Annotated in this window: 39 protein-coding genes; 15 read left to right on the forward strand and 24 right to left on the reverse strand. The window is 61.6% G+C overall.

Features of this window, described 5'->3' with window-relative positions; genetic code table 11:
• Positions 1-226: 226 nt before the first annotated feature.
• From AAEZ05_RS07785 to AAEZ05_RS07795, 3 genes are all read left to right on the forward strand, one after another.
• The gene (locus AAEZ05_RS07785) at positions 227-853 is read left to right on the forward strand and encodes a TetR/AcrR family transcriptional regulator (protein WP_045058118.1); all 627 of its coding nucleotides are present in this window, start codon (positions 227-229) and stop codon (positions 851-853) included.
• An 88-nt stretch (positions 854-941) separates the two neighbouring features.
• Positions 942-1,736 (forward strand): substrate-binding periplasmic protein, encoded by a 795-nt coding sequence (locus AAEZ05_RS07790; protein ID WP_177328526.1) that lies wholly within the window; start codon positions 942-944, stop codon positions 1,734-1,736.
• A 99-nt stretch (positions 1,737-1,835) separates the two neighbouring features.
• Complete coding sequence (locus AAEZ05_RS07795) at positions 1,836-2,849, forward strand: GNAT family N-acetyltransferase (RefSeq protein ID WP_045058119.1); 1,014 nt, start codon at positions 1,836-1,838, stop codon at positions 2,847-2,849.
• A gap of 152 nt (positions 2,850-3,001) precedes the next feature.
• Here the strand turns inward: AAEZ05_RS07795 and AAEZ05_RS07800 are convergent, their stop codons facing one another.
• The gene (locus AAEZ05_RS07800) at positions 3,002-3,550 is read right to left on the reverse strand and encodes an RNA polymerase factor sigma-70 (RefSeq protein ID WP_045058120.1); all 549 of its coding nucleotides are present in this window, start codon (positions 3,548-3,550) and stop codon (positions 3,002-3,004) included.
• 271 nt (positions 3,551-3,821) lie between these two features.
• Between AAEZ05_RS07800 and AAEZ05_RS07805 the strand changes: the two genes are divergently transcribed.
• A complete protein-coding gene (locus tag AAEZ05_RS07805; RefSeq protein WP_350646887.1) occupies positions 3,822-16,805 on the forward strand; it encodes a non-ribosomal peptide synthetase in 12,984 nt (4,327 codons plus the stop codon).
• 164 nt (positions 16,806-16,969) lie between these two features.
• Here the strand turns inward: AAEZ05_RS07805 and rimJ are convergent, their stop codons facing one another.
• The 5 genes from rimJ to dsbD all read right to left on the reverse strand — a co-directional run bounded on the left by rimJ (position 16,970) and on the right by dsbD (position 21,226).
• A complete protein-coding gene (gene rimJ / locus AAEZ05_RS07810; RefSeq protein ID WP_045058122.1) occupies positions 16,970-17,536 on the reverse strand; it encodes a ribosomal protein S5-alanine N-acetyltransferase in 567 nt (188 codons plus the stop codon).
• 77 nt (positions 17,537-17,613) lie between these two features.
• Complete coding sequence (locus AAEZ05_RS07815) at positions 17,614-17,739, reverse strand: hypothetical protein (protein WP_269082872.1); 126 nt, start codon at positions 17,737-17,739, stop codon at positions 17,614-17,616.
• A 147-nt stretch (positions 17,740-17,886) separates the two neighbouring features.
• Positions 17,887-18,657, reverse strand: coding sequence for a thiol:disulfide interchange protein DsbG (gene dsbG, locus AAEZ05_RS07820; protein WP_045058123.1), 771 nt, complete (start codon positions 18,655-18,657; stop codon positions 17,887-17,889).
• Complete coding sequence (locus tag AAEZ05_RS07825; protein WP_045058124.1) at positions 18,633-19,490, reverse strand: TlpA disulfide reductase family protein; 858 nt, start codon at positions 19,488-19,490, stop codon at positions 18,633-18,635. Before AAEZ05_RS07825 ends, dsbG begins: the two co-directional genes overlap by 25 nt.
• Positions 19,490-21,226 carry a protein-disulfide reductase DsbD gene (gene dsbD / locus AAEZ05_RS07830; protein WP_350646888.1) on the reverse strand — a complete coding sequence of 579 codons (1,737 nt, stop codon included), beginning with the start codon at positions 21,224-21,226 and terminating at the stop codon, positions 19,490-19,492. Before dsbD ends, AAEZ05_RS07825 begins: the two co-directional genes overlap by 1 nt.
• 151 nt (positions 21,227-21,377) lie before the next feature.
• Between dsbD and AAEZ05_RS07835 the strand changes: the two genes are divergently transcribed.
• The 5 genes from AAEZ05_RS07835 to AAEZ05_RS07855 all read left to right on the forward strand — a co-directional run bounded on the left by AAEZ05_RS07835 (position 21,378) and on the right by AAEZ05_RS07855 (position 25,771).
• Complete coding sequence (locus AAEZ05_RS07835; protein WP_045058126.1) at positions 21,378-22,058, forward strand: response regulator; 681 nt, start codon at positions 21,378-21,380, stop codon at positions 22,056-22,058.
• Complete coding sequence (locus AAEZ05_RS07840; protein ID WP_045058127.1) at positions 22,055-23,380, forward strand: ATP-binding protein; 1,326 nt, start codon at positions 22,055-22,057, stop codon at positions 23,378-23,380. Before AAEZ05_RS07835 ends, AAEZ05_RS07840 begins: the two co-directional genes overlap by 4 nt.
• A 107-nt stretch (positions 23,381-23,487) precedes the next feature.
• Positions 23,488-24,009, forward strand: coding sequence for a GNAT family N-acetyltransferase (locus AAEZ05_RS07845; RefSeq protein ID WP_350646889.1), 522 nt, complete (start codon positions 23,488-23,490; stop codon positions 24,007-24,009).
• A 41-nt stretch (positions 24,010-24,050) separates the two neighbouring features.
• Positions 24,051-25,463, forward strand: coding sequence for an aspartate aminotransferase family protein (locus AAEZ05_RS07850; protein ID WP_350646890.1), 1,413 nt, complete (start codon positions 24,051-24,053; stop codon positions 25,461-25,463).
• Between the two features lie 80 nt (positions 25,464-25,543).
• The gene (locus AAEZ05_RS07855) at positions 25,544-25,771 is read left to right on the forward strand and encodes an MbtH family protein (RefSeq protein ID WP_045058130.1); all 228 of its coding nucleotides are present in this window, start codon (positions 25,544-25,546) and stop codon (positions 25,769-25,771) included.
• 101 nt (positions 25,772-25,872) lie between these two features.
• Here the strand turns inward: AAEZ05_RS07855 and AAEZ05_RS07860 are convergent, their stop codons facing one another.
• The 10 genes from AAEZ05_RS07860 to soxR all read right to left on the reverse strand — a co-directional run bounded on the left by AAEZ05_RS07860 (position 25,873) and on the right by soxR (position 33,241).
• Positions 25,873-26,793, reverse strand: a complete 921-nt coding sequence (locus tag AAEZ05_RS07860; RefSeq protein WP_350646891.1) for a metal ABC transporter substrate-binding protein — start codon at positions 26,791-26,793, stop codon at positions 25,873-25,875.
• Positions 26,793-27,692, reverse strand: a complete 900-nt coding sequence (locus tag AAEZ05_RS07865; protein ID WP_045058132.1) for a metal ABC transporter permease — start codon at positions 27,690-27,692, stop codon at positions 26,793-26,795. The genes AAEZ05_RS07860 and AAEZ05_RS07865 overlap by 1 nt, the downstream gene beginning before the upstream one ends.
• Positions 27,692-28,435, reverse strand: coding sequence for a metal ABC transporter ATP-binding protein (locus tag AAEZ05_RS07870; protein WP_045058133.1), 744 nt, complete (start codon positions 28,433-28,435; stop codon positions 27,692-27,694). Before AAEZ05_RS07870 ends, AAEZ05_RS07865 begins: the two co-directional genes overlap by 1 nt.
• Positions 28,432-29,355, reverse strand: coding sequence for a metal ABC transporter substrate-binding protein (locus AAEZ05_RS07875; protein ID WP_045058134.1), 924 nt, complete (start codon positions 29,353-29,355; stop codon positions 28,432-28,434). Before AAEZ05_RS07875 ends, AAEZ05_RS07870 begins: the two co-directional genes overlap by 4 nt.
• Before the next feature lie 34 nt (positions 29,356-29,389).
• Positions 29,390-29,962, reverse strand: a complete 573-nt coding sequence (locus AAEZ05_RS07880) for a DUF6162 family protein (protein WP_350601170.1) — start codon at positions 29,960-29,962, stop codon at positions 29,390-29,392.
• On the reverse strand, positions 29,959-30,282 hold the full coding sequence (locus tag AAEZ05_RS07885) for a hypothetical protein (protein ID WP_350601169.1): 324 nt from the start codon (positions 30,280-30,282) through the stop codon (positions 29,959-29,961). The genes AAEZ05_RS07880 and AAEZ05_RS07885 overlap by 4 nt, the downstream gene beginning before the upstream one ends.
• Entirely contained in the window at positions 30,279-30,821 is a 543-nt protein-coding gene (locus AAEZ05_RS07890; RefSeq protein WP_045058137.1) for a PA2404 family protein, read from the reverse strand. The genes AAEZ05_RS07885 and AAEZ05_RS07890 overlap by 4 nt, the downstream gene beginning before the upstream one ends.
• The gene (locus tag AAEZ05_RS07895; RefSeq protein WP_350601167.1) at positions 30,818-32,011 is read right to left on the reverse strand and encodes a PepSY-associated TM helix domain-containing protein; all 1,194 of its coding nucleotides are present in this window, start codon (positions 32,009-32,011) and stop codon (positions 30,818-30,820) included. The genes AAEZ05_RS07890 and AAEZ05_RS07895 overlap by 4 nt, the downstream gene beginning before the upstream one ends.
• Positions 32,012-32,226: 215 nt before the next feature.
• Complete coding sequence (locus AAEZ05_RS07900; protein ID WP_045058139.1) at positions 32,227-32,685, reverse strand: VOC family protein; 459 nt, start codon at positions 32,683-32,685, stop codon at positions 32,227-32,229.
• A gap of 100 nt (positions 32,686-32,785) precedes the next feature.
• Positions 32,786-33,241 carry a redox-sensitive transcriptional activator SoxR gene (gene soxR / locus AAEZ05_RS07905; protein WP_045058140.1) on the reverse strand — a complete coding sequence of 152 codons (456 nt, stop codon included), beginning with the start codon at positions 33,239-33,241 and terminating at the stop codon, positions 32,786-32,788.
• Positions 33,242-33,335: 94 nt separating this feature from the next.
• On the opposite strand from soxR, the gene AAEZ05_RS07910 reads away from it, so the two are divergent.
• On the forward strand, positions 33,336-33,701 hold the full coding sequence (locus AAEZ05_RS07910; RefSeq protein ID WP_045058141.1) for an antibiotic biosynthesis monooxygenase: 366 nt from the start codon (positions 33,336-33,338) through the stop codon (positions 33,699-33,701).
• Here the strand turns inward: AAEZ05_RS07910 and AAEZ05_RS07915 are convergent.
• The 4 genes from AAEZ05_RS07915 to msuE form a co-directional block, all read right to left on the reverse strand.
• On the reverse strand, positions 33,698-34,801 hold the full coding sequence (locus AAEZ05_RS07915) for a sigma-54 interaction domain-containing protein (protein WP_045058142.1): 1,104 nt from the start codon (positions 34,799-34,801) through the stop codon (positions 33,698-33,700). The two genes, AAEZ05_RS07910 and AAEZ05_RS07915, sit on opposite strands and share 4 nt — an antisense overlap.
• A gap of 24 nt (positions 34,802-34,825) precedes the next feature.
• Entirely contained in the window at positions 34,826-36,013 is a 1,188-nt protein-coding gene (locus AAEZ05_RS07920) for an acyl-CoA dehydrogenase family protein (RefSeq protein ID WP_045058143.1), read from the reverse strand.
• A gap of 73 nt (positions 36,014-36,086) precedes the next feature.
• The gene (gene ssuD / locus AAEZ05_RS07925; protein ID WP_122841312.1) at positions 36,087-37,232 is read right to left on the reverse strand and encodes an FMNH2-dependent alkanesulfonate monooxygenase; all 1,146 of its coding nucleotides are present in this window, start codon (positions 37,230-37,232) and stop codon (positions 36,087-36,089) included.
• A 10-nt stretch (positions 37,233-37,242) separates the two neighbouring features.
• Entirely contained in the window at positions 37,243-37,806 is a 564-nt protein-coding gene (gene msuE / locus AAEZ05_RS07930; RefSeq protein ID WP_205892169.1) for an FMN reductase, read from the reverse strand.
• Between the two features lie 412 nt (positions 37,807-38,218).
• Between msuE and AAEZ05_RS07935 the strand changes: the two genes are divergently transcribed.
• The 4 genes from AAEZ05_RS07935 to AAEZ05_RS07950 all read left to right on the forward strand — a co-directional run bounded on the left by AAEZ05_RS07935 (position 38,219) and on the right by AAEZ05_RS07950 (position 42,437).
• Positions 38,219-38,488, forward strand: a complete 270-nt coding sequence (locus AAEZ05_RS07935; RefSeq protein ID WP_205892170.1) for a hypothetical protein — start codon at positions 38,219-38,221, stop codon at positions 38,486-38,488.
• 98 nt (positions 38,489-38,586) lie between these two features.
• The gene (locus AAEZ05_RS07940) at positions 38,587-39,201 is read left to right on the forward strand and encodes a LysE family translocator (protein WP_205892171.1); all 615 of its coding nucleotides are present in this window, start codon (positions 38,587-38,589) and stop codon (positions 39,199-39,201) included.
• A 204-nt stretch (positions 39,202-39,405) separates the two neighbouring features.
• Positions 39,406-40,563 carry a cysteine desulfurase family protein gene (locus AAEZ05_RS07945; protein ID WP_350646892.1) on the forward strand — a complete coding sequence of 386 codons (1,158 nt, stop codon included), beginning with the start codon at positions 39,406-39,408 and terminating at the stop codon, positions 40,561-40,563.
• Positions 40,564-40,628: 65 nt separating this feature from the next.
• Entirely contained in the window at positions 40,629-42,437 is a 1,809-nt protein-coding gene (locus AAEZ05_RS07950) for an aminopeptidase P family protein (protein ID WP_350601162.1), read from the forward strand.
• A 37-nt stretch (positions 42,438-42,474) separates the two neighbouring features.
• On the opposite strand, the gene AAEZ05_RS07955 is transcribed toward AAEZ05_RS07950, so the two are convergent.
• The gene (locus AAEZ05_RS07955; RefSeq protein WP_045058150.1) at positions 42,475-43,065 is read right to left on the reverse strand and encodes a 2-hydroxychromene-2-carboxylate isomerase; all 591 of its coding nucleotides are present in this window, start codon (positions 43,063-43,065) and stop codon (positions 42,475-42,477) included.
• Positions 43,066-43,099: 34 nt separating this feature from the next.
• Positions 43,100-43,828: an SDR family oxidoreductase gene (locus AAEZ05_RS07960; protein ID WP_045058151.1), complete on the reverse strand. Its 729-nt coding sequence runs from the start codon at positions 43,826-43,828 to the stop codon at positions 43,100-43,102.
• 90 nt (positions 43,829-43,918) lie between these two features.
• On the opposite strand from AAEZ05_RS07960, the gene AAEZ05_RS07965 reads away from it, so the two are divergent.
• Positions 43,919-44,479 (forward strand): TetR/AcrR family transcriptional regulator, encoded by a 561-nt coding sequence (locus AAEZ05_RS07965; RefSeq protein WP_045058152.1) that lies wholly within the window; start codon positions 43,919-43,921, stop codon positions 44,477-44,479.
• Between the two features lie 7 nt (positions 44,480-44,486).
• On the opposite strand, the gene AAEZ05_RS07970 is transcribed toward AAEZ05_RS07965, so the two are convergent.
• Positions 44,487-44,768: a hypothetical protein gene (locus AAEZ05_RS07970; protein WP_045058153.1), complete on the reverse strand. Its 282-nt coding sequence runs from the start codon at positions 44,766-44,768 to the stop codon at positions 44,487-44,489.
• Positions 44,769-44,947: 179 nt separating this feature from the next.
• Complete coding sequence (rhtA, locus tag AAEZ05_RS07975) at positions 44,948-45,835, reverse strand: threonine/homoserine exporter RhtA (RefSeq protein WP_350646893.1); 888 nt, start codon at positions 45,833-45,835, stop codon at positions 44,948-44,950.
• Between the last annotated feature and the right edge of the window lie 219 nt (positions 45,836-46,054).

Raw genomic sequence — 46,054 nt, forward strand, 5'->3', positions numbered from 1 at the left:
GTTGGCTTCATGCTCACCTCCGTCGACAGTATTGGGAGACTACCGCTGCGAGACTGCTGATTCGCGATTCGAGACTACCAAGCAAGCGCTTGGTTTGTAAATGCCTTGAAATATCTTCTTCCCGAGCGCTTGCTTGGTTGCCGGCGCCAGCTTAAATTGCCCGCGCAAGCCCGCGGTTTCAGCGGCGAGCGGCGCATCTGGATTGATCGACTGTAGGAGAGAATGGGTGGACGAGCAAAAAGCCCTGGGCGTCATGCGCGAACTGGTCGACAGCGGCCAGTTGACCGACCCGGACAGCGCCCGCGGCAAACTGCTGCAAGTGGCCGCCCACCTGTTTCGCAATAAAGGCTACGAGCGCACCACCGTGCGCGACCTGGCCGGCGCCGTGGGCATACAGTCGGGCAGTATTTTTCATCACTTCAAAAGCAAGGACGACATCCTGCGCGCAGTGATGGAGGAAACCATCCGCTACAACACGGCGCTCATGCGTGCCGCCCTCGGTGACGCCGCAAGCGTGCGTGAGCGGGTGCTGGCGCTGATTCGTTGCGAACTGCAATCGATCATGGGGGGCAGCGGCGAGGCCATGGCCGTGCTGGTCTACGAATGGCGGTCGTTATCCGAGGAGGGCCAGGCGCAGGTGCTGGCCCTGCGCGATATCTACGAAGAGCTATGGTTGCAGGTGCTGGGAGAGGCCAAGGACGCCGGTTTGATTGGCGGCGATGTGTTTATCACGCGTCGTTTCCTGACGGGGGCGCTGTCCTGGACCACCACCTGGTTTCGTGCCGGCGGCAGCATGAGCCTGGATCAACTGGCGGACGAAGCCCTTATCATGGTATTGAAAGAGCCACGATAGTGGTGATTTGCCAGTAGCCTCTGGCTAATCGGGCGAAACCGCCTGGCTTGAATGCATAGCGCGTAATTTTCGGGAGTAGGTTGTTTTGATGTCCTCGCCAACACGGACGGCCTTCCGGTTTTTACTGGCGGCGCTTCCCGCATTATGGTTACTGCCTTCCCAGGCGGCACAGCTGGTTCGAGTCGGAGCGGCGCATTTCCCTCCCTATACTGTGCGTCCGGAAATGGGGGCCGACACTGGCTTGCTGCCACAGCTGGTCGAAGCATTGAATGTTGCCCAGCATGACTACCAGTTTGTCCTGGTGCCAACTTCGATTCCCCGCCGCTTTGGTGATTTCAAGCAAGGCCGGGTGGACATGGCGATCTTCGAGAATCCTGATTGGGGCTGGAAGGATATTCCACATGTTACGGTCGACATGGGCCTGGAAGATGCCGAGATTTTCGTCGCGCAACAACTGCCGGACCGCCAGCAAGACTATTTTGCCGAACTTGCCGGCAAACGTTTGGCACTTTTCAGCGGGTATCACTACGAGTTCGCCAACTTCGATGCCGACCCCAAAATACTTGCGCAACGCTACAACGCCTCTCTGACCTATTCCCATGACAGCAATTTGCTCATGGTGCTGCGCGGCCGTGCGGACATCGCGTTGGTCACGCGGTCGTACCTGAGCGATTACCTTCTGCGCAACGCAAAAGTCGCCGCTCAGTTGCTGGTGTCCCAGCGGGTGGACCAGGTCTATCACCATTACGCAATGCTTCGTCCTGCGGCACCCATCAGCGGTGAAGCCTTTGGCAAATTGCTGCAAGGGTTGCGGGAGAGCGGCCAGATGATGAAAATTTTTGCGCCGTACCAAATCGCCGTGGTCCCTGTTCCTGGGGACTGATGGGGATCGCACGTCGGGTATTTTCTGTCTTCGGTTAAATTTCCCTGATCGGCTCACGTCACCTCGTTTAACAGTGGACGACTAACGTGAGCCTGACCCATGCCTGATCTGAACGCTCTGACTGCCCTGGCTCTGCCCGATGGCCGGTGCCTTATGGCGGATGAAACCACCGACCGCTTGAGCCTCGGCTGCGACGGGCAGCCGTTGCTCAGCTTGCGAGTGAACCGCGTGCCTGCGCTGCACGTGGCCATCGAGCAACGTTGCGAACACCCGGACAGCGAAGTCTTGTACCTGGCCTGTTATTGGTTGTTCGCCCGCGATTCAGCCTGTCAGCACTTGACCTGGCACCTTGATGAACTGCCCACCGAGGCACTGCTCAGCGGCTTGCTGGTCACCGGTGAAGTCAGTGGCCAATACCGTTGCGAGCGCGCGCTGTTCTGGCAGTTGCCCCGCCCCTGGTTGAGCCAGGCCAGTGTAAACAGCTACCCACAGCATCCAGTGATCAGCGGCGGCAAACGCCACCCCTTGCGGCCGCTCAAACCTCGGGGCGAGGTGTACCGACGGTTCGATGCGCGGTTGGGGGCATGGATATCCCTGCGCACGGTCGATATCGAACATGACCTGGCGCGCTTCAATCGCTGGCAGAACAGCGCGCGGGTTGCGAGTTTCTGGCAGGAGGAGGGCAGCCTCGATCAGCATCGGGAGTATCTGGCCAAGTTGCTGGCCGACCCGCACACGCTGACGCTGATCGGCTGTTTCGATGACCAGCCGTTTGCCTACTTCGAGGCCTACTGGGCCAAGGAGGACCGCCTCGCGCCGTTCTACCAGGCGGGCGATTACGACCGTGGAATCCATATGCTGGTAGGTGAAGAGCAGCACCGCGGCCCGCACAAAGTGGCGAGTTGGTTATCGGCGCTGACGCACTACCTGTTTCTCGATGACCCGCGCACCCAGCGAGTAGTCGCCGAGCCGCGCGCGGACAACGCGAAGATGATCGGGTACATGCAGGGGCAGCGGTTTCACTGCGAGAAGGAGTTCGACTTTCCGCACAAGCGGGCGGCGTTGATGGTGTTGGGGAGGGAGCGGTTTTTCGAACGGTGTGTGCTGGCTTGAGTTTCAGGGATCAAGGTCCTCATTGATCTTGAGTCAGCCTTAGCGAGCAAGCGGGCTCTCACAGGGGATATGCGCTTGGCATGGGTCCAGGGTGGAAGATCCCGTGTGGGAGTGAGCCTGCTCGTGATTGAGCGCACCGCAATTGCCAGATCTCAACGCCGTGCAAACGTATCCGCGCGACTTCCCGACACCTTGCGGCAATGCACCAGTGCATCGCGGATCATGAAGTTCACCAGGGTGGGCGACACGCCCAGTTCCTTGGCGATGTCTTTCTGCGGTACGCCATGCAGGCGGTACATCTCGAACGCATAACGGGTGCGGCTGGGCAGTTGCGTCAGGGCGTCAGCGATGTTTTCCAGGGTCGAGAAATTGATGTGCGAGGTTTCCGGCGACGCGCCCTGGATCACCACATTCAGGCCTTCCTCTTCCGGGCCGGAATACTTCTGTTCCAATGCATGCTTGCGATAGTGATCGATCGCCAGGTTGCGCACGATCTGGAACAGGTAGCTGAGTTGTGCCTTGAAGGAGGAGGTGATCTGCGGCGCCGACTGCAGGCGGAAGAACGCATCCTGTACCACGTCTTCAGCGCGTGACCGGCACCCGGTAATGCGTGCTGCAATCTTGACCAGTATCAGTCGATTGTCGACGAATGCCTGAAGTAGCGGTGAATCGCACCTGCTTGTGGATACTTGTTCCGTCATGGAAAACACCCTGCTGCAAATAGGTTAGTGGAGCGGCCTGAGACCCGGGCTGCCCTACACATCGAGCGACAAATTATGTTGAATGATAATGATTGTCAATTGAGAAAGAGAATTAATGCTTCCTGGCGGTGCGTTTTGTGAACTGCGACACGCTGACGCACGCCAGCCCCGTTGGCGATCGCTGCCGACGACTAATTCTTGCCTTACCCCATCCGTTCTCCTTGGTGAATGGCACCGCACGCATACAGCCCAAATTTTCGCAGGAACCCCCATGACCGACGCGTTCGAACTTCCAAGCAATCTGGTCCAAGCCCTCCAGCGCCGCGCGGCCCTGACGCCGGATCGGGTGGCCTTGAGGTTTCTTGCCGAATCCCGGGATGAAGCGCTGGTGCTCAGCTATCGCGAGCTTGATGAGCGGGCGCGGACCATCGCTGGGGCATTGCAGCAGGAAACGCAATGGGGTGATCGCGCGGTGCTGCTGTTTCCCAGCGGCCCGGATTATGTGGCGGCTTTTTTTGGCTGCCTGTATGCGGGCGTGATCGCGGTGCCGGCCTATCCGCCGGAATCAAGCCGGCGTCATCATCAGGAACGCCTGCTGTCGATCATCAGCGATGCCGAGCCACGCCTGCTGCTGACCAGCGCCGGCCTGCGCGACGCCCTGGGGCAAATCGAAGGAGCGCCGCCGCTGCTGTGCGTCGACACACTCGACCGCATGCTCGCCGGGCAATGGATTGAGCCCTCGGTGCAGGACGAGCATATCGCTTTCCTGCAGTACACCTCCGGCTCCACGGCGATGCCTAAAGGTGTGCAGGTCAGCCACGGCAATCTGGTGGCAAACGAGGCGCTGATCCGCCAAGGCTTTGGCATCGATCTGAACCCAGATGACGTGATCGTCAGCTGGCTGCCGCTGTACCACGACATGGGACTGATCGGTGGCCTGCTGCAGCCGATCTTCAGTGGCGTGCCCTGTGTATTGATGTCGCCGGCTTACTTCCTTGCGCGCCCGTTGCGTTGGCTCGAAGCGATCAGCGAGTACGGCGGTACCATCAGCGGCGGGCCGGATTTTGCTTACCGGCTGTGCAGCGAGCGGGTCAGCGAGTCGGCCCTGGCGCAGCTCGACCTCAGTGGCTGGCGGGTGGCGTATTCCGGCTCCGAACCGATTCGCCTCGACACCCTGGAACGCTTCGCCGGGAACTTCGCCACGTGCGGTTTTATACCGGATGCCTTCATGGCGTCCTACGGACTGGCGGAGGCCACATTGTTCGTTGCCGGCAGTCCGCGAGGCCAAGGCATTGGCAGCCTGCGAGTCGACGACCTGGCATTGGCCGCCAATCGTGCCGAGGCGGGTGCAGGCAACGCGATCATGAGTTGCGGCATCAGCCAGCCGGGCCATGGGCTGCGAGTGGTCGATCCGTTGGCACGGACCGAACTGGGCGACAATTGCGTGGGGGAAGTCTGGGCCACGGGGCCGAGCATCGCCCACGGCTATTGGCGCAATCCCCAGGCCAGTGCCGAGACGTTCGTCCAGCACCACGGCCGCACCTGGCTGCGAACCGGCGACCTGGGATTCCTGCGTGGCGGTGAACTGTTCATCACCGGTCGCCTGAAAGACCTGCTGATCGTGCGCGGCCACAACCTGTACCCGCAAGATATCGAGCAAACCATCGAGCGCGAAGTCGAGGTGGTGCGCAAGGGGCGCGTCGCAGCATTTGCCGTATCAGTGGACGGTGTCGAAGGCATCGGCATCGCCGCCGAAATCAGCCGCAGCGTGCAGAAAATCCTTGCGCCCGAGGCGCTGATCAAGGCCATCCGTCAAGCAGTAGCCGAAGCGTATCAGGAGGCCCCGGGTGTTGTGGTGTTGCTCAATCCGGGTGCGCTGCCGAAGACCTCCAGCGGCAAACTGCAACGCTCGGCCTGTCGCATTTGCCTGGCCGAGGGCAGCCTGGACAGCTATGCACAGTTCCCGTCAGCGACCCCGGCCAACGAGGCGACGGGCGAAGCAGAGTCTGAACTGCAAGGCCTGATCGGGAAAATCTGGGCCGAACAATTGCAGGTCGAGCAGCTCGGCGCCGACGATCACTTCTTCCTGCTGGGCGGCAACTCCATCGCCGTCACCCAAGTGATCGCCCAACTGCGCGAGGCGCTCGGCCTGGAGTTGAACCTGCGCCTGCTGTTCGAGGCGCCAACCCTGGGCGCTTTCACCGCAGCAGTCCTGCAGCAACAGCAGGAGGGTGGCCTGGCCCAAGGCACAATAGCTGCCCTGCCACGCCGCGAAGCGCTGCCACAGTCCCTGGCGCAGAACCGGTTGTGGATCACCTGGCAGCTTGACCCGCATAGCAGCGCTTACAACATTCCCGGTGCCCTGCGCCTGCGTGGCGAGCTGGATGAGAACGCATTGCGCATCAGTTTCCAGCAATTGATCGAGCGTCATGAGGCCTTGCGTACGCGCTTTTTCGAGCATGACGGGGTGGCGTTGCAGCAGGTGGATGCCGCCGCCGAATTCAATCTGCAAGTGATCGATATCAGTCACCTGCCGGTGACCGAGCGTGAAGCCTGTGCCTGGCAGATTCGTGAGGACGAAGCGCGGACCCAGTTCGATCTGGAGAAGGGCCCGTTGTGGTGGGTGACCCTGGTACGCCTCGATGAGCAAGACCATCAACTGCTGGTGACGATGCACCACATCATCGCTGACGGCTGGTCGCTGAACGTACTGATCGACGAGTTTTCGCGGATTTACGCCGCCGCGTCCCAGGGGCAGACCGCCGCGCTGGGTGCCCTGGAGACCCATTACGCCGACTACGCCAGCTGGCAGCGCCAATGGCTGGGGCAAGGGGAGGGTGAGCGGCAGCTGGCCTACTGGAAAGCGCACTTGGGCGATGAACATCCGACGTTGAACCTGGCGACCGACCATCCGCGCTCGGCGCAGCACCTGCGCCGCGCGGCACGCCATGGCGTGAAGCTCGATAGGGCCCTGAGCAATGCCATTCGCCAGACCGCCCTGGCGCATCAATCGACTTCGTACATGCTGCTGCTCGCGGCCTTCCAGAGCTTGTTGCATCGCTACAGCGGCCAGCGCGAGATCCGTATCGGGGTGCCCAACGCCAACCGTCCGCGCCTGGAAACCCAGGGCCTGATCGGCTTCTTCATCAACACCCAGGTCATGCGTGCCGAGGTGGATTCGCGGCAGCCTTTCGTCGAGCTGCTGGCGCAGACCCGCGACGCCGCGCTGGGTGCGCAAGCCCATCAGGACCTGCCGTTCGAGCAGCTGCTGCAAGCCTGTCCCCAGGCGCGCGAACAAGGGCTGTTCCAGGTCATGTTCAACCACCAGCAGCGCGACCTGAGTGCACTGCGGCGGCTGCCGGGTCTGTTGGCCGAAGAGCTGCCGTGGCACAGCCGCGAAGCCAAGTTCGACCTGCAATTGCACAGTGAAGAGGACCAGAAGGGGCGCCTGAGCCTGTCCTTCGACTACGCCAGCGAGCTGTTTGACGCCAGCACCCTCGAGCGCCTGGCCGAGCATTATTGCAACCTGCTTCGCGCGGTTTGCGAGCAGCCTGCTACCGCCATCGGCGACCTGCCCCTGCTGACCTCAAGCGAGCAGGCACAACTGGCGCAGTGGAGCGGTGCCCCCCGCGCGCCGGCCACTCAATGGCTGCCTGACCAGCTCAACGACCAGGCGCGCCTGACCCCCGAACGTACGGCGCTGATCTGGGAAAGCGGCAGCCTCGATTTTGCCCAGCTGCACACCCAGGCCAACCGCCTGGCCCATTATCTGCGCGATAAAGGCGTCGGTCCTGACGTGCGCGTAGCGATTGCCGCCGAGCGTTCGCCGCAGTTGCTGATCGGCCTGTTGGCGATCATCAAGGCCGGTGGTGCCTACGTGCCGCTGGACCCCGATTACCCTGCCGAGCGCCTGGCCTACATGCTCGCCGACAGCGCGGTCGGGTTGCTGCTGACCCAGACCGGAATGCTCGACCGCTTGCCGGCCACCGAAGGCGTCAGCGTCATCGCGATGGACACCCTGCACCTGGAAAGCTGGCCGAGCCACGCACCGGGCCTGCACCTGCAAGGCGACAACCTGGCGTATGTGATCTACACCTCGGGCTCCACCGGCCAGCCCAAGGGCGTGGGCAATACTCATGCGGCCCTGGCCGAACGGCTGCAGTGGATGCAGGACACTTACCGCCTCGACCAGACTGACGTGCTGATGCAAAAGGCCCCGATCAGTTTCGACGTATCGGTGTGGGAATGCTTCTGGCCGCTGGTGACCGGTGCGCGCTTGCTGATTGCCGGGCCTGGCGAGCACCGCGATCCCCACCGTATCGCGAGGCTGGTGCAACAGTTCGGCGTCACCACCTTGCACTTTGTGCCGCCGTTGCTTTCGTTGTTCATTGACGAGCCGCTGAGCGCCGAGTGCACCAGCCTGCGTCAAGTGTTCAGCGGCGGTGAAGCCCTGGCCCCCGAGCTGCGCGACCGCGTCCTGGCGCAGGTGCCCGCCGTGCAGTTACACAATCGGTATGGTCCGACCGAAACCGCGATCAACGTCACCCACTGGCATTGCACCCGCGCCGACGGCGAGCGCTCGCCAATCGGCCGCCCGCTGGGGAACGTGCTGTGTCGGATACTGGACAGCGAATTGAATGCGCTCCCGGCCGGCGTGCCGGGCGAGCTGTGCATCAGCGGTCTCGGCCTGGCGCGGGGTTACCTGGGACGTGCGGCGCTGACCGCCGAACGATTTGTCGTCGACCCTCTGGGCGAGCCAGGGGCGCGCCTGTACCGAACCGGAGACCGCGCGCGGTGGACCGCAGACGGGGTGATTGAATACCTCGGGCGGCTCGATCAGCAGGTCAAATTACGTGGGTTCCGCGTAGAACCGCAGGAGATCGAGGCGCGCCTGCTGGCTCAGGACGGCGTCGCCCAGGCTGCGGTGCTGGTGCGCGACACGGTCGCTGGTGCACAGCTGATCGGTTACTACACCGCTACGCCTGACGCTGAGCCACATGACGGGCATAACACCCGGCTGCTCGCTGCCCTGGTGGCCGAGCTGCCCGAGTACATGGTGCCGGCGCAACTGATGCGCCTGGAGGCGATGCCCCTGAGTCCCAGCGGCAAGCTCGACCGCCGGGCCTTGCCGGAGCCGCTGTGGCAGGTGTGCGAGCATGTCGAGCCGGTGACGGCGCTGCAACAGCAGCTCGCCGGCATCTGGCGCCAGGTATTGGGCCATGGGCAGATCGGCCTGCGCGATGACTTCTTCGCCCTTGGCGGCCACTCTTTGCTGGCCACGCAAATCATCTCCAGGACCCGCCAGGCGTGTGACGTCGAACTGCCGCTGCGGGCCCTGTTCGAGAACAGTGAACTCGGTGCGTTCGCCGAACAGGTACGTTTGCTCCAAATCAGCGGCAACATCAATCGGCAGCCGCCCATCGAGCAGGTTGACCGCAGCCAGCCGGTGCCGCTGTCATATTCCCAGCAGCGCATGTGGTTTCTCTGGCAGATGGAGCCCGACAGCCCTGCCTACAACGTCGGTGGCATGGCGCGACTGCGCGGCGAGCTGGATGTCGAGCGCTTCGACGCTGCGCTGCAAGCGCTGATCCTGCGCCACGAAACCCTGCGCACCACCTTCCCGAGTGTCGACGGTGTGGCTCGACAGCAGGTTCACCCGCACAGCAGCGTGCTCCTGGAATTGCAGGATTTCAGCGCGCTGGCAGACGCTGACCGCGAGCGCCAGGTCCAGCTTCTGGCTGACGCCGAGGCCCATAAACCCTTCGATCTGGAAACAGGTCCACTGCTGCGCGCCTGCCTGGTCAGGACCGCCTTGCAGGAGTACTACCTGGTGCTGACCTTGCACCACATCGTCACCGAAGGCTGGGCCATGGACATCTTTGCCCGGGAGCTCAGCGCACTGTACGAAGCGCTGGTTGATGGCCGCGAATCTCCCCTGGTGCCGCTGCCGGTGCAATACCTCGACTACAGCGGTTGGCAGCGCCAGTGGCTGGAGTCCGGCGAGCGCCAGCGTCAACTCGATTACTGGACCGCGCAGCTGGGCCGGGAACATCCGTTGCTGGAGCTGCCCGCCGACCGAGCGCGGCCACCGGTGCAAAGCCACCGGGGCGAGCTGTACCGTTTTGACCTGCCCGACGAGTTGGCCGCGCGGGTGCGAACCTTCAATGCGCAACATGGCCTGACCCTGTTCATGACCATGACCGCTGCACTGGCCGTATTGCTCTATCGCTACAGCGGCCAGACCGACCTGCGCATCGGCGCGCCGGTGGCCAACCGCATCCGTCCGGAAAGCGAGGGGCTGATCGGGGCGTTCCTTAATACCCAGGTACTGCGATGCCAGCTCAATGGGCAGATGTCCGTCGGCGAGTTGTTCGATCAGGTGCGCCACACCGTCATCGAAGGCCAGTCCCATCAGGATCTGCCGTTCGATCATCTGGTGGAAGCCTTGCAGCCGCCGCGCAGCGCCGCCTATAACCCGCTGTTCCAGGTGATGTGCAATGTGCAGCGCTGGGAATTCCAGCAAAAACGCACCCTGGCGGGGATGACCGTCGAGTACCTGGCCAACGATGCTCGTGCAACCAAGTTCGACCTCAACCTGGAAGTCACCGACCTTGACCATCGCCTGGGTTGCTGCCTGACCTACAGCACCGATCTGTTCGATGAGCCGCGTATTGCGCGCATGGCCGGGCATTGGCGCAACCTGCTGGAGGCGTTGCTGGCCGATCCGCAACAGCGCCTGAGCGAGTTGCCGCTGTTGGCCGCCGACGAGCAGAAAAACCTGCTCGGCAGCCTCGGCGTGGAGCCGGGCGAGCATCGTCTGGACCAGTGCGTGCATCACCTGTTCAGTGAACAGGCGCTGCTGCGCAACGATGCACCGGCGTTGACCTTCGCCGGGCAAACCCTGAGCTATGCCGAACTCGACGCCCGGGCCAATCGCCTGGCCTGGATGCTGCGTGAGCGTGGAGTCGGGCCGCAGGTGCGGGTTGGCCTGGCGCTGGAGCGCTCGCTGGAGATGGTGGTCGGTCTGCTGGCGATACTCAAAGCCGGCGGCGCGTACGTGCCGCTGGACCCGGAATACCCGCTGGACCGATTGCACTACATGATCAAGGACAGTGGCATCGGCTTGCTCCTCAGCAATTCGGCCATGTTCACGGCCCTGGGCGAGTTGCCGACTGGCGTTTCGCGCTGGTGCCTTGAAGATGACAGCGCCGCCCTGGCCGATTACCCGGCGGCCGAGTTGCCTCGCAGCAGTTTGCCCCAGCATCAGGCCTACCTGATCTACACCTCGGGTTCCACCGGAAAACCCAAGGGCGTGGTAGTGTCCCACGGCGAAATCGCCATGCATTGCCGCGCGGTGATCGAGCGCTTCGGCATGCGCGCCGATGATTGCGAACTGCACTTCTATTCGATCAATTTCGACGCCGCCACCGAGCGATTGCTGGTGCCTTTGTTGAGCGGCGCCCAGGTCGTCTTGCGGGCGCAAGGTCAGTGGGATGCGCAGGAGATCTGCGAGCTGATCCGTCGGCACCACATCAATATCCTTGGCTTCACGCCAAGCTATGGCAGCCAGTTGGCGCAGTGGCTGGCCACCCGCAATGAAACCCTGCCAGTGCGTATGTGCATCACCGGCGGCGAAGCCTTGACCGGCGAACATCTGCAACGAATTCGCGCGGCGTTCAAGCCGAGCCTGTTCTTCAATGCTTACGGCCCGACTGAAACCGTGGTCATGCCACTGGCCAGCCTGGCCCCGGAACAGCTGGAAGAGGGCATGGCCAGCGTACCGATCGGCAGCGTGATCGGCGCCCGGGTTGGGTACATCCTCGACGCCGACCTGGCGTTGGTGCCCCAGGGCGCGACGGGCGAGTTGTTCATCGGCGGTGCCGGCCTGGCCCGGGGTTACCACCAGCGTCCGGGCATGACCGCCGAACGCTTTGTGGCCGACCCCTTTGCCGCCGATGGCACACGCCTGTACCGCACTGGAGATCGGGTGCGCCAGCGCGGCGATGGGCTGGTGGAGTACCTCGGCCGCATCGATCATCAGGTGAAGATTCGCGGTTTCCGTATCGAGCTTGGCGAGATCGAAAATCGCCTGCTGGAGCATGAGTCGGTGCGTGAAGCGGTGGTGCTGGCGCTTGATGCGTCAAGTGGCAAGCAGCTGGTGGGCTACCTGCTGACGGCGGTCGCCGAGCAGGATGACGCGCAACAGAGCAGCCTGCGCGAATCCCTCAAGGCTCACCTCAATGCCCAGCTTCCGGACTATATGGTGCCCATGCACCTGATCCTGTTGGCACACTGGCCGCTGACGGCCAACGGCAAGCTCGATCGTCGTGCGCTTCCGGCACCGGACCCGGCGCTCAATCGTCAGCATTACGTGGCACCCGGCAGCGAGCTTGAACTGACCCTGGCCAGCCTCTGGTGCGAGGTGTTGAACGTCACGCAAGTGGGTCTCAACGACAACTTTTTCGAACTGGGTGGCGACTCGATCCTGTCTATCCAGGTGGTCAGCCGCGCCCGTCAGCAGGGCATTCATTTCAGCCCACGGGACCTGTTCCAGCACCAGAGCGTGCAGGCGCTCGCCGCCATCGCCACGCGTACGGAACAGGTGGTGGCCGAACAAGGCCTGCTCACCGGTGAATCGCCAATGACGCCGATCCAGCACTGGTTTTTCGACTGTCAAATTCCTGAGCCTCAACACTGGAACCAGGCCTTGTTGCTGGAGCCGACCATGCTGCTCGAACCCCATTGCCTGGAGCAGGCACTGCTGGCGGTGATCGAGCAACACGATGCATTACGGCTGCGCTTCACCGCAGTGGCTGGCGCCTGGCGCGCCGAACATCGGATCGATAGCGACACCCCCGTGCTGTGGCAGGTGCGGGTCAAATCCATGGAACAGTGCACCGCGCTGTTCGCCGACGCCCAGAGAAGTCTGGACCTCAAGCAGGGGCCGTTGTTGCGAGCGCTGCTGGTGGATGGTCCGCAGGGTCAGCAACGCCTGTTCATCGCCATTCACCACCTGGTGGTGGATGGCGTGTCCTGGCGAGTACTGTTGGACGATGTGCAGACGGTTTATCGTCGATTGCTCGCGGGAAAACCCGTCGAGTTACCGGCGAAAACCAGCGCCTTGCGCGACTGGGCGGCTCGCCTGCAGGCCTACGCGGGCAGTGATTCGCTGCGTGAGGAATTGGGTTGGTGGCAGGCACAATTGGCCGGGCCGGATGTTGCGCTGCCGTGCGCCCGCCCTGAGGGTGGACGCCAGCATCGCCACGCCGAGACCATCAGCGTACGCCTCGACGGCGAGCGCACCCGCCAGTTGCTGCAACAGGCGCCGAGTGCCTATCGCACGCAGGTTAACGACCTGCTGCTGAGTGCCTTGTCCCGGGTTCTGTGCCGCTGGAGCGGGCACGAGTCGGCGCTGATTCAACTTGAAGGCCACGGCCGCGAGAACCTGTTTGACGACATCGACCTGACCCGCACGGTTGGCTGGTTCACCAGCGCATTCGTACTGCGCCTGACGCCAGGACTTGAGCATGAGCACACGATCAAGGCAATCAAGGAGCAACTGCGCGCCGTACCGCACAAGGGCCTGGGGTATGGGGTACTGCGTTACCTGGCCGACGACGTCTGCCGCCACGCCATGTCGGCCTTGCCGGCGGCGCAGATCACCTTTAATTATCTGGGCCAGTTCGACCAGAGTTTTGCTGACGACGCCTTGTTCCGTCCGCTGGACGAACCGGTCGGCGCGGCACACGATCCGGAGGCGCCGCTGCCCAACGAGATGAGCGTCGACAGCCAGGTCTATGGCGGTGAGCTGGTGATGCGCTGGACCTTCAGTACAGAGCGTCACGACCCGCAGGCCATCGCCGAGCTGGCGCACGCCTACCTCGAAGAATTGCAGAGTCTGATCGAGCATTGCCTGGGCGATGGCGCGGGAGGCCTGACGCCGTCGGACTTCCCGCTGGCGAAACTCACCCAGCCCCAGCTCGATGCGCTGCCAGTACCTGCCGCGCTCATTGAAGATGTCTTTGCGCTGACGCCGATGCAGGAAGGCATGCTGCTGCACACCTTGTTGGAACCGGGCACCGGCCTGTACTACATGCAAGACCGTTACCGCATCAACAGTGAACTGGACCCGCAGCGTTTTGCCGATGCCTGGCATGCGGTGATCGCCCGGCACGAGGCCCTGCGGGCATCGTTCTGCTGGAACGTTGGCGAGGACATGCTGCAGGTTATCCACAAGCCGGGCAGCACGCCGATCGAGTACCTCGATTGGTCGGCTGTTGCCCAGGCCGAGCAGGAACCCAGGTTGCAGGCGCTGCTCAAAAGCGAACGTGAAACCGGCTTCGACCTGCTCAACCAGGCCCCGTTTCACCTGCGCCTGATCCGTGTCGGCGCGGCGCGCTACTGGTTCATGATGAGCAACCACCACATTCTTATCGATGCCTGGTGCCGTTCGCTATTGATGAACGATTTCTTTGAGATCTACACCGCCTTGGGCGAGGGGCGCGAAGCGCAATTATCGCTACCGCCGCGTTATCGTGATTACATCGCCTGGCTGCAACGGCAGAACCTTGCCGAAGCCCGGCAGTGGTGGAAAGACAATCTGCAGGGTTTTGAACGGACAACGCCGATTCCAAGCGATCGGCCCTTGCTGCGCGAGCATGCCGGCGACAGCGGCGGCATGGTCGTCGGCGACTGCTACACCCGCTTGGAGGCCCGGGACGGCGCGCAACTTCGTGAACTGGCCCAGGCCCATCAGTTGACCGTCAATACCTTCGCCCAGGCGGCCTGGGCCTTGGTCCTGCGGCGCCTCAGTGGTGATCGCGATGTGTTGTTTGGTGTCACGGTGGCCGGGCGTCCGGTGCAGATGCCGGCAATGCAACGCACGGTGGGGCTGTTCATCAACAGCATCGCGCTGCGGGTGAAGATGCCCGGGGACGATCAGCGATGCAGCGTTCGCCAATGGCTTGGCGAGTTGCTCGACAGCAATATGCAGCTGCGTGAATACGAGTACCTGCCGCTGGTGAACATCCAGGAACACAGTGAGCTGCCCAAGGGCCAGCCGCTGTTCGACAGCCTGTTCGTGTTCGAGAATGCGCCGGTCGAGGTCTCGGTTCTGGACCGCGCGCAGAGCCTGAATGCCACCTCGGATTCGGGTCGTACTCACACCAATTTCCCCCTGACGGCGGTGTGTTATCCGGGGGACGACCTGGGCTTGCATCTGTCGTACGATCAGCGATTCTTCGATGAGACCACGGTCGAGTGCATGCTCGCCGAGTTCAAGCGCCTGCTGCTGGCACTGGTTCAGGGTTTCCATGGTGACATGGCGGATCTACCGCTGCTGGGCGCCGAGGAAGAGGATTTCCTGCTCTACGGTTGCAACCAGAGCGCCCATGAATATCCGCTGGAGCACAGCTACGTGGCGCTGTTCGAGGCGCAGGTGGCCCGGCATCCGCAGCGAGTGGCGGCCAGCTGTCTCGATCAGCGGCACACGTATGCCGAACTGAACGTGTGCAGCAACCGGCTCGGTCATGCACTGCTGGCGGCCGGGGTGGGGCTGGATCAACCGGTGGCCCTGCTGGCCGAACGCAACTTTGCGTTGCTGGGCATGATCATCGGCAGCTTCAAGGCGGGTGCGGGGTATCTGCCGCTGGATCCGGGCCTGCCGAGCCAACGCTTGAGCCGAATCCTCGATCGCAGCCGCACGCCGTTGCTGGTGTGCACCCAGGCTTGCCGGGAGCAGGCCGTTTCGCTGCTGGATTCATTCAGCTGTGCGCATCGGCCCAAGCTGCTGGTCTGGGAAGAGGTGCAGGCGAGCGCTGCATCGGTCGCCAATCCCGGGATCTACAGTGGACCGGATAACCTCGCTTACGTGATTTACACCTCCGGTTCCACAGGTCTGCCCAAGGGCGTGATGGTCGAACAGCGCGGCATGCTCAACAATCAGTTGAGCAAGGTGCCGTACCTGAACCTGGGCGAGGCCGATGTGATCGCGCAGACCGCTTCGCAAAGCTTCGATATATCCGTCTGGCAGTTCCTCGCGGCACCGCTGTTCGGTGCACGTGTGGACATCGTGCCGAACGCCATCGCCCATGATCCGCAGGGATTGCTGGCACACGTGGTCGCCCAAGGCGTCACCGTGCTGGAAAGCGTGCCGTCGCTGATCCAGGGCATGCTCGTTCAAGCACACATGAGCCTCGATGGCCTGCGCTGGATGCTGCCGACCGGTGAAGCCATGCCACCTGAACTGGCCCACCAATGGCTGCTGCGTTACCCGCAAGTCGGCCTGGTGAACGCGTATGGCCCGGCGGAATGTTCGGATGACGTGGCGTTTTATCGAGTCGACCTGGCCTCGACCCGCAGCAGTTATCTGCCGATCGGCATGCCAACCGACAACAATCGCCTGTACCTGCTCGATGGCGCGCTGGAACTGGTGCCCTTGGGTGCCGTAGGTGAATTGTGTGTCGCCGGCACAGGGGTTGGCCGCGGGTATGTGAGCGATCCGTTGCGCACTGCCCAGGCATTTGTGCCCAACCCGTTTGGCGCGCCGGGGGATCGTCTGTACCGCACCGGCGACCTGGCCCGCCGCCGCAGCGATGGGGTGCTGGAGTACGTCGGGCGAATCGATCATCAGGTGAAAATTCGCGGCTATCGCATTGAGTTGGGTGAGATCGAGGCGCGCCTGCACGAACAACCAGAAGTGCGGGACGCTGCGGTGGGCGTGCAGGAGGGCGCCAATGGCAAGCACCTGGTGGGTTATCTGGTAGCGGCGGATTCGGTGCTCAATCCCGGCGAACGCCTGGAGCGCATAAAGCAGCGTCTGCGCACCGAGCTACCGGAGTACATGGTGCCGCTGCACTGGCTGTGGCTGGAGCACATGCCGCTCAATGCCAACGGCAAACTGGATCGCAAAGCGTTGCCAGCACTGGAGATAGGTCAGTTGCAGAGCCAGGACTACCAGGCGCCGCGCACTGAGCTTGAGCTGAAGCTGGCGGACATCTGGGCGCAGGTGTTGAAAGTCGACAGGGTGGGTGTGCGCGATAATTTCTTCGAGTTGGGCGGGCATTCGCTGCTGGCCACGCAGATTGCTTCGCGGGTGCAGACAGCGCTGCAGCGCGAGGTGCCGCTGCGGGCGATGTTCGAGTGCAGCACGGTTGAGGACCTGGCCGAATACATCGATGGGCTGGCGGCGAGCGATATCACCGAAGAGAAGGTGGATCGGTTGACCGATCTGATGGCGGAGCTTGAGGGGATGTGACTGCTTGGAATACTTGGGATTGCGGGAGCAAAGCTACCTGTTACGGCGACGGAGCCAACCTGGAAACCGGTTATCACTGGGCGAGGGACTGTCAGTGGATGGCCAAAAGTTGCCTGAGGCCAGATGCAGCGCAGACGATCGTTGCGCAATCATCCCATGAGTGCTTAGCGGAACACTGCGCTGGGCGCCGGGTTGATCAACGCCGTCAACACATGATCCTGCCAGCGTCCAGCGATACTCAGGTAGGCCTTGGCGTAGCCCTCGCGTTCAAATCCCAGACGTTCCAGCAGCCGCGCACTGCGTTCATTGCCAGGGATGTAATTAGCCATGATCCGGTGCAGTTGCTGTTCTTCGAACATGTAGCGGATGCCCGCTTCCAGTGCTTCCTGCATCAAACCCTGGCCTTGGTGGGCTTCGTCGATGTGGTAGCCGAGATAACACGCCTGGAACGCGCCGCGAGTGATGCCGCTGAAGTTGCACGCGCCGATCATCTGGCCGTCGTCCGTATCCAGCAGTGCAAAATGCACCGCCAGGCCGGCGGCGAAAGCGCTGGCTTGCACCTCAAGGCGTGGTCGGATGCGTTCGGCGCTGTAGTAGTCAGTGGGGCGAATCGGTGACCAGCGGGCCAGATGCCTCTGGTTGCGCCGGTAGAAGTCGCTTTCCAGCGCCGCCTGTTCAGGATCGAGTACCGCCAGCGTCAGGCGTTTACAGGGCAGGGACAACAGCGGCATAAAGCGCTCCGGTTGGCATGGATCGTCACGCAAGCATTACGTGACCAGCGGAAAAACTCAAATCACCAGCGGCAATGTCACGATAAAGGGCTGCCCTGGCCATCGCCGTTGAAGCCGTTGGCATGCACGTCTTGTGCAAACGGCTCGAAGATAAACGGCAGGGCCTGGGCGCAGATGCCGATGCTGTCATCGTAAGTACTCATCTCCAGCACATCGGCCGTGGCCCCGATCGATGGAGTGACATGACACCCCCGGCAGTGTGTATTTGGCCGCATTACCCAGTAGGAGATGTGACCCCGTGACGGAAGTAGTAAATGGGCGAACTCATTGAGTCCGCGGCCAACGGACTCTTACTTCGGCCCCAAAATCTTCACCAGCTTATCCGGCGACGGCGCGCCCTGCTGCTGTTGCAACTCACCCTTGTCGTCCATGTAGAAAATCGCCGGGGTGGCCGACAATTCCAGCTCTTCCATCAACTGCATGTTCGCCGCGAGCTTGGCCTGGATCGCCGGTGGAACATCCTTCAAGGCCTTGAGCGAGCTGGCCTTGCCGGCTTTTTCGTGGTCTGCCAGGGCCTTTTGCGGGTCCTTGGCGGCCAGCAGCGCTGCGGATTTGCCCGGGCTGTCCTCGCGAATGATGCCGACCATGATATGGCGCAGTTGCACTTTGCCGGCTTTCACCCAAGGCCGCGCCTGCTCCCAGAACATGTTGCAGTAAGGGCAATTCGGGTCGCTGAACAGGTACACCACGCGCGGTGCGTCCTTGTTGCCGTCGGCAATCCAGTTGCTCGCTTCCATCTTGCCCCAGACTTCCTTGGACATCGGCGCGTAAACCAGCTTTTGCAGGGGGGCTGTGCTGAGGTCATTGCCGTCGGCGTCATACAGGTTGCCCAGCAGCACGTGTTTGCCATCCGGGGTCAGGTACAGGGCCATGCCACGGTTCTGGTACTGCGCGGCGTAACCGCGCAGGCCGTCCGGTGCGTCGAACTGGCCGACGATTTTTGCGCCCTTGGCTTCTATTTTCTTGATCGCTTCAGGCAACTCTTCGGCAGCCTGCGCGAATGGCAGGTGCAGCAGGGCAGTGCCCAGGGTCAACGTCAGCAGGTGGCGGAGGCGGGGCATGGCAGTTTCCTTGAAGAAGTGGCGGAACCAGGGCTGTCGAAGTTTTCCAGGGCGCGGGCCAGGCTGGCTTCCGACAGTTCGCCCAGATGGCTGCCCAACAGGCGGCCCTCATTGCTGTAGAACAGCGTAGTCGGCAAGGCCATGGAGCCCACCGCCTGACCCAGGCGGCCACTGCCATCGAACAATACGTTGGACAGGCTCAGGCCCTGGGTTTCCAGGTAAGTACTTACGCTTTGCATGCTTTCGGCCTGATTGACGAACAGGAAAGTCAGGTCCGGACGCTGTTGCTGGGCATTTTCCAGCACCGGCATTTCCCGGCGACAGGGCGGGCACCAGGTGGCCCAGAGATTGATCACCAGCGGACCCCCTTTGTAATCCTCCAGTCGCACGGTTTCCCCGGCCGCATTGCGCAGGGTGATTTCCGGCAGGCGCGTGCCTTGTTCGTAGATGGAGAGGGAAAAAGTAGCGAGCAGCCAGAACGCCAGGCCGCTACCCACCCCAAACCCCAGGGGGCGACGCAGTCCCGGGCGGCGCCAGCCCCGGTAGAGGGCAACGAGCAACAGCGCGATCACCCCCGGCCAGGCGAGGAAGCCGCCGTCACGCAGGTCGATGACTTGCCAGAGATCGTTACGATAATGCTTCCAGTAGAGCGCCACGAAACCGATCCGCGCCGCCAGCATACCGATCAGGAACAGGCTGAACAGCACCGACTCGGGGTTTTCGCCACCGCGCCTGGCCGCTCGCCAACCCACAAAGGTCGCCAGCGCCAGGGCACCGATCAGCAGCAGGTGATTGAGCGCAATGGCAAACGTGCCGAGGGTGAGCGTCAGCATTAACGGGCCTCTCGGGTGAGGTTCCAGCGTTGCAGGAATGTGGCGGCATCAACTTCGCCGGTAATGCGCTGGCTACGTCGCTCCTCGCCGTCGGTGCCGATCCACAGCAGGCTCGGTGGCCCTGGCACCTTGTATCGACCGAGAAGTTCGCGACTGGCGGCGTTATCGGCGGTTACGTCCAGACGTAGCAAACGCACGTCACTGAGTGCCGTGAGCACCTGCGGCTGGCCGAACACGCGTTTTTCCATGATTTTGCAGGCCACGCACCAGTCGGCGTAATAGTCGAGCAACACCCATTGACCTTGAGCCTTGGCCGCATCCAGTTCCCGTTGCAGCGCAGCCGGGTCCTTGATGGTGGTGAAGGCCTCGTGGCCAACCGGGCGGGCGATGCTGGTCGAATTTGCCGTGCTGTAGACCTGTAATGGCTTGAACAGGTCATCACTGCCGCCGGCGGCACCGATCAGCAGCAGGCTTCCCCACACCCCCATCAGCAAGGAACTTGCGCCGAACAGCTGGGCAACCCGGCCGAAACCTTCCGATTGCTTCCAGGCGCTGTAGGCCGCGATCAACAGTAATGCTCCACACAGCCCGACCCACAGTGATTCATCCAGCACCGGGCGCAGCATCAGCAGGGCAGTGGCGAGGAACAGGAAGCCAAACACGCCTTTGAGCAGGTTCATCCAGGCGCCTGGCTTGGGCAGGAAGCGATTGCCAACCGTCACCAGCAACAGCAGCGGGATCCCCATGCCGATGCCCATGGCGAACAGGATCAGCCCGCCATGCAAGGCGTTGCCGCTCTGCGCGATATAGAGCAGGGCGCCGGCCAGGGGCGCGGTCATGCAAGGTCCCACCAGCAGCCCCGACACCGCACCCAGCACGCCAGCGCCGATCAGGCTGCCGCCACGCTGGTTGCGCGATACATTTTCCAGGCGGTCACGAATGGCCACGGGCAGTTGCAATTCAAAAAAACCGAACATCGGCAACGCCAGCAATACAAACACGGCGGCGAAGGTGCCCAGCAGCCAGGGGTTCTGCAGCAAGGCCTGCAGATTGGCGCCAAGCATCGCTGCCAATACGCCCATCGCGGCATAGACCAAAGCCATGCACACCACATAACTGCCGGCGAGGGCGAAGCCGCGTCGAGGGCTGGCGCCGCTGCCGACGACCAGCCCTGCAAGTATTGGCAACATCGGCAGGGTGCAAGGGGTGAATGCCAGCAGCAGGCCCAGGCCAAAGAACACCAGCAGGCTCCAGCCCAGCGCCCGTTGTTGCAGGCCGCTGGCCAGGGCCTGGTCCGGCGCTTCGGCGGCGGCAGGGGCAACGACTGTCCCCCCCAGGTCGACGACCTGGGTTTGCGGCGGATAACACAGGCCGGCATCGGCACACCCCTGGAATCCTACTTTCACCTGGCCGGTGGCACCGGCCGGTATTTTCAGCTCAAGGCCCTGGCGGTACACCTGCTGCTCACCGAAAAATTCATCGCTGTGAGATTCCCCAGGGGGCATCGCTGGCTTGTGCTCTGGCGGCAAACCGTCGAACTTCAGACGCTGCTGGTACAGATAGTAGCCATCGGCGATCTGCCAAAAAAGTTGGGTTTCACCGGACTCCAGGCGCTCGGAAGTGAAGATGAACGCCTTGGCTACAGGAAGGAAGTCCGGTTTGGTCGCGAATGGATCGTTGGCGGCCTGGGCCATGCCCGATATCAGGAGAACGAAAAGCAGTAAAATTCGACGCATGGGTAAGCCTTATCCCTGTGCAAGTGGGGGCAGGATGAGAGACGGCGATTAACCGATGATTAACCGCCACGGCCTTGTCGCAACGGCGCTTGCGGCATAATGTCGGCTTAATCGGCTACAGGCCTAATTGGTTTCTTTTCAGGTACTCACTATGCACGTACTGGTTTGCGAAGACGATGAGCTGATCGCCAGCGGCATAGTCGCCGGCCTCACCGCCCAGGGCCTGACCGTGGAGCACGTGGCTACCGCATCGGCTGCCCGGGCGATGCTCAAGGTTGCCGAGTTCGACGTCATGGTGCTCGACCTTGGCCTGCCCGATGAGGACGGCCTGAAGCTGTTGCAGCAGTTGCGTCACAGTGGCCTGGAGATTCCGGTGCTGATCCTCACCGCCCGGGATTCGGTCACGGACCGGGTCGATGGGCTGCAAGCGGGCGCCGACGATTACCTGCTCAAACCGTTCGACCTGCGTGAGCTGGCCGCGCGCCTGCACACCTTGTTGCGGCGAGTGGCGGGGCGCAGCGTCAACCTGATCGAGCATGGCGCGCTGACCTACGATCCGAGTAGCCGCGAAACCACCCTGGGCGGCCAGCCGGTCGACTTGTCACGGCGTGAGCAATCGCTGTTGCAGGCGCTGTTGCACAACCGTGGCCGGGTCCTGTCCACAGAACAGCTCAAAGACAGTGTCTATGGGTTCAACGATGAGCTGGAAAGCAACGCCCTGAACGTGCACATCCATCACCTGCGGCGCAAACTCGGTAACGGCATCGTCGAGACCGTACGCGGCCTGGGTTATCGGCTGGGGCCGGCAGGCAGTGGAGATCGTTCGAAGTGATGAGCCTGCGCCTGCGCCTGAGCCTGACCCTGGGCGCCGCGTTCGCGCTGATCTGGGCGCTGGCGGCCGCCTGGATGCTCAGCGACCTGCGCAACCAGATGATGTTTTCCCTCGACCAGCGCCTGGTGGCGTCGGCGCGCATGGTCGCCGGGCTGATGGAGCAACTGCCGGCGCTTCCGAGCAAGGGCGAGGGCACCCATTTCAGTGCCGAGCAACTGAACATCCCGGGCGGCATGGCCTGCCAGGTCAGTTCACTGCGCGGCGAGATCCTGGCTCGCAGTCACACCGATCCGCAACAGACCCTGGAAGCCGAGCAACTGGGTTTTCATGACCAGATGATCGATGGCGCGCCCTGGCGCAGTTTTACCCTGGTCCGGGGAGATCTGCGCATCACCACCGCCGACCGGCAGATCGAGCGCGAAGCCTTGAACATGTCGATCCTGCTGGCGGCATCGGTGCCGGTCGGCGTGGCGTTGCTCGGTTGCCTGTGCCTGCTGTGGTTGGGGATCGGCCAGGGCCTGGCGCCGCTCAATCGCATGCGTGATGCCCTGATGCGGCGTAGCGCCGACTCCCTGGAACCTTTGCAGATCCAGCCGCTGCCCAGCGAATTGCAGCCGTTGCTCGACACCCAGAATCAGTTGCTGCAACGGATCGGCAAGACCATCGAGCGCGAGCGGCGCCTGACTGGCGACGCGGCCCACGAATTGCGTAGCCCGCTCACGGCGATCAAGACCCACCTGCAGGTCGCGCGCATGACCGAGGGCGCCGCTCGGGACCAGTCCCTCGCCCGGGCGGAGGAGGGGGCTGACCGTCTGCACCGCACCCTCGAACAATTGCTGTTGCTGGCGCGGGTCGAAGGCAGTCTGTCGTTCGATGACGGTGTGCAATGCAATGCCGAGCAGGTGGCCAGGCTGGCGATCCAGGACGCCGGCAGTGGCGATCGCCAGCGCATCCGCTTCAAGGCGCCCGCAAGGCTTTCAGCGGCGCCGGTGCAAATGCCGGCGGTGCTGTCGATTGCCGCACTGCGTAACCTGCTGGACAACGCACTGCGCCATACCCCTGGTGATGGTCCGGTGGACTTGAGCGTGGAAACCGTCGAAAACCGCGTGCAGTTCGTGGTTCGCGATCATGGCCCTGGTATCGCCGAGGATGATTTGCAACATCTTACCCAGCGCTTCTGGCGCAATGGCCAAAGCACCGGCTGTGGCCTGGGGTTGGCGATTGTCCAGGCAATTGTCCAGCGCTGCGGTTGCACGCTGAAGTTCGACAGCAAGCCGGATGGCTTGCGGGTTGAACTGACGATGCCGTTGCAGCCGGTCTGAGAAGGCGTGGTTACACATCAAAAGTAACGTCTATCCGATAGGCATCCCGCCCCCTTAGCGCTATCGTCCTCGCCGGCTTTGACTCAATGGATTGAGGTACTGGCGCCATGGAAACATCCCTGCATGTCTGCAAGGCAACCCCCGCCGATGCCGGCATCATCTGCCGGATAGTCGAACGTTCGATCCGCGTTGGCTGCGCCATTGATCACCGCAACGATCCACACACCGTTGCCACCTGGACCCACAGCAAAACCGTCAGGCATGTCATGGCCTGGCTGACTGACCCGCGGTTTTACCTCAACATCGCCTTGCTACAGGACAAGCCAGTGGGGGCCGCCATGGCTGCGATCAGCGGCAAGTTGGCGTTTTGCTACGTGCAACCGGAATGGTTTCGGCGCGGCGCGGGCCAGGCGCTGGTGGCTGACCTGGAAAGCTGGTTGATCAGTCATGGCCTGTGCCACGTGCAACTCAACAGTACGCTCACTGGCGAGGGGTTCTACCGGCATCTGGGATACCAGCCCTGCGCCCCGACCTTCAAGGTTGCCGGTCTGCAGGCCATTCCCATGCGCAAAGGGCTGTTGTTGCCTGCTGCAAAAACTGACCAAGGGTCTAAATCCTCAGCCGCCTGAAGCGTTTCCACAACAGGAAAACCTTTTTGAGGGGTCGAGAGATGTCAGTCGCTACCAGCCTTGTGCAAGATCAGTCGGCGCGGGTCGCTCCGGCGCCGGCCGAAACGCTTTATCAGTTCAACGAGTCGCCGTTGCTGGCGCGACAGACCCGGCAGGAGTCTAACGCCCGCAGCTATCCACGGCGCATCCCCCTGGCGCTCAAGCGGGCCAAGGGTATCTATGTCGAGGACGTTGAAGGCCGCCGTTTCATCGACTGCCTCGCCGGCGCAGGCACGCTGGCGTTGGGGCACAACCACGCAGTAGTGATTGAGGCGATCCGGCAGGTGCTGGCCGATGAATTGCCGTTGCACACCCTTGACCTGACGACTCCGGTCAAAGATCAATTCGTCCAGGACCTGTTCGCCCTGCTGCCACAGGGGTTGGCTGGCGAAGCGAAAATCCAGTTCTGCGGACCCACCGGCACCGACGCCGTGGAGGCGGCGTTGAAGCTGGTGCGCACCGCCACCGGTCGCAGCACTGTGTTGTCATTTCAAGGCGGCTACCACGGCATGAGTCAGGGCGCGCTCAGCCTGATGGGCAGCCTGGCGCCGAAAAAACCCATGGCGGCCTTACTCGGCAGCGGAGTGCAATTCATGCCCTATCCCTACGACTACCGTTGCCCATTCGGGCTCGGCGGCGCACAAGGGGTCAAGGTCAACCTGAGCTACCTGGAAAATCTGCTGAGTGACCCGGAAGCCGGCGTGCAGTTGCCTGCGGCGGTGATAGTCGAAGCGGTGCAGGGCGAGGGCGGGGTTATTCCGGCTGACCTCGACTGGTTGCGTGGCTTGCGCCGTATTACCGAAAAGGCCGGGGTGGCGCTGATAGTCGACGAAATCCAGAGCGGGTTTGGACGCACCGGCAAGATGTTTGCCTTTGAACACGCCGGGATCATTCCGGACGTGGTGGTGATGTCCAAGGCCATTGGCGGCAGCCTGCCGTTGGCGGTGGTGGTCTATCGGGACTGGCTCGATACCTGGCTTCCGGGAGCCCATGCCGGGACCTTCCGCGGTAACCAGATGGCGATGGCCGCCGGTTCCGCCGTGATGCGCTACCTGACCGAGCACAGGGTCTGCGAGCATGCGACCGCCATGGGAGAGCGCCTGGGCGAACACCTGCGCATCCTGCAGCGGGAATTTCCGCAGTTGGGTGACATACGCGGTCGAGGTCTGATGCTCGGCGTAGAGCTGGTTGACCCTTCCGGTGTGCCGGATGCCCAAGGTCACCCGCCGATCTTCGCCCGCCTGGCTCCGCTGGTGCAGCGTGAGTGCCTCAAGCGAGGTTTGATCCTCGAGCTGGGCGGGCGGCATGGCGGCGTGGTGCGCTTCCTGCCACCGCTGGTGATTACCTGCGGCGAAATCGATCAGGTGGCCGAAATCTTTGGTCGGGCCATGGCCGCTGCCACCGCCAGTCTCTAAATTTTTCCGCGTCCCGAACGTACCTTCTACAGACCGGATGCACGTGCGTGCAGCCCACCCTACATCGATGGAGAAACGCCATGACATCTGTATTCGACCGCGAGGACATCCTATTTCAAGTCGTGGTCAACCACGAAGAGCAGTATTCGATCTGGCCCGACTACAAGGCCGTGCCGCAAGGCTGGCGCACCGTGGGCAAGAGCGGCCTGAAAAAGGAGTGCCTGGCCTACATCGAGGAAACCTGGACGGATATGCGCCCACTGAGCCTGCGCAAGAAGATGGAAGAGCAGGCGGCTGCGGTGCACTGAGCCTGCCTTTCAAAAAAAGCCCGCTGGACTGGTGACAGTCAGCGGGCTTTTTGGTGCCTGTGCTGCAGAAAAGATCGCAGCCTCGTTGCACTCGACAGCGCCTACAGGGGGGAGGGTGCGGCTGGGTCACTCAACCCCTTGATCACCGAATCCACATTCCCTTCCAGCTCAGCCACCGGATCCACCCCATCGATATTCAGTACCACCAGGCGACTCCCCGCCGCGGTAATCACCGCTTTGAGTGCATCCGACGGCTGGCGGTGATGTAACACCACGGCCACATCATTATCCTTGAGCGTCGCCCCCAGTTGCTTGAGTGCCTCCGGGGTCCATTCGGCATCCGGGCGGGCGTCGAGGCCGATCAGTTCCAGGTTGAGACCACCAATCAGGTAACCGAAATGATCGCTGAGGCTCATTACGCTGAGGTTGTCGGCGCGGGCCAGGCGCGCTTCGCTGTCGGCACTGAACTTCAGCAGGCGCTGTTTGAGCGTCGCCAGGTTGCCCTCGATGACCGGCTTGGCTGCGGGTGCCAGGCGCACCAGATCTGCCGCCATCACATCCGCCATGCGTCCCATGTTGTTGCTGGACAACCATGGCTGGCTGTTGAGGCCGTCGACCTTGTTGTCCGGCTGTACGGCGATGCCGGGCAGGGCGCCGTCCACCGGGCGGGCAGCATCGACTTCGACTACCCGGATGTTGCTGCGTCGGGACATGGGATAGAGCGGGTCGTCGGCCCACAACGAACGCAGGCCGATCACTGCATCGGCATCGGTCGCCAGCTTGGCCAGGGCCGGTGCACCTCGGCCGGTGAAGTAGGCGGTCTGCCGGCTGCCGGGCAGTTTCGCCGGCGCGGCACGTTCGAGCTGGACGTTGGTGCCCTTGAGCAGGACTTCGCCCAAGCCATAGGTGATCGGCAGCGAGGCCAGGACGCGTAGGGGTTTTGTGCTGTCGGCCGCGAAGGCCGTGTGGGCCAAGGTGCACAAGGCGACCGCCAGGGTTAGTTGACGCAACTTAAAAGACATTATCCGATATTCCCTTTCAGGCCAGGAACGACGCCACGGGCAACGGCCGCCAGGGCGAAGGCGATGCCGGCCACCAGAATGATCGCGGCACCGGATGGAATTGGCAGATCAAAAACGATCGGGGCGAGAATGCCGCACAGGGTACTGATCGTGGCGATCAGCACCGAGCACCAGAAAAAGCCCTTGAGCGACTGGCTGAGCAATCGTGCAGCCGCCGCCGGAATGACCAGCAGGGCCCCGACCAGAATGGCGCCGATCACTTTCACTGCGGCGACGGTGATCAGGGTTACCAGAATCACGAACAGGTAATCGAGGGTCTTCACCGCCACCCCGCGCACCGCCGCCAGCTGCGGATTGAAGCTGGCGAGCATGATGCGGTTGTACAGCGGCAAGGCCAGTGCCATGACCAGTGAACCCACGATGGCCAACACCAGCAGGTCATTCCCGTTGACCGTCAGGACCGAACCGAACAGCACGTTTTCAAGGATGTGCACGTTGATCTTCCCGGCGAGAATCAATAGCAGGCTGGCACCCAGGGCTAACGAAACGGAGAGGAACACGCCGATCAGCGTATCCGGTGACAGCCCGGTGCGGTTGCGCAAATAGTTGAGCAGGATGCCGAACAGCAGGCAGTAGCCGAACAGGCTGCCATAAGGCCCGGTGTAAGGTTCCCCCAGCAGAATGCCGACGGCCACGCCGGTCAGTGCCGCGTGGCCGACTGCTTCGGAGAAAAACGCAAAGCGCTTGACCACCACCAGGGTGCCCAGGCCACCCAGCACCGGTCCGATCAGCAGGCCGGCCAACAACGCATTGACCACGAAACCGTACGCCAGCGCTTCAGGCAGGTAACCCGAAGACGCCCAGCCCTGAATCATCAGGCGAAAGGCTTCATAACTCATCAGGCGGCGCTCCGTGGATGGGTGGAAAACAGCGTCAGCAGGCGTTCCGGTGTCAGTGCCTGCTTGGGCGTTGCATCGAACAGCACCCGGCGGTTGAGCCCGGTGACCCGGTCCGCCAGACGACCTACCGCTTCCAGGTCATGTTCGATCCACAGCACCGTGATGCCGCTTTGGCGCCAGTCCCCGAGAAGTCGCTCGAAAACCTGGATGCCGGCTTCATCGAGAGCCGACATGGGTTCATCGAGTACCAGCAACTGCGGCGCCGGTATCAGCCCCTGGGCCAGTAATACTCGCTGACGTTCGCCACCGGACAAAGCGCCCATGCGTCGTTTGCGTTTGTCCTGCATGCCGACCCGTTCCAGGGCATCACCGATGGCTGCCGCGTAATGCTTGCTCACCCCCAGAAATGCCGGTCGACGCTGGCACATCGCGGCCATGAAGTCGTCGACGGTCATCGGCAGTCCGCGATCAAACTCCAGCGCTTGCGGCACGTAGCCGATCGTCCCCGGGGTGCCTGGCCATTGCAGGCTCAGGCGGCCCTGGTGGGGCATTTGCCCGAGCAGGGTCTTGATCAGCGAGCTCTTGCCGCCACCGTTGGGTCCGACCAGTGCATGGATGCTGCCGGGCTGTACCTGGAAGGTCACCTGGTCAAGGATCGTGGTGCGGCCGAGGGTCAGGCCGACGTCGGCGAAATCCAGGGTCGGGCCGGTGCTTTGGACAATCAGGGTCTCCTGGACAGTCATGCGCCCGACTCCTGAATAGCCCGGACCACGGTGTTGAGGTTGCCGGTCATTTCCTTCTCATACTTGTCAGCCGTGTATTCGCCATAGGAAATGTGCGACAGCGGGTACAGTTTCACCCCGGATTCACGCTGGATGGTGTCGACATAGCTCGAAGGGAAGTCCATCTCGGAGAAAATCACTTTCACGTCCAGCTCTCGCAACTGGTCGATGGTCTTTTTCAACTGGCTCGGGCTGGGCTCGATACCGTGGGCAGGCTCGACCACGGCCGTCACTTCCAGGCCGAACTCGCGCAGCAGGTAGTCGTAGGCGGCATGCACGGTGGCTACGCGCAGCTCTGCATTGGGCGCTTCGGTGAGTTTCGCCAGGGCGTCGGCGCGCATCTGCCGCAGCCGTTTGCCGTAGGCTCGGGCGTTCCGGGTGTAGGTCTTGGCGTTCGCCGGATCAAGTTTTCCCAGCTCCCGGGCAATGTTGTTGACCTGGGCAATCGAGGCGCTGACCGACAGGAAGGTATGCGGGTTGACGACCTTGCCGGCCCCACGGGCAGCCACGCCGGTAGCGGCCAGCAGCGGCACGTTTTGGTTGGCTTCGATCACCGCCACGTTGGGCGTTTCGCTGGCGGCGATCATGCGGTCGGCGAAATCGTCATGCCCAACCCCGTTGAGCACAACCACGTCCAGTCCGCTGATGCGCCTGATGTCTTCTGCGCGTGGCTCGTAGGCATGCGGGTTGAAACCGGCGGGAATCAAAGGCACCACTTCGGCCTTGTCGCCGACGATATTTGCCACGTAGCTGTAGTACGGATGCAGGGTGATACCGATGCGCAGGCGCTTGGCCTCCTCAGCACTGGCCAGGGGGACCAGCAGGCAGGCAAGCAGGCCAGCCAGCAGGGCGGGCATGAAACGTTGAGATGAAATAGGCATGGGAAAGCGGTTTCTCTCGGGTAAAGGCGAGGGGTCAGTGCCGCTGCTGGCGAGTGACGCCGGCATCGAATTGCGCGACGATCTGCTGCCAGCCGGCGCTTTCGAGCGCGGAGTCGGCAAGATCGGCTGGCGCCTTGAGGGCTTTGCCGCGATGCAGCCAGATGTCCGGCTCATCGTCACCCGCGGTGAGGCGCATCAGGAAAGAGCCGGCCACGTCGGGAGACTGGCTCTGGCCGAAATAAGCCTGGTCCTGCAGCAACTCCCAGGCATGGCTGCCACGACTGACCGAGCTGGCGTCCTGGGCAAATGGCGCGAAGCCTTCGTCAGCCAGCAGCGCCGGCGTTGGCAATGCCTGCTGCTCCTGGCGCAACAAGTGGATCTCGTCGAGCGTGACCCGCAGGTCGGCGTAGATGCCCTGTTCGGAAGCGCTCAGGTCGCGGCGCGCATCCAGTTGATGACTGGCTACGGTGCTGACCTCCTGGGCCTCATGGCGCCAGGCCACGACCGAGGCGGCCACGGCCAGGATCATCAGGCACAAGAGCAATACGTACAGCGTTTCGTGGCCGGCTCCGGCCGGGCGGACTATCTGGTTTGTGGGAGTGCTCATGGGGTCTGGATGTCCGCCTGGTCTATTTCCACCACATGGCCCGGGCCCGCATCGAACAGCACATAGAACTCGGCGGCGGGTTTCTTGAAAGTCATCTTCGAGTCGGCGCCGAGCTTGCCGGGCACCAGAATGGTTTCGTCGTAGCCGATCACATCCAGGGTCACACCCGGGGCACCGCTGCCATCGGAAAAGCCCCCGGTACATTCGATCTGTTCGGCGTCGACGGCCTTGCATTCGCACATCGGGTTATGGGCCAGGGCGCTGGTGCTGAATCCGGCGCAGAGCACCAGCACCAGGTTAAGCAGATGACGCAAAGTCATGGTTTGCCTCCTTGTTTGTTCAGCCACTCGATGGTGGCGGGGGATGCCTGGCTCAGGGGCATGGAAGCTTGGTGCATGGCACCGTCCCAGCCCTCCATGGTGATCCACAGTTCGGCATCGGCCTTGGTCTTTTCCGGGATTGGCAACATGGCGCCCATGCGGTAAGGCGTGCCAAAGAAAATCACCCCGGCGGCGCGCAGGCTGCGGGGCTTGCCGATGCGCAGGTAGGTGGCCTTGACCTGGTCGCGGCAGCTGTCGCATAGCGCGGCGTTGAAGCTCTTCATGTAGCCGGCGGGCCCATCCAGTCGCGGCGCTTCGTTGCGCAGTTCAGCCAGGCGCAGGCTCCAGGGGCCGACCTGCACTTCTCCGGCTTCGCGTTCACCCAAACCGGTATCACCCCGGAACAGCGCGGCATCGGCGAAGTACTTGGGCATGAAACCCAGCGGTACCAGCAACAGCAGGACATTGATGTGGAAGCGCCACTTGTGCCAGAAACGGCTCAGTTTCGAAGAAGGTTTATCCGCAACGAGCAGGCTCATTGGCTCACCTCCGTGGTTTCGTGGCGAGGGGCAGTTGGCACTCGGGCACGTTTGTTTTCCCGCTTCAGGGCGTTGGCCGTGGCCAGGACGGTGCGTTTGGTCCAGATCAGCAGGCCACTGAGGACCATCATGCTCAGCAGCAAGCCGAAGAAGAACCAGATCAGCTTGATCCACAGGCCGCCAAAGTCGCCGGTGTGCAGGGGACGCATGGATTCGGTTACCAGCTCCAGCCCGGAGCGATCCGAGAGCAGGCGAGTGGAGGCGATTTCACCGGTGTAGGGATTGATATCGGCGGTCTGGAACATCAGCGGGTACCAGCTGCGTCCGCCTACCGTCAGGTAGCTGTAGGCATTGGCGGGCATGCTGACAAAGCTGTCCTCCAGCCCGGGAATACGCTCCTTGGCCTCGGTAATCGCATTCTGCAGGCTGATCATCGGCGCAGGCGAACCATCGGTACTCACCGGCACGCTCTCTCGAGGCACTACCAGGGCCACCGGGGCAGTGGAAATCGTCACCTGGTTATCGAACATGAATGCCTCGATCAGGAACCAGGTGCTGGTCACGGAAATTACCGCGATAAACCAGATCGACCAGATGCCGCTGAGACGGTGAAAGTCGCCCCAGAAGATTCGTGCACCGTGACGAATGCGCAGGGTCGGCTTGAGGAAGCCTTTCCAGAATTTCTTGTACACCACCAGCCCGGTGACCAGGGACGCCAGCATCGGCAGACTCAGGAACGACACCAGGTACCAGCCCCAGCTGTAACCGTTGGTGAACGGCACCAGCCACCAGCCATGCAGTGCGCGGGTGAAGGCCTGGAAATTGAATTGCGGTGCCGTGCCCTGTATCACCCCGGTATAAGGGTTGACGTAGACCGTCACCGAACGCCCGTCCGGGTAGCTGACCTCGACGTCGAGGGCAAAGTGCGACTCATCGGGACGGCTGATGCTTTCGACCAGGGTGTTCGGCTCGGCCTTTTTGATCGCGGCGACGATCTGGTCGTAGTTGAGCATCGGGGCATCATCGGAAGGCTGGCTGGCGCGCATTTGCGGATTGGCCAGCCAGACGATCTCCTGGCTGACCACGGCAAGTGTGCCGGTCACGCAGACGATCAGTACAAAAAACCAGATCGGCAGCGCCAGCCAGCTGTGCACCAGAAACCAGATTTTGGAACGGGATTTCTTCGACATGATGTAAGTCTTATAGCGATGAGAGGACCTTGGCTGCAGGCTTCCCAGCGTTGGGTCGATGAAAAGTCGCTCGTGGCTTTTGCCTACGCGAGCAGACTGCATCTATATAAGACGAATGAGAATCAAGAATCCCGAATCCGCATATGCAAGAAAATGTTTCGAGCGTCGTTAATCCGCCTGCAGCGTCGAGGTAACGGTGGAGGCGGAGCGGGAAGTCAGCCCTGCTGGAACATTTCCTGCGCGCGCTGCTCGATTTGCTCCTGGGTCAGATCTTCCTTGCGCGTGGCCAGAAACCACATGTGTCCGTAGGGGTCTTTGAGCGTGCCGGACCGATCACCATAGAACTGATCCTTGACCTCGGACACGACAATGCCACCAGCAGCAATCGCCTGTTTATACGAGGCATCCACATCATTGACGTACAGATGCAATCCCACGCAAGGGGACTCATCAGGATTGCTCAATGGCCCTTGATCACAGGGGGTGCCCAACATGATCGGGCAATCGCCTATGCGCAATTCGGCGTGACCGATTCCACCATCGGGCATCGCCAGGCGCATCACTTCGACGGCACCGAAGGCTTTTTTGTAGAACTCGATGGCTTCGGCAGCTTTTTGAATACCCAGATACGGCGTAATGCTGTGATAGCCCTCTGGAATGGGTTTGACGCTCATGGCGGTCCTCCCAGGTTTTATGCAATGAGAATGCCCCACAAATATAGTAGGAGCTGCCGAAGGCTGCGATCTTTTGACCTGCTTTACCCTTCGCCAGCACTCAGTCCTCCTCCAGCAAATGCGCCCCAGGCCCACGGTCCCCCAAAACATCACCAAAATTGCGCAACGGACAGGCCTCCATCGACAGGCATCCGCAACCAATACATCCATTCAACCGGTCGCGCAGCAACGTCAGCTGGTTGATCCGCTCATCCAGATCCCGGCTCCACTGCGCCGACAACACCCTCCAGTCGGCGGCGGTCGGTGCGCGGTTATCGGGCAGCGATTGCAGCGCCTTACCAATCTCTGCCAACGGAATGCCCAGGCGTTGTGCCACCTTGATCAACGCCACCCGGCGCAACACTTCCCGCGGATAGCGGCGCTGGTTGCCCTGGTTGCGATTGCTCTTGATCAGGCCCTTGGTTTCATAGAAATGCAGCGCGGTGACTGCCACGCCGCTGCGGGCGGCAACCTGGCCGACCGTGAGCTCCCGCTGCAGGGGTTCCGGGGTCATCATTTGAAAAATCCCTCTTGACCTTGACTTAACTAGAGGTTTTACCCTGCAAGCCTTCGGATCGCAATGTCCGGCATACACAGACGGGGACTTTTTCATGCAGGCGCCAGAGAAAAATCGCAGCTTTACCCAACTGATCGAGTTCGAGATCGAACCTCATCAGCAACCGGCACTGGTGTCGGCGCTATCGATGCAAACCGAACGCCTGGCTCAGGACCACGCGGGTTTCCTCAGTGCCAGTATCCAGGCCAGCGACGATGGCCGGCGGGTGCTCAACTATCTGCAATGGCAGACGCGCGAAGCAGGGGAAGCGGCGTTCCAGCAGTTTGAAAGTGGCGAGCAGGATTTCTGGCAATTGATTCGTGCCCATCAGGCGAAGACCGTAACCTTCGGCTCGTTCCAGGTGTTGCACAGCCTGGAACGTAGCCATGACAACGCGCTGCACTGCCATCTGGTGGGCTAGATAGACAGCTGCATCAAGCGCTCACCCTGGAGGTTTTCCGCAGGCCGGCGTTTGTTCACCGCCAGTTCACCGATCTTGATCAGTCGGGTGCGCGTCACATTGCGGCTCAGCCCCAGCAGTGCGGCGGTGTGCACCTGGTTGTAATGACTGAAGCGATAGGCTGCGCGCAGCAATGCATCCTCGACCTTTTCATGCAGCGCTCCGGCCTGTTCCTCGAAGAGTTTTTCAAATGCCCGCTCGAGCAGGGCTTCCGGGGAGTCGTGGAAGCTGCCGCCCTGGTCGTCCTGACGTTCGATGCGCATGTTCGACAGGCGCAGGTCATCGCGTTCGATGACGCCGTTGCGGCAGATCAGCAAGGTGTGGTGAATGACGTTTTCCAGTTCACGAATATTGCCTGGCCAACTGTAGCTGCGCAGTTTCAGTTCAGCCTCTTTGCTGATCGTGATAGTGCCGTAGCCCAGGCGCTGGCTGTAGGCATCAACGAAGTGCCGGGTCAGCGGCAGGATGTCGCCGGGTCGATCGCGCAGCGGGCTCAGTTCCAGGCTGACCACGTCGAGGCGGTAATACAGGTCCTCGCGAAAGTGCCCCGCGTTGATGGCTTTCTCCAACTGCACGTTGGTGGCGGCGAGCACCCGTACATCGATCGGAATGCTCTTGCGCGAGCCCAGGCGCACGACTTCGCGCTCCTGCAACACTCGCAGTAACTTGACCTGGATCGCCATCGGCAGGTCGCCGATTTCATCGAGGAACAAGGTGCCGCCATTCGCCTCTTCGAACCAGCCGGCCTTGGCACTGAGAGCGCCGGTAAAAGCACCTTTCTCATGCCCGAACAGCTCCGCCTCGACCAGGGATTCGGAGAAGGCGCCGCAGTTCACGGCGACGAAAGGGCGATTGCGCCGCGCGCTGAGGTTATGAATGTGTCGCGCTACCAGCTCCTTGCCGGTGCCGGTTTCGCCGATGATCAGCACGCTGGCCTCACTCGGCGCCACCTGCTGCAAATGCGCAAGCAGGGCTTGGGATTTCGGGTCTTCGAACACCTGGGCGGTGGCTCGGATTGACGTGGCCAACGCGGGCGAGGGCGGTAAGGTCAGCAGTTGCATGGGGTTCGCTCCATGAATGGCAGGCTAGGAATAGAAAGTCGGAATCGGCAGGCACTGGTTCAGCGCCCAGTCACCCAGCTCATGGAGTTTGTAATCCACCGGATCGTGCAGGGTTTGCGTGCGCAGGTTGCGCCAGTGACGGTCCAGCCTGAGCGAGGCGTGGGTTGAGCGCGCGCCGGTCACCTCGAAGAGGTGCGTGCACAGGTCCAGGCCGCTGCGGGTAGCGGCAACCTTCGCGGTAGCGATGGCAATCGCCAAGTGCCCGCGTTCTTCGGCGCTGAGTTTCGGGCCCTTTGCCCAGGCCTTGTCGAGCAGGTCGGCGGCGCGCTCCACGAGCAATCGAACGCCTTCGAGCGCCACCCAGAATTCGCCGTAATGACCCAGCACATAAGGGTCCTGGCTGACCTCCCGGGTGTTGGATTTATGCCAGGGCCGGGCTTCGGTAAGGGTGTATGCCCGTGCCTCATCGAAGGCGCCTTCGGCGATACCGAGAAACATGTGGGTAAAGGTCAGTTGGGCGATCAGTGGGCGCAGGCACGCGAATGGCGTGCTCAACGGGCCTGGGTCGAGCAGCAGTTCCGATTCCTCCACCCGCACCCGTTCGAAGGTGGCACTGCCGCTGTCGGTCTGGCGCTGGCCCATGTTGTTCCAGTCGTTGTGCAGGGTGATGCCGCTGCGACTGCTGGGGATCGCCGCGATCAACAGCTTGCCACCGGCCGTTTCATCCACCGCCGAGGCAATCAGCATTTGCGAATCGCTGGCGCCGGAACAGAAGCTTTTCTTGCCGGAGAACTCGCGCCAGCCATCCAGCTTGCGTACTACGGTGCGGGTGTCCAGGGGGTTCAAGGCATTGCCCCAAAACCAGTTCTTGCGCGCGGTCTGCTCAAACCAGGGTTGCCATTGTTCGGGCCTGGCAAACAGGCGCACAGTGGCGAGCATCAGGTGATGGAAGCCGAAGACATGGGCGATCGAGCTGTCGACCTTGGCGAACTCGCGCACGATGGCCAGGATTTCACTCCAGCGCGCGCCCAGGCCCCCGTATTCGGTGGGGATGCTCAAGGCGAGCAGGCCGCTTTCACGCAAAGCATCACGTTCGGCTTTGGGCGTACCGCCGCGTTCATCGCGCTCGACAGCGGTGAGGGCAAACTGCGCGGCCAGTTGCCGGGCGGTCTGCAGCGGGGATATCAAGGCGCTTTGTGGCTTGGCAGTCACGGGGGTTCCTCAGGAAATTCGACGCACATCCACCGGTGGTAGCGAGCAGACTCACTCCCACTGGGAGCACCCTTTAAGCCGTGGCTTTGCCGGGTAGCACATCGTTGGCAATCATTTCGCCAAACGGTCCGGTAAGGTTGGTCACGCCACGCCCGGCCAGGCTGGCGTAGGGCTCAGGCAGCAGCGGGAACACCAGTTCGGCAAAGCGGTAGGCTTCTTCGAGGTGCGGGTAGCCGGAGAAAATGAAGCTCTCGATGCCCAGGTCTGCGTACTCCTTGATCCGCGCGGCAACCTGCTGCGGATCCCCCACCAGTGCAGTACCGGCACCGCCACGTACCAGGCCGACACCGGCCCACAAGTTGGGTGAAATCTCCAAGTTGTCGCGACGCCCGTCATGCAATGCGGCCATGCGTCGCTGGCCTTCCGAATCAAAGCGCGAGAAGGATTTCTGGGCCGCCTGGATGGTTTCGTCGCTTATGTGTTCGATCAATTTGTCGGCGGCTTTCCAGGCCTCCTCAGCCGTCTCGCGCACGATGACATGCAAGCGAATTCCGAACTTGACCGTGCGCCCTTGGCGCGCAGCGCGCTCACGCACATCGGCGAGTTTTTGCGCCACGGCGGCGGGCGGTTCGCCCCAGGTCAGGTAGACGTCGACCTGTTCGGCCGCGAGATCGTGGGCAGCCTGCGAAGAACCACCGAAGTACAGCGGTGGGTAGGGTTTCTGCACCGGTGGATACAGCGCCTTGGCGTTCTGCACCCGCAAGTGTTTGCCTTCGAAATCAACCGATTCACCTTGCAGAACTCGGCGCCAGATTTTCAGGAACTCGTCGGTCACCTCATAGCGTTCGCTGTGATCAAGGAAACTGCCGTCGCCGCGGTTTTCATCCGGGTCGCCACCGGTGACCACGTTGATCAGCAGGCGCCCTCCGGACAGGCGATCCAGGGTGGCAGCCATGCGTGCCGATACGGTCGGCGAGATGATGCCCGGCCGGATGGCGACCAGGTAACGCAGACGTTCGGTCAGCGGCACCAGTGCCGAGGCAATCACCCACGAATCTTCGCAGGAGCGCCCGGTGGGAATCAGCACGCCGTGGTAGCCAAGGCTGTCAGCGGCCTGGGCCACTTGCTTCAGATAGTTGAGGGTCACCGGGCGAGCGCCCTGGGTGGTGCCCAGGTAGTGGCCGTCGCCGTGGGTGGGCAGGAACCAGAAAACATCCATGAAGAGATCCTTAAGCGATTTTCAGCAGATTTTTGGGGTGCGCGCCGAACAGCGGTGCGGCGCGTTCTGCAGCAAGACGAATGCGGGCCTTCAAGGGCTCACTGGTTATTTGGTAGTTTGAGAAATCGGCTTCGGTGGCGTAGACGCCAATCGGCAACGTCAGGGCCTGGAAGAAACTGAACAGCGGGCGCAGTTGATGATCGAGTACCAGGGCGTGCCGTTCGCTGCCGCCGGTGGCAGCCAGCAGCACCGGCGTATCGATCAGCGCATTGAGGTCAATCAGGTCGAACAGGTGCTTGAGCAGGCCGGGATAGGAGCCGCGAAACACCGGTGCGGCAACGATCAACAGCTCGGCGTTCTCGATCGCCTGCAACTCGGCTTCGACCTGCGGCCCCAGTTCCTGGCGGGACAGCGCCGCACCCAAGGGCCGGGCAATGTCGCCCAGCTCGATCACTTTGCTTTCGATCACCAAGTGTTCGGACAGCTCGGCCAACAGCGATTGAGTCAGTACCAGGGTACGGGATGGACGCCAGGTACCACCGGAGACGGCAACGACTTTCAATGGGCGCGACATGATCAGTTCCTTTTAAACAGTTGCTCGGGGAGCAGTGAGTAGTCACTGAGTTGAGCAAGAGCTATACCAACCCCTGAAGGCCTTGTTTCATGGGGGCTGCGCCCCGCCTGGCGCTTGCCACTGTCGCTTGCGGGTGCTGATTGTTGATTCGCTGTTGCCCGGCCAACAGTTGCAGGAGCAACAGTGATGCCGACGCGATGGAGTTGTTATAAAGGTTTGCTCTTATTCCTCAAAAGAACATTAAAAGATATTTATAGATCTATATAGAATAATAGAGATTTGCCTCCTAGGTGCTTGCGGTAGGGAGGCTGAAAGCTTGATACCCACTATCGAGAGCGTTGATTTCTGCCCGGCGAGGGGCGCGAGTAGCCTGTGTTCATTGCCCCGAACCCAGATGCCAGGACGCCACGCCATGAAATCTCCCATCGCCGTTTTGCTACTGCTCGCTGTCTCCGTACTCGCTGGATGTGCAAGCCACGTTTCCCCGGAGTTACGCCCTTACACTCCGCAAGAAAGCCGCCAATTGGCCCTGGAAGATCTGAATCGTCGCAGCCTGTCATTTGACGAGTACCACGCGAAAAAAGCCGAATTGCTCGGCAAGCCGCAGAAAGCCTTCAGCTTCGACAAACAGGGCGAAATGAACGCCGAACGTACTGTCCAACTGCACGGTCGCCCAAGCTGAACGACTGTACCGCTCGAAGTTTTACCTAACTGTCCATGGGCTTCAGGCAACCCTTGCGATAGGGTCGATACCTGACCGACCCTGACGGACTGCAACCGATGACGCTCTCTCTCGATCTGCTGATGGGCTTTGCGCTGTTTGCGCTGGTCACCTCGATTACTCCTGGCCCGAACAACACCATGTTGCTGGCATCTGGCGTGAACTTCGGCTTTAACCGCACCATCCCGCATATGCTGGGCATCACCTGCGGCTTCTTCGTATTGGTGGTGGCGGTGGGTTTCGGCCTGGGCGCGGTGTTTCAAACCTATCCGTTGCTTTACACCGTGTTGCGTTATGCAGGCGCCGCCTATCTGTTGTATCTGGCGTGGAAGATCGCCCATTCCGGACCGGTGTCAGACAGCGAGGACGGCAAGGGCAAGCCGATCAGCTACCTGGGTGCGGCGGCGTTTCAGTGGGTGAACCCCAAGGCCTGGATCATGGCCATTGGCGCCATCAGTACCTACACACCGATGCAGGGCTACTTCACCAATGTGATCGTGATTGCCGCCGTCTTTGCCGTGATCAATCTGCCCAGCGTCGGCGTCTGGGCGGCCTGCGGCACGCTGCTGCGCAATGTGTTGAAGGATCACCGCTGGTTGCGCGTGTTCAACTGGGGCATGGCCGCACTGCTGGTGATATCGCTTTATCCGCTGCTGCGGGAGAGCATCGGCTGATGCATTGCTTCAACCGGTTGGCCGATGCCTGTTAAGCTCGACTTCAGGAGCGTTCCTACGCACTTTTAAATGAAGTTGTTCTTCTTTAACGGCCTCTGATCGGGTATTTCTAACGTTCTGGGATGTCGGCGCAGCTCACGAGGCTGCGCTTTGCCGTTCCAGCAACGAGATTCCTGATCCCGGAACCTGCTCTGCGAGTCTTATATGAATAAACGCCCGTTGTATTTCGACTACGCCGCCACCACTCCGGTGGATGAGCGGGTCATTAAGGTCATGGTCGAGTGCCTGGGTTTCACCGGAAACTTCGGTAACCCCGCGTCCAGCTCCCATGCGTTCGGGCAACAAGCCCGGCAAACCGTAGAACATGCCCGCAGGCAGGTCGCCAATCTGGTGGGTGCCGAGGCCGATCAGATCGTCTGGACTTCCGGCGCCACCGAATCGAATAACCTCGCGCTCAAGGGCGTGGCCCAGGCGCGAGGCGTCGCTGGCGGCCATGTCATTACCAGTCAGATCGAGCACAAGGCGATACTCGACACGGCCAGGCAATTGCAGGATGCCGGGGTCGCGGTCACTTACCTGGTGCCTGATGCCGATGGCCTGATTACCGCGCAGGCGGTCAGCGAAGCCATGCGTGAGGACACCTTCCTGGTCTCGCTGATGCTGGTCAATAACGAACTGGGTACGGTCAACGATATCGCTGCCATCGGCGACATCGTGCGTGCGCGTCATGCTTTGTTCCACGTCGACGCGGCGCAGGGCGCCGGCAAGGTCGTCATCGACCTGGCGCAATTGCCGGTGGACTTGATGTCGTTTTCCGCCCACAAAATCTACGGCCCTAAAGGTATCGGTGCGTTGTACGTGGGTCCCCGTGCGCAACAACGCCTGCACGCGCAGATTCACGGTGGCGGGCACGAGGGCGGCTTGCGCTCGGGTACGTTGGCTACCCATCAGATTGCGGCCATGGGTGTGGCATTCGAGTTGGCGGCGCAGCTGTTCGAGGATGAAAAAGTCATCGTTGCCGGTCTGCGCGAACGCCTGCTCGAACAACTTTCAAGCATTCCCGGCGTTCGTCTCAACGGTAGCCCGTCGCAACGCATTCCCCACACCCTGAGCCTGACGTTTGCCGAGGGTGAATTCAATTCCGCGGCGTTGAGCCATTCGATCGCGTTTTCCGCGACGTCGGCCTGCAATTCCGCGAGTAACGCCCCCTCTCACGTGCTGCTCGCCCTGGGGCATGACACCCACTCGGCAAGTCGCACCATCCGCTTGAGTCTTGGACGGTTCACCACCGCGCAGGACATTGACCAGGCGGCAGACCTGATAAAAGCGGCCTGCACCAATGCTCCGGCATTCTGGCAATAGGTCTTAAAGCGCCCATGCACCTCAGCGCTTCAACAATAATGAATACGTGATTAGCAGGAGACATGATGAGTACGCAGCCTTCGATCAATGGGTCAGTGCCCCAGCGCCTGGCGCAAACCCGCGAGCTGATGAGCCGGGAGGGCATTCATGCGCTGCTGGTGCCGTCAGCAGACCCGCATTTGTCGGAATACCTGCCGGGTTACTGGCAAGGGCGTCAGTGGCTGTCGGGCTTTCATGGTTCCGTCGGCACGCTGATCGTCACACCGGACTTCGCTGGAGTCTGGGCCGACAGCCGTTATTGGGAGCAGGCGACCAAGGAGCTTGAGGGCAGTGGCATTGAACTGGTCAAGCTGCAACCGGGCCAGCCTGGGCCGCTGGACTGGCTTGCTGAGCAAACCCCCGAAGGTGGTGTGGTGGCAGTTGACGGTGCGGTGATGGCAGTGGCCTCGGCGCGCACCCTGGGTGGTAAGCTCGAGGAGCGCGGTGCTCGCTTGCGCACGGACATCGACTTGTTGAGCGAAGTCTGGAGCGATCGCCCGACCTTGCCCAACGAGCCGATCTATCAGCACCTGCCACCCCAGGCGACGGTCAGCCGCACCGAAAAACTCGGCAAGCTGCGCGAGGTAATGAAGGCGCGTGGAGCTGACTGGCATTTCATCGCCACTCTCGATGACATTGCCTGGTTGTTCAACCTGCGTGGCGGCGACGTGTCTTTCAATCCGGTGTTTGTTTCCTTCGCCTTGATCGGGCAGGACCAGGCTACCTTGTTCGTGGCCATGAGCAAGGTCAGCGCCGAGTTGCGCGCCACCCTTGAACAGGACGGCGTGACGCTGCGTGATTACAGCGAAGTGGCTGACGCTTTGCGCGCGTTACCGGCCGGCGCGAGCCTGCAAATCGATCCGGCACGGGTCACCGCCGGGCTGCTGGGCAATTTGGATAGCGGCGTGAAACTGGTCGAGGGCCTGAACCCGACCACCCTGGCCAAATCGCAGAAAAGCCTGGCGGACGCCGAGCATATCCGCCTGGCCATGGAGCAGGACGGTGCGGCGCTGTGCGAGTTCTTCGCCTGGCTGGAGTCGGCATGGGGTCGTGAGCGCATCACCGAACTGACCATCGACGAACACCTGACGGCAGCACGCATGCGTCGTCCGGGTTATGTGTCGCTGAGTTTCAACACCATCGCCGCCTTCAACGCCAACGGCGCGATGCCGCACTACCACGCCACCGAAGAAGCGCACGCGGTGATAGAGGGCGATGGCCTGTTGTTGATCGACTCCGGTGGCCAGTACCTGGGCGGCACCACCGATATTACGCGGATGGTTCCAGTCGGTACCCCTACCGAGGAGCAGAAGCGTGATTGCACACGAGTGCTCAAGGGCGTCATCGCCTTGTCCCGGGCGCAGTTTCCCAAAGGTATTCTTTCACCGCTGCTGGACGCCATTGCACGCGCGCCGATCTGGGCCGAAAGCGTCGATTATGGCCACGGTACGGGTCACGGCGTAGGGTATTTCCTGAACGTGCATGAAGGTCCGCAGGTGATTGCCTACCAAGCCGCTGCCGCACCGCAAACCGCCATGCAGCCGGGCATGATTACCTCCATCGAACCGGGTACCTACCGTCCTGGCCGCTGGGGTGTTCGAATCGAAAACCTGGTACTGAATCGCGAAGCGGGCAAGAGCGAGTTTGGTGAATTCCTCAAATTTGAAACGCTTACGCTGTGCCCGATCGATACCCGCTGCCTGGTGCCAGCGCTGCTGACGGAGGACGAAAAACAGTGGTTCAACGCTTATCACGCCCAAGTGCGTGAGCGCCTCGCTCCGCTGCTCGATGGCGCTGCGCTTGAGTGGTTGAACACACGGACAGCTGCCATCTGATTATCGCAATATCAGGCGCCGATGGCGGCGCCTGTATTCAGCTCAGGGCTTCAACCACGAAGTCCAGTCGGTCCTGGCCGAAGAACAGCTGATCACCCACGAACATGCTCGGTGCACCAAACACCCCTCGTTGTACCGCTCGCTCAGTGTTGTCCTTGAGCGCCGTCTTCACTTGCTCGTCTGCGGTCAGTGCCAGCGTTTCAGCTGGATCAAATCCGTGTTCCGTCAGCACTGCGGCAACCGTTTGCGGATCATCCATGTTGCGACCCTCAACCCACAGCGCCCGGAACAGGCAGTCGATGAATACCTCGAACCGCTCGGGATGGCGTAGCTGCATGCCGGTCACCGCGCGCATCAACATCAGGGTATTGATGGGAAAGTGCGGGTTGAACTTGAGTGGCACGCCGTAGCGTTTCGCATATCGAGCCAGGTCCTGGAACATGTACCGGCCCTTGGCGGCAATGGTTACCGGCGAAGCGTTGCCCGTCGCTTTGAATACACCCCCCAGCAGCATCGGAACGTAGATCAGCTGGCTGTCGGTCTGCTGGCATATCCGCGGCAGTTGCGTAGAGGCAAGGTAGGTGGCCGGGCTGCCGAGGTCGAAAAAGAACTCCACGGTTTTAGTCATGATCGAAGTGCTCTGCTTAATTGTAGGGAAGGGTTTACCAGCGTTCGTTCCAGGGACGTAGATCGAGCTCGAAGGTCCAGGCATCACGGGGCTGACTGTGCAGGTACCAGTAATTGTCGGCAATGTGCTCGGGGTTAAGGATGCCGTCCTGGTCTTTGGTGGCGTATTTCTCGGGGAAGTTTTCGCGGATGAAATCGGTATCGATTGCGCCGTCGACCACCACGTGGGCCACGTGAATATTCATCGGCCCCAGTTCCCGGGCCATGCTCTGGGCCAAGGCGCGGATCCCGTGTTTGGCCCCGGCAAAAGCTGCAAAGCCTGCTGCACCGCGCAGCCCGGCGGTCGCGCCGGTGAACAGAATCGTTCCGCGCTGCCGTTGGGCCATGCGCTTGGCCACTTCGCGCCCGTTGAGAAAACCTGAGAAACAGGCCATCTCCCAAATCTTGAAGTATTTGCGCGCGGTCTCTTCAAGGATGCTGCAAGGAACGTTGGCGCCGATATTGAAAACGAAGGCTTCGATGGGGCCGATCTGGCTTTCGATCTGCTCGATCAGCGCCACGACCTCCTCTTCCTTGCGCGCATCGCAGGAAAAACCATGGGCCTGTGCACCGGAAGCCTTGATGGCATCGACCAGGGGCTGGAGTTTATCGGCGCTGCGTCGGGTGACACAGGCGATGAAGCCTTCCTGCGCAAAGCGTTTGGCAATCGCGCCACCTGTAGCATCACCGGCGCCAACAACGAGTACGACCTTCTTGTTATTCATGGCAAACCCTTTAGTAAACGATCGTTAACTAAACGAACGTTATGCTACGATCCGACTAGCGTCAAGGTGATTACTTCTGAGGGCAAGGCGATGCGTTATTCGGCCAACCACAAGCTGGAAACCAGAGAAAGGCTCTTGCAGAGCAGCGCCGTATCGGCGAAGCAGTCCGGGTTCTCTACCGTGGGGGTGGATGGCCTGATGAAGGCGATCGGTTTGAGCGGAGGGGCTTTTTATAGCCACTTCTCGTCCAAGGATGAACTGTTCGCTGCGATTGTGGAGCGCGAGCTGGGGCAAAGCCTGTGCCGGCTGGAAGGGGATCAGGACTTGCAGAAGCTGGATCGCTGTCTGCGGCAATACCTCAGCATGGCGCACGTCGAGAGTGCGCAGAACGGTTGCGCTTTGCCCGCCCTGGGCGCCGAGATTGCCCGTTCGGACGATGCGGTCCGTCAGCTGGCGCAAGACTGGATCTGTCGGCTTCAACAAAACTGGGCGCTGACACTGGGCAGCGAAAGCCTCGCCTGGGCCATCCTGTCGCAGTGCGTTGGCGCACTGGTAGTGGCGCGGATGTTGGCGACACCGGACGTCCAGCGCACGGTGCTGAAGTCCAGCTACGACGAAATCCGCAAGCAAATAGCAGAGCCGCGAACCTGACGTGCGCTTACTTGCAAATGACGATCATGCTGCGGCTGGTGTAGCCGGCTGGATTGAGGCCGAACGGGTAATCGCCTGGCTCTTCTACTGAGTCCCCCGACTTGGCAATGACCTTGTAACCTTTGGGTGCACACGAGTCGACAGCCTTGGTGTAGCACTTGTCCCAAGAGGACGACAGACCGGAACAGTTGATGTGCAGCCCTTTCTTGCCGTGCTTGACCTGGGTTTTGGAGGTTGCCGCACAACCCGCAATTGCGAGTACCGCGATCAGTATCAAAATTCGTTTCATTACTATCCCTATAGCGTCCCCGGGTCTGATGCCCGGGTCTGACTGCATTCGCTTTCGTTTGAAGCGTTTTGATATCCAGATCTTGAACATTCCTGCCTGGCACCGGGTCGTCGGGCCGGGCAGGGCGTTAAACATGGCCTAATTGGTCGTCAAATACCAGACCCTCGTAAAATCCTTCATCAGTCTACCGCGACCGCGGGCTTTGCATTGCTGCCCATGGTCAGGGTCGCTCCGACGGATGCCAGGATAATGCACATGATGGCCATCCACTGTGACAACGAAAGGTATTCCTGCAGAAACAGTAAGCCAGACAGTGCGCCGAAAGCGGGTTCGATACTCATCAGCGTACCGAAGGTGCGGGCAGGCATGCGCGTGAGGGCGACCATTTCCAGCGTATAAGGCAGGGCAGTGGACAGGATGGCAACGCCGATGGCCACGGGAATCAGCGAGGGGGTAAGCAAGGCCGCACCTGCATGCACGATCCCTATGGGTGCGACGAACAGCGCTGCGATCATTACGCCCAAGGCGGCTGTCTGGACGCCGTTGTCTGCGCCGGCTTTCTGCCCGAACAGAATGTACAGCGCCCAGCACACGCCGGCACCGAGTGCATAACCGGCACCGACGAGATCGATCCCGGTACTGGCGCCGCCGGTAGGAATCAGCAGGAGCAGGCCTACCGCAGCTAAAGCAATCCACAGGAAGTCGATGGCTCGGCGCGAGGCATAGATCGCTACGGCCAAGGGGCCGGTGAACTCCAGGGCGACCGCGATCCCCAGGGGAACCGTTTGCAGAGACATATAGAAGAGGAAGTTCATGCCGCCCAGCGCCATGCCGTAGATGATTACAGTGCGCAGGGATTTGGCGGTGAGCTTGGCGCGCCAGGGCCGCAGTATCAGCAGCATGATTACGCTGGCGAAGATCAGGCGCAGGGTCGTGGTTCCTTGAGCGCCTATTAATGGGAACATGCTTTTGGCCAGTGATGCGCCAGACTGGATCGATGCCATGGCTATTAATAGCAGGCCAACCGAGAACAGGGTCGAGGAGAGAGTGCGGGGCTGGTTGTTCATTTCGCGGCATCGTCCAAGGCAGGAAGCGAGAGTAATTCCATATCTGGGCAATATACTGCGCATTCGGTGGTGATACGTCTATCTCTATGCAGCAAATTCGATCCTCTGATAGAAAAGCGTAATCAGTGCTTGACGGCAGATTTCAGGTGTCTATAATTCGCCCCACTTCCGGCGCAGTCGAAACGGAAAACTCCTTGGTAAACAATGAGTTACGCAGTT

This window comes from Pseudomonas sp. HY13-MNA-CIBAN-0226 (genome assembly GCF_040310305.1).
GTDB lineage: Bacteria > Pseudomonadota > Gammaproteobacteria > Pseudomonadales > Pseudomonadaceae > Aquipseudomonas > Aquipseudomonas gregormendelii.

Coding starts and splice junctions, on each gene's coding strand:
- AAEZ05_RS07860 (WP_350646891.1), bottom strand. CDS start 26,793: ATGTCTTTTAAGTTGCGTCAACTAACCCTGGCGGTCGCCTTGTGCACC.
- rimJ (WP_045058122.1), bottom strand. CDS start 17,536: ATGCCGCTGTTGTCCCTGCCCTGTAAACGCCTGACGCTGGCGGTACTC.
- AAEZ05_RS07865 (WP_045058132.1), bottom strand. CDS start 27,692: ATGAGTTATGAAGCCTTTCGCCTGATGATTCAGGGCTGGGCGTCTTCG.
- AAEZ05_RS07805 (WP_350646887.1), top strand. CDS start 3,822: ATGACCGACGCGTTCGAACTTCCAAGCAATCTGGTCCAAGCCCTCCAG.
- AAEZ05_RS07900 (WP_045058139.1), bottom strand. CDS start 32,685: ATGAGCGTCAAACCCATTCCAGAGGGCTATCACAGCATTACGCCGTAT.
- dsbG (WP_045058123.1), bottom strand. CDS start 18,657: ATGCCCCGCCTCCGCCACCTGCTGACGTTGACCCTGGGCACTGCCCTG.
- AAEZ05_RS07875 (WP_045058134.1), bottom strand. CDS start 29,355: ATGCCTATTTCATCTCAACGTTTCATGCCCGCCCTGCTGGCTGGCCTG.
- rhtA (WP_350646893.1), bottom strand. CDS start 45,835: ATGAACAACCAGCCCCGCACTCTCTCCTCGACCCTGTTCTCGGTTGGC.
- AAEZ05_RS07960 (WP_045058151.1), bottom strand. CDS start 43,828: ATGAATAACAAGAAGGTCGTACTCGTTGTTGGCGCCGGTGATGCTACA.
- AAEZ05_RS07895 (WP_350601167.1), bottom strand. CDS start 32,011: ATGTCGAAGAAATCCCGTTCCAAAATCTGGTTTCTGGTGCACAGCTGG.
- AAEZ05_RS07890 (WP_045058137.1), bottom strand. CDS start 30,821: ATGAGCCTGCTCGTTGCGGATAAACCTTCTTCGAAACTGAGCCGTTTC.
- msuE (WP_205892169.1), bottom strand. CDS start 37,806: ATGTCGCGCCCATTGAAAGTCGTTGCCGTCTCCGGTGGTACCTGGCGT.
- AAEZ05_RS07815 (WP_269082872.1), bottom strand. CDS start 17,739: ATGAGTACTTACGATGACAGCATCGGCATCTGCGCCCAGGCCCTGCCG.
- AAEZ05_RS07880 (WP_350601170.1), bottom strand. CDS start 29,962: ATGAGCACTCCCACAAACCAGATAGTCCGCCCGGCCGGAGCCGGCCAC.
- AAEZ05_RS07845 (WP_350646889.1), top strand. CDS start 23,488: ATGGAAACATCCCTGCATGTCTGCAAGGCAACCCCCGCCGATGCCGGC.
- AAEZ05_RS07855 (WP_045058130.1), top strand. CDS start 25,544: ATGACATCTGTATTCGACCGCGAGGACATCCTATTTCAAGTCGTGGTC.
- AAEZ05_RS07885 (WP_350601169.1), bottom strand. CDS start 30,282: ATGACTTTGCGTCATCTGCTTAACCTGGTGCTGGTGCTCTGCGCCGGA.
- ssuD (WP_122841312.1), bottom strand. CDS start 37,232: ATGGATGTTTTCTGGTTCCTGCCCACCCACGGCGACGGCCACTACCTG.
- AAEZ05_RS07915 (WP_045058142.1), bottom strand. CDS start 34,801: ATGCAACTGCTGACCTTACCGCCCTCGCCCGCGTTGGCCACGTCAATC.
- AAEZ05_RS07870 (WP_045058133.1), bottom strand. CDS start 28,435: ATGACTGTCCAGGAGACCCTGATTGTCCAAAGCACCGGCCCGACCCTG.
- AAEZ05_RS07940 (WP_205892171.1), top strand. CDS start 38,587: ATGACGCTCTCTCTCGATCTGCTGATGGGCTTTGCGCTGTTTGCGCTG.
- AAEZ05_RS07965 (WP_045058152.1), top strand. CDS start 43,919: ATGCGTTATTCGGCCAACCACAAGCTGGAAACCAGAGAAAGGCTCTTG.
- AAEZ05_RS07790 (WP_177328526.1), top strand. CDS start 942: ATGTCCTCGCCAACACGGACGGCCTTCCGGTTTTTACTGGCGGCGCTT.
- soxR (WP_045058140.1), bottom strand. CDS start 33,241: ATGATGACCCCGGAACCCCTGCAGCGGGAGCTCACGGTCGGCCAGGTT.
- AAEZ05_RS07825 (WP_045058124.1), bottom strand. CDS start 19,490: ATGCTGACGCTCACCCTCGGCACGTTTGCCATTGCGCTCAATCACCTG.
- AAEZ05_RS07835 (WP_045058126.1), top strand. CDS start 21,378: ATGCACGTACTGGTTTGCGAAGACGATGAGCTGATCGCCAGCGGCATA.
- dsbD (WP_350646888.1), bottom strand. CDS start 21,226: ATGCGTCGAATTTTACTGCTTTTCGTTCTCCTGATATCGGGCATGGCC.
- AAEZ05_RS07955 (WP_045058150.1), bottom strand. CDS start 43,065: ATGACTAAAACCGTGGAGTTCTTTTTCGACCTCGGCAGCCCGGCCACC.
- AAEZ05_RS07910 (WP_045058141.1), top strand. CDS start 33,336: ATGCAGGCGCCAGAGAAAAATCGCAGCTTTACCCAACTGATCGAGTTC.
- AAEZ05_RS07950 (WP_350601162.1), top strand. CDS start 40,629: ATGAGTACGCAGCCTTCGATCAATGGGTCAGTGCCCCAGCGCCTGGCG.
- AAEZ05_RS07850 (WP_350646890.1), top strand. CDS start 24,051: ATGTCAGTCGCTACCAGCCTTGTGCAAGATCAGTCGGCGCGGGTCGCT.
- AAEZ05_RS07935 (WP_205892170.1), top strand. CDS start 38,219: ATGAAATCTCCCATCGCCGTTTTGCTACTGCTCGCTGTCTCCGTACTC.
- AAEZ05_RS07795 (WP_045058119.1), top strand. CDS start 1,836: ATGCCTGATCTGAACGCTCTGACTGCCCTGGCTCTGCCCGATGGCCGG.
- AAEZ05_RS07945 (WP_350646892.1), top strand. CDS start 39,406: ATGAATAAACGCCCGTTGTATTTCGACTACGCCGCCACCACTCCGGTG.
- AAEZ05_RS07970 (WP_045058153.1), bottom strand. CDS start 44,768: ATGAAACGAATTTTGATACTGATCGCGGTACTCGCAATTGCGGGTTGT.
- AAEZ05_RS07800 (WP_045058120.1), bottom strand. CDS start 3,550: ATGACGGAACAAGTATCCACAAGCAGGTGCGATTCACCGCTACTTCAG.